42 protein-coding genes and 1 pseudogene are annotated in these 57419 nt (G+C 55.3%); all 43 read left to right on the top strand.

Annotated elements, in window-relative coordinates; genetic code table 11:
* The first annotated feature begins 143 nt into the window (after positions 1-143).
* The 43 genes and pseudogenes from pilM to GT753_RS23710 all read left to right on the top strand — a co-directional run bounded on the left by pilM (position 144) and on the right by GT753_RS23710 (position 57240).
* Positions 144-569: a type IV pilus biogenesis protein PilM gene (gene pilM, locus GT753_RS23925; protein WP_160126030.1), complete on the top strand. Its 426-nt coding sequence runs from the start codon at positions 144-146 to the stop codon at positions 567-569.
* A gap of 21 nt (positions 570-590) precedes the next feature.
* Complete coding sequence (locus GT753_RS23920; protein WP_160126029.1) at positions 591-2222, top strand: PilN family type IVB pilus formation outer membrane protein; 1632 nt, start codon at positions 591-593, stop codon at positions 2220-2222.
* 3 nt (positions 2223-2225) lie between these two features.
* Entirely contained in the window at positions 2226-3524 is a 1299-nt protein-coding gene (gene pilO2, locus GT753_RS23915) for a type 4b pilus protein PilO2 (RefSeq protein WP_160126028.1), read from the top strand.
* The gene (gene pilP / locus GT753_RS23910) at positions 3511-4083 is read left to right on the top strand and encodes a type IV pilus biogenesis protein PilP (RefSeq protein ID WP_094887939.1); all 573 of its coding nucleotides are present in this window, start codon (positions 3511-3513) and stop codon (positions 4081-4083) included. The genes pilO2 and pilP overlap by 14 nt, the downstream gene beginning before the upstream one ends.
* Positions 4084-4088: 5 nt before the next feature.
* Positions 4089-5579 carry a GspE/PulE family protein gene (locus tag GT753_RS23905; RefSeq protein WP_160126027.1) on the top strand — a complete coding sequence of 497 codons (1491 nt, stop codon included), beginning with the start codon at positions 4089-4091 and terminating at the stop codon, positions 5577-5579.
* Positions 5576-6691, top strand: a complete 1116-nt coding sequence (locus GT753_RS23900) for a type II secretion system F family protein (RefSeq protein WP_160126026.1) — start codon at positions 5576-5578, stop codon at positions 6689-6691. Before GT753_RS23905 ends, GT753_RS23900 begins: the two co-directional genes overlap by 4 nt.
* A gap of 36 nt (positions 6692-6727) precedes the next feature.
* Positions 6728-7318, top strand: coding sequence for a type 4 pilus major pilin (locus GT753_RS23895; protein ID WP_094887942.1), 591 nt, complete (start codon positions 6728-6730; stop codon positions 7316-7318).
* Positions 7319-7372: 54 nt separating this feature from the next.
* A complete protein-coding gene (locus tag GT753_RS23890; RefSeq protein WP_094887943.1) occupies positions 7373-7858 on the top strand; it encodes a lytic transglycosylase domain-containing protein in 486 nt (161 codons plus the stop codon).
* Positions 7858-8526 carry an A24 family peptidase gene (locus GT753_RS23885; protein WP_094887944.1) on the top strand — a complete coding sequence of 223 codons (669 nt, stop codon included), beginning with the start codon at positions 7858-7860 and terminating at the stop codon, positions 8524-8526. Before GT753_RS23890 ends, GT753_RS23885 begins: the two co-directional genes overlap by 1 nt.
* Positions 8523-9875: a shufflon system plasmid conjugative transfer pilus tip adhesin PilV gene (pilV, locus tag GT753_RS23880; protein WP_253718563.1), complete on the top strand. Its 1353-nt coding sequence runs from the start codon at positions 8523-8525 to the stop codon at positions 9873-9875. Before GT753_RS23885 ends, pilV begins: the two co-directional genes overlap by 4 nt.
* Before the next feature lie 79 nt (positions 9876-9954).
* Positions 9955-11031, top strand: coding sequence for an acyltransferase (locus GT753_RS23875; protein ID WP_160126025.1), 1077 nt, complete (start codon positions 9955-9957; stop codon positions 11029-11031).
* Between the two features lie 102 nt (positions 11032-11133).
* Positions 11134-11598, top strand: coding sequence for a DotD/TraH family lipoprotein (locus GT753_RS23870; RefSeq protein ID WP_160126024.1), 465 nt, complete (start codon positions 11134-11136; stop codon positions 11596-11598).
* Entirely contained in the window at positions 11595-12407 is an 813-nt protein-coding gene (locus GT753_RS23865) for a type IV secretion system DotC family protein (RefSeq protein ID WP_160126023.1), read from the top strand. The genes GT753_RS23870 and GT753_RS23865 overlap by 4 nt, the downstream gene beginning before the upstream one ends.
* Positions 12400-13575: a plasmid transfer ATPase TraJ gene (traJ, locus tag GT753_RS23860; protein WP_160126022.1), complete on the top strand. Its 1176-nt coding sequence runs from the start codon at positions 12400-12402 to the stop codon at positions 13573-13575. The genes GT753_RS23865 and traJ overlap by 8 nt, the downstream gene beginning before the upstream one ends.
* The gene (gene icmT, locus GT753_RS23855; protein WP_060432358.1) at positions 13568-13855 is read left to right on the top strand and encodes an IcmT/TraK family protein; all 288 of its coding nucleotides are present in this window, start codon (positions 13568-13570) and stop codon (positions 13853-13855) included. The genes traJ and icmT overlap by 8 nt, the downstream gene beginning before the upstream one ends.
* Positions 13856-13910: 55 nt before the next feature.
* Complete coding sequence (locus tag GT753_RS23850) at positions 13911-17237, top strand: LPD7 domain-containing protein (protein ID WP_160126021.1); 3327 nt, start codon at positions 13911-13913, stop codon at positions 17235-17237.
* Between the two features lie 26 nt (positions 17238-17263).
* Positions 17264-17617 (top strand): hypothetical protein, encoded by a 354-nt coding sequence (locus GT753_RS23845; protein ID WP_060432360.1) that lies wholly within the window; start codon positions 17264-17266, stop codon positions 17615-17617.
* 8 nt (positions 17618-17625) lie between these two features.
* The gene (locus GT753_RS23840) at positions 17626-18333 is read left to right on the top strand and encodes a DotI/IcmL/TraM family protein (protein ID WP_080437538.1); all 708 of its coding nucleotides are present in this window, start codon (positions 17626-17628) and stop codon (positions 18331-18333) included.
* 23 nt (positions 18334-18356) lie between these two features.
* Complete coding sequence (locus tag GT753_RS23835) at positions 18357-19331, top strand: DotH/IcmK family type IV secretion protein (RefSeq protein WP_216842815.1); 975 nt, start codon at positions 18357-18359, stop codon at positions 19329-19331.
* A 3-nt stretch (positions 19332-19334) separates the two neighbouring features.
* Entirely contained in the window at positions 19335-20681 is a 1347-nt protein-coding gene (traO, locus tag GT753_RS23830; protein WP_060441972.1) for a conjugal transfer protein TraO, read from the top strand.
* 10 nt (positions 20682-20691) lie between these two features.
* Positions 20692-21039, top strand: a complete 348-nt coding sequence (locus GT753_RS23825; RefSeq protein WP_060441973.1) for a hypothetical protein — start codon at positions 20692-20694, stop codon at positions 21037-21039.
* Positions 21040-21115: 76 nt separating this feature from the next.
* The gene (gene traP, locus GT753_RS23820; RefSeq protein ID WP_216842813.1) at positions 21116-21751 is read left to right on the top strand and encodes a conjugal transfer protein TraP; all 636 of its coding nucleotides are present in this window, start codon (positions 21116-21118) and stop codon (positions 21749-21751) included.
* A gap of 10 nt (positions 21752-21761) precedes the next feature.
* Positions 21762-22304: a conjugal transfer protein TraQ gene (gene traQ, locus GT753_RS23815; protein ID WP_160126019.1), complete on the top strand. Its 543-nt coding sequence runs from the start codon at positions 21762-21764 to the stop codon at positions 22302-22304.
* 77 nt (positions 22305-22381) lie between these two features.
* Entirely contained in the window at positions 22382-22768 is a 387-nt protein-coding gene (locus tag GT753_RS23810) for a DUF6750 family protein (RefSeq protein ID WP_160126018.1), read from the top strand.
* A gap of 107 nt (positions 22769-22875) precedes the next feature.
* Positions 22876-23490, top strand: coding sequence for a conjugal transfer protein TraT (locus GT753_RS23805; protein ID WP_072270510.1), 615 nt, complete (start codon positions 22876-22878; stop codon positions 23488-23490).
* The gene (locus tag GT753_RS23800) at positions 23465-26527 is read left to right on the top strand and encodes an ATP-binding protein (RefSeq protein WP_160126017.1); all 3063 of its coding nucleotides are present in this window, start codon (positions 23465-23467) and stop codon (positions 26525-26527) included. Before GT753_RS23805 ends, GT753_RS23800 begins: the two co-directional genes overlap by 26 nt.
* Positions 26528-26536: 9 nt before the next feature.
* Complete coding sequence (traW, locus tag GT753_RS23795) at positions 26537-27748, top strand: conjugal transfer protein TraW (protein WP_371732200.1); 1212 nt, start codon at positions 26537-26539, stop codon at positions 27746-27748.
* The gene (traX, locus tag GT753_RS23790; protein ID WP_160126015.1) at positions 27738-28298 is read left to right on the top strand and encodes a conjugal transfer protein TraX; all 561 of its coding nucleotides are present in this window, start codon (positions 27738-27740) and stop codon (positions 28296-28298) included. Before traW ends, traX begins: the two co-directional genes overlap by 11 nt.
* 97 nt (positions 28299-28395) lie before the next feature.
* Positions 28396-30540, top strand: a complete 2145-nt coding sequence (locus GT753_RS23785; protein ID WP_160126014.1) for a DotA/TraY family protein — start codon at positions 28396-28398, stop codon at positions 30538-30540.
* Between the two features lie 66 nt (positions 30541-30606).
* Positions 30607-31245, top strand: coding sequence for a plasmid IncI1-type surface exclusion protein ExcA (gene excA, locus GT753_RS23780; protein ID WP_089197759.1), 639 nt, complete (start codon positions 30607-30609; stop codon positions 31243-31245).
* 91 nt (positions 31246-31336) lie between these two features.
* Positions 31337-32548, top strand: a complete 1212-nt coding sequence (locus tag GT753_RS23775) for a conjugal transfer protein (protein WP_160126013.1) — start codon at positions 31337-31339, stop codon at positions 32546-32548.
* Positions 32549-32558: 10 nt separating this feature from the next.
* Positions 32559-33713 carry a DsbC family protein gene (locus GT753_RS23770; RefSeq protein ID WP_216842812.1) on the top strand — a complete coding sequence of 385 codons (1155 nt, stop codon included), beginning with the start codon at positions 32559-32561 and terminating at the stop codon, positions 33711-33713.
* Entirely contained in the window at positions 33697-35916 is a 2220-nt protein-coding gene (gene trbC / locus GT753_RS23765) for an F-type conjugative transfer protein TrbC (RefSeq protein WP_160126012.1), read from the top strand. Before GT753_RS23770 ends, trbC begins: the two co-directional genes overlap by 17 nt.
* Positions 35895-36242 carry a hypothetical protein gene (locus GT753_RS23760; RefSeq protein ID WP_063988481.1) on the top strand — a complete coding sequence of 116 codons (348 nt, stop codon included), beginning with the start codon at positions 35895-35897 and terminating at the stop codon, positions 36240-36242. Before trbC ends, GT753_RS23760 begins: the two co-directional genes overlap by 22 nt.
* Positions 36242-36655 (top strand): annotated as a pseudogene (locus GT753_RS23755) (phospholipase D family protein); the annotation flags it as partial. The gene GT753_RS23760 and the pseudogene GT753_RS23755, both read left to right, overlap by 1 nt.
* Positions 36656-36844: 189 nt before the next feature.
* Positions 36845-38251 (top strand): gamma-mobile-trio recombinase GmtY, encoded by a 1407-nt coding sequence (gene gmtY, locus GT753_RS23750; protein WP_160126010.1) that lies wholly within the window; start codon positions 36845-36847, stop codon positions 38249-38251.
* 165 nt (positions 38252-38416) lie between these two features.
* Complete coding sequence (locus GT753_RS23745) at positions 38417-40057, top strand: ShlB/FhaC/HecB family hemolysin secretion/activation protein (protein WP_254071039.1); 1641 nt, start codon at positions 38417-38419, stop codon at positions 40055-40057.
* Between the two features lie 68 nt (positions 40058-40125).
* A complete protein-coding gene (locus tag GT753_RS23740) occupies positions 40126-50742 on the top strand; it encodes a hemagglutinin repeat-containing protein (protein ID WP_254071037.1) in 10617 nt (3538 codons plus the stop codon).
* Entirely contained in the window at positions 50739-50987 is a 249-nt protein-coding gene (locus GT753_RS23735; protein ID WP_160126008.1) for a hypothetical protein, read from the top strand. Before GT753_RS23740 ends, GT753_RS23735 begins: the two co-directional genes overlap by 4 nt.
* A 290-nt stretch (positions 50988-51277) precedes the next feature.
* Complete coding sequence (locus tag GT753_RS23730) at positions 51278-52429, top strand: glycosyltransferase family 9 protein (protein WP_160126007.1); 1152 nt, start codon at positions 51278-51280, stop codon at positions 52427-52429.
* A 68-nt stretch (positions 52430-52497) separates the two neighbouring features.
* Positions 52498-55494 (top strand): integrase family protein, encoded by a 2997-nt coding sequence (locus GT753_RS23725; RefSeq protein ID WP_160126006.1) that lies wholly within the window; start codon positions 52498-52500, stop codon positions 55492-55494.
* Positions 55487-56158: a gamma-mobile-trio protein GmtX gene (gene gmtX / locus GT753_RS23720; protein ID WP_160126005.1), complete on the top strand. Its 672-nt coding sequence runs from the start codon at positions 55487-55489 to the stop codon at positions 56156-56158. The genes GT753_RS23725 and gmtX overlap by 8 nt, the downstream gene beginning before the upstream one ends.
* A gap of 290 nt (positions 56159-56448) precedes the next feature.
* The gene (locus tag GT753_RS23710; RefSeq protein WP_160126004.1) at positions 56449-57240 is read left to right on the top strand and encodes a TraX family protein; all 792 of its coding nucleotides are present in this window, start codon (positions 56449-56451) and stop codon (positions 57238-57240) included.
* Positions 57241-57419: the final 179 nt, after the last annotated feature.

Genomic DNA, 57419 nt, shown 5'->3' with positions numbered 1-57419 from the left:
TCGAACTGAAGGGAGAAAGCTACAGGAAAAAGACGGCAAAGGCAGTAACCAGCGCGGCTTAACGTCGCACTAAAGGATACGGCCAGAGTAGTTGGCGCCAGTCGGCAAAACTAGTTGACGTCTAATATTTGGAGGGTAATCTGATGTTTTACTGGATTTTATCTGTATTCCTGGGGTTCCTGGTATGGGTCAACATTTCTCCCCATGACCAAGCTGGGACTCAGCTGCAGGATAGCACGCTGAGTCAGCGCGCTATTCAAACCATCCGTTACATAAATGACATCAATGACTGGCGCTATAACAACCCTGCACAAAAAGACGGTGTGATCCCCGACAGCGCTTTCGGCTGGTCATCCGTTGGAGGGTTGCGCAATGTTTTGCAGGCAGATCGTGTGTATGTCTATCAGCCAGATCAACCTGGGTTGATGGCGGCATTGTTGGCACAGAGCCGACATTCCGCGCTGGTTGGCAAAGTAGTCGGAAGACGCCTCATCGACAGTGTTGGCAATGACATGCAGGTCAATGTGCCGGCGAGCATTACTGACGGCAGCCTGGTGTACCTCAACTAATCTCCCCTAATAAGGTTAACAATGAAAAAACACCTCCCTTTGACCGGGGTGGCGGCGACGTTGTGTTTGCTGCTTTCCGGCTGTGCGCCGCTTGAGCGCATCGATAAGATCGATAATCAAGTATCACGGGACGAAAATCAGGCAGATAAACATCTGCATGCCCTTAAACAGGGCTCTGTGGTGCGTGATTTAACCTCTCAGTGGATCAACCCTTACCCGTTAAATGCTCAACCAGGGGGCAATAGTTTGCTGCCTCCTTGCGCTGTGGCCATCAATCGTCCTGGGAGCATCACACTGGCGGAAGTCAGTGCTTTTATCAGTAAGCGTTGTCGTTTGCCTGTGGTGGTGACGCCTGATGCACAGGCTATCTTGGCACCGACGGGTGGCAAAACTGAGCAGATAAGTGGCCCGGTTCCGGCGCCAGATCCGAATGGGTTGGTGCCGTTAGCCGCGTTGGGCGGTTCATCTACCCGTGCTGCGCCGGTCGTCAGTGGTGGCACTGCGCTCAGGGGTGTGTTCTGGCAGGGCGAGTTGGGGGGATTGCTTGATAATGTCACTACTCGTCTTGGGCTGTCATGGCGTTATGAGCAGGGTCGGATCGCCATTTTCTATCTCGACACCCGGACGTTCCCGGTCATGTTCATGGACAGCAAGGCGAGTTTTGGCTCTAAAACCGTGAGCGGCACCACTTCATCGATGGGGGCAACGGGTGACAGCAGTGGCGGTGGACTCAGCGGTGACTCCAATACCTCTCAGGCGACTGAGATGGAAATCAAATCCAGCCTGTACGAGGACGTCACCAATACCATTAAGTCGATGTTAACGCCCGGTACCGGTCGCATGAATTTGTCCGCCGGCGTCCTTACGGTGACGGATACGCCACGCGTTCTTGAGCAGATAGGCCGTTATCTGGAAGACCGCAATAAAGAACTCAACCGCCAGGTCGTTCTCAACGTGCAGGTCTACAGCGTCGAAAAACGCACTCAGGATCAGTACGGCATCGACTGGAACGCCGTATTCAACAGTGGCAGCGTCGGTTTGTCCCTGACCAACGCGTTTACCGGCGCGGCTTCCGATGCGTTGAACGGTGGGGTCTCTATCCTTGATGGCAAAGGGGCGGGCACCAAAGCCTTTATCAAAGCCCTGTCGGAACAAGCGAACGTCAGCGTGATGACAGAGGCCTCGAGCATGACCACTAACCTGTCGGCTGTGCCGATCCAGGTTGCACTGCAGCAGGACTATGCTTCCAACGTCACTACGGAGAATACGGCCAACGTCGGTTCATCGAGCAGTATCACCAAATCCACGATCACAACCGGTTTCAACATGACCGTGCTGCCGTTCCTGATGCCCCAGTCGCCAAAAATGCAGCTGCAGTTTGCGATCAATATGTCAGATGACCCGACCATGCGCACGTTCACGAGTGAAAAAACGTCGGTTGAGTTGATGAAAACACGCCTCAAAACCTTTACCCAGCGCGTCATTATGCAATCCGGACAAACGTTGGTGCTCAGTGGTTACCAATCTCTCAACAACACCGCAAATCGCCAGGGTGTCGGCAGTTTCCGCTTCTTTGGACTCGGCGGCGGCGCAAACGGTGAAAATAACAAAACCATGCTGGTCATTCTTATCACTCCGGTCATTTTGGGATAAGCCATGAAACAACAGACTACCTACACGCTGCAGAATGGGAACGCCTGGCTTGTGGCCGGGTTGCACTGGCAGTATTTGCCGCTGCGTGGGCGCCGCAGCATGCGTTTGCGTGCGAAGGAGGCCAAGGCTACGCATTGGGCAGCATTGCCAACCGGTGACGGCCAGGCACAAGGCACCCTGCTGGGCACTGTCAATCTCGCCGGCAAGGCTGTTCGAAAAGGAGGCGGGCTGGCATCGATGGCGTTGGCGGTTCTGCCGGCATTGCCAGAGGATTGCTATGGCGTTTTCCCGTTACCCAATGGGCAATACTGGTTCGTCGCTGTCAGTGACGGCATGCTTTCCCCGTTCGGTGATATCGTCGGGGATGAAACGGCTATACGCACTGCGGTTTCCAATTTTCTGGCGATCACCTCAGCGCCTGCTGCGGGGTGGATGATATATGCTCCTGGCGGTTTCTTTCCCGGGGAAGACACGGAAGATAAATCGCTCACCGACTTGGTCGATAGCAAGGTCGGTTTGCGCCGGGCCCGGCTGAGTCAGACTCATGATCCGAAGGTGTTGTGGCTTTGGGGCATTGCAGTGGTGGCCCTGGGGGCCGGGTATGTGGGTTATTCAGTCTGGGAGAAACACCAGGAAGATGCGCGCATAGCAGCAGCTCAGGCCGCGCTGATGGCCAGGCAACAGATGGCACAACAGGCGCCGGCCGACAACCTGAAACCCTGGGCTACACAACCGCGGTTTCCACCGATGCTCAGTGCCTGCAGTCGCGTATGGAAAGATGCGCAGATCTCTATTGCAGGCTGGGTTTTCAATACAGCAACGTGTGATGCGCAGGGAAAAATCATACTGCACTACACCTTGCCGAACGGTGGCACCGTAGGGGATTTTGCCTTGCGGTTACCCGTGCTCTATGGTTCAGATATTCAACCCGTTTTTAATATTCCCGGTAGCGCCGACGACGCCTCTTTTGCATTACCAGTGCCACTTTCTCCTCCAGAACATCCCGAAGATCTTCTCCCGGGCAGCCAGCAAATTCAGCACTTAACCAGTTATGCCCAGCGTATCAATGCGCGCTTGCGCCTAAGCGAAATAGACGTAAGCACGCAGTTAACGCAGGGCGACGTACAAAATCTGCCGTGGCGTACCTACAGCTTCACGTTCATTACCGATATTCCGCCCGATCGGTTGTTTGCGCCAACGCGCTTCAACAGCAGTGGAATAAGGGCGTCCAGCATCACGACCACGTTAAAAAACAACCGTCTGGAATACACCATTGAGGGACTTCTGTATGCCAACCGCTAAATCCAGAGTAACGCCCTGGGCGTTGTGCCTGGTGCTGATTGCACCTGGTGTCTTCGCCGCGCCGGTCGCTGACATACCGGCGGCTCCGCCCGCTTCACCGTCGGTGAAGTCACCCACGCCAGCGGATCTTCCTCTGCCGACCACGTTTGCGCGCGCGGAGGCTGGGCGAGCGTTAAATCTTGGTCAACTGGAAGCCATCCAGGCAGAGACTGTGCTTTACGAGGCTCAGCTGGCCAGGGCCAAGGCGCTGAATGAACTGCAAAAGAACGGGTATGACCGTGCACTGGATCAGCCTTTCAACCCGGCGCCACCTTCTCAGGACAACAAATCCGAGGTCAAGGGCGCGGTGCAAGATGCTGCTCCACCGCAGATTGTGGAGATCACCGGCGCGGGTAAAGGATTCACGGCCGTGCTGGCACTCAGCAACGGCAATCAGGTTACGGTGCAGGTGGGGAATCGTATCCCGGGTACGGAGTTCGTTGTTAAACGGATAAACATCAATGAAGTCGTGGTCTCCGGGAAGAACCAAACACTGGTCTCTCTTTCCTTTGCGGGGTAACCCATATGTATGAGAAACGTGGTTCAACCTATATCCATTTAGATCTGGCCAATACTGATGCCCCGACGCTGTATGTGTCTGACGCACACAATAACAGTCTGGCCGTCACGTCAGAGATTGCCGGCGCGTTTAAAAAACACCCCAGGCTGCAGGTTAAGCGGGTTCAGCTCGATAAGCTGAAAGAGATGCAGCAAAGCCAGCTCACTGAGAACCCCAACGCTAACGAATATTCCGTTCAACAGGCGAAGATTATTAGCTTCTTCAAGGATGCCAAGATGAAAGGCGCCAGTGATATTCATCTGCTGATCGGGATGAATGATGTGACGGTGGTGCAGTTTCGTGTGCATGGCGATCTTGAAACGGTGACAACGCTGGATTGCGCGGAAGGGATGACGCTGGCGTCAACGATAGTGATGTCGATGTGCGATGTGGCCGAGAAGAGTTTTAACCCCAATCGCGCTCAGGATGGGCGGGTGCGTAAAGAGTTTCTGCAAGGGCTTCAGCTCTTCGGCGCGCGTTATGCGCATACGCCGGCAGAATTTGGTCTGTATGTGGTCATGCGCATTTTGCCCGATGAGGGTAAAACTCCGCCTACGCTCGACGAACTGGGTTTTCTACCGGAACAGCAAACGCTTATTCGCCGTATGCTGGCGCGCCCTGAAGGCGTCATCACCCTGTCCGGCCCTACCGGTTCTGGGAAAAGTACCTCCCTGCGCACATTCAGCGAAATGTATCTGTCCTTTACCGGGCATCGAAAACGACTGATGACGCTGGAAGACCCTCCAGAAGGATTGATTTTAGGCGCGGTACAAACCCCCATCATTGCCGATAAAAACGATCCGGACGCTGTTAGCCGTGCCTGGGTCAGGTCTATTTCTGCCGCATTACGGCTGGACCCTGATGCCATGGTTGTCGGCGAAATTCGTGATGCCAACTCGGTTAAGTCTGCTTTGACGGCGGCCAAGTCAGGACACCTGGTGGAAACCACGCTGCATGCGAATGATGCGGTCGGCATTCTTGATCGCCTGACCGATACTCTGGGTATCCCCATGGGCCAGGTGGCCGATCCTCAAGTCATGATTGGCTTAATCGCGCAGCGACTGGTGCAGCTGTTGTGCCCTCACTGCAAGAAACGCTGGGAGGCGGTCAGAGCAAATCTGGGAGAGGAGAAAAGAGCGCTGCTTGAACGCTTTTGTCAGGTCGAAAAGCTGGCATTTCGCCATCCTGAGGGATGTGAGCACTGTTACAAAGGCGTAATCGGCCGGCGGGTCATTGCTGAAGTCATTCGTCCCGATGCCAGATTCATGGAGCTGTTTCGCCATGAGGGCAAACTGGCTGCGCGCAGTTATTGGGTGAACGAGCTGGGCGGTATCACTCGCGGCCAGCACCTGATGCGTTATCTCAATGACGGACTGGTCGACCCGATTGATGCGGACTATATCAGCCCGCTGGACGAGGACAGCCTGACATTGTTACCCCCGGAGGATGCATCATGATTTCCCGTTTGCGCGAACGGTTGACGGCGCTACGGGGCAGGATGCCGTCATCGGAAACAATGAATGAAGGGGTAGGGCGCTGGTTGGCGCAAAAGACGTTCTCCACCGCTGACCGCCTGACGCTCTACGAGGATCTGGCTTTCCTGCTCGACAACAACCTCAAAGTTGAGAAAGCCATCAATTCAATGATAGGGAGCTTCGGCAAGAAACGCCCGCCGGTGGTCTATTGCCTGGAGGATATGCTCAGTGCCCTGCGTCAGGGGCGGTCAGTCGACCAGGGATTGGCGTCCTGGATACCCCGGCAGGAGGCCGCCATCCTCAGTTCCGGCGTTCAGGACGGCAACCTGGCTGCTGCCTTATACCGGGCGATCACCGTGGTGCAGGGCATGGCGAATATGAAATCAGCATTGGTGTCCACGTTGGCTTACCCGATGCTGTTGCTGGCAATCTCGTTTGCCATGATGAAGATGGTCACTGTCTATTTCCTTCCCCGCCTGGAGTCATTGTCTGCCCGAGATAATTGGACTGGGGCGTTGTGGTGGCTCAGCGCCATCTCAGAATTCTTTGTCAATCATGCAATTATTCTCGGTGGGTTGATACTCCTGCTGATTGGCTTCGTCGTCTGGTCGATGCCGAACTTGACGGGAACGGTGCGGCAGCATGTCTTGGACCGTCTATTGCCGTGGAGCGTGTATCGCGACGTGCTGGGAGTGGGTTTTTTACTTAATTTCAGTGCGTTGATGCGTGCTCAGGTGAAGACGGAGGACGCCATCGACATGCTGAGCCGTTATGCACCGCCCTGGTTGTATGAGCGATTGGCCGCTACCCAGCGGCAGGTTAGGCAAGGTGACCACCTCGGGTTGGCGTTGCGCAATGCCGGCTACGGATTCCCCACCCCGCGTGCTATCGACAAACTGGTCCTGCTGACCGACGGCGATAACGCTGAAATTATTATTGAAAATTTTGCACGGGCCTGGCTTGTGCAAACTGTAGCCCGGATCAAGCGGACGGCGTCTTTGCTTTCTTACATCGCATTGGGCACCAACGCTGGCTACATGATGATGATCCTTCTGGCAACACAAAACCTCAACGACCTCGTGGGCACACGCTAGACCGTCCACTCTCTACGATACCTAAAGGAAATAGTAATGGAACTCACACAAAACACTCGCTCGGCTGTCAACCGTGGGGCAATAACTATGATTGAAGCAATGATCTGGTTTGTTCTTGTCCTTGCTGTATTGGCTGTCGCTATCACACAAGGTGGCGGTCTGTTTAATCGTAACGATGGCAACACAGAGTACAGTAATGCTGCGGAGCTAATGACCAATACCCGCACCATGTTGAAAACATCCGGCATCTATAATTTTGCCACCGCTGACGCCATGACCGGTGCGCTGATCCAGTTCGGGGGGGCGCCGGCCAACATGTCGGTTGTCGGTACCAAATCCTCGGGTAGCGCCAAGTTGCAAAACCTGTGGGGGGGGGCTGTCACCGTGCAACCCGTGGCAACGGCCGGTGGGCAGAAATCCTCCTTCTCTCTGACTTACGCGGCCGTTCCTCAAGAGGCGTGCAGTACTCTGGCCACCAAACTGAGTGCGGCGCCGAGTGTTGTTACCACCATGGTCAACGGCACATCGACGAATGGCGCGATCGCTGCCAGCGCCGTGGCGGCGCAGTGTACTGCCGATAAAGGATCTGTTGGTCAGAACACCCTTACCTTTACCAGCAACACCTGATGCCCATCCTGCCGGCAACGTTCTGTTGCCGGCCTCCATCTGGAGTGCATTCTCATGTTGTCTTCCTTTCAACGAGCCCTGGCCTGTATGGTGCTGGGCTGGGCATTATTATTCTCGTTGCCGGCACAGGCGTTCTGTTTTAACGAGGCGGGGGCGCGCTATAAAGTTGACCCTTTATTACTTCGCTCAATGGCGACTGTCGAAAGCAGCCTAAATCCTCAAGCCATTGGCAAAAATCGCGATAAAACAGGACGAGTTACAAGCCGTGACTTCGGGCTGATGCAAATCAATGACCGACATATTCCCCAGCTGCGTGCGCTGGGTCTCATCCGCAGTGAGCAGGATTTGCTGACCAACAGCTGCCTCAACGTGCAGATCGGGGCCTGGATATTGGCAAAGCACCTCAAACAATGTGGGGTAAATTGGCAATGCCTCGGCTCCTATAATGCCGGATTCGCTGATAACAACGGTCCGCGGCGTATGATTTACGCGCGCAAAGTGTATGCGATGTACATGAAACTGAAAGGAGGTGCTGCCTGATGGCTTTGTATCTCCTGAAGTTCTCTTTGCTGATGGTATGCGCCGGCGCCACTCTGTTTATTGGCGCCCAGCCGTTGGTTCATCGAGCGAAAAAATTCTTGCTTGAACATGATGGCCCGCCCCTCACTCGGCGGCAGATCAGAGGCGTCACAATAGTTTTCGTCGGCACCGGTACTGCACTGATCGCAACAACGGCCCTTGTGGGCCATCCCTGGTTAGGTACCGTCAAAATTCTGGGGCTGCTGGCCTGGGGCATTCCTATGGTGCTGCTCGATTTACGCAATTACTGGCTACCGCTTCGGTATACCTCGGGTTTTTGGCTGACAGGTCTGCTGTTTACCTTGATGCCTGGAAGTGCACTTACCCTGACTGAGGCACTTACAGGCAGTATCGGCATGTTTTTGTTCCTCTATGCCTTTCACTACGGCGCCAAGCATCTGCGAGGTGAAGAAGGGTTCGGCATGGGCGATGTGCATTTGATCGCCGCGCTGAGCGCCTGGTTTCCCTGGCAGCTCGCCAGCGTGCTGAGCGGATGTGCATTATTGCTGTTTATCGCAGGGGCATTACTGACGAACAAAAAGACTCAACCTTATGCTCCCTGGCTATTCGTGTTACTGGCAGTTGTAGCCGGTAGCTCTCCTCAATTGCTCTCTTCAGGTGCCCTATGACTGCTGAAAATGCCACTCCTCGTATTAACCGGGGGGGCGCGTTGGTTTCTATGGCCATCGTTCTGGCGATCGTATTGATTGCCGCCCCTATCGGGCTTGAAAGATATTCCAATTACATAGAAGAACAGAGCTGGGTCGTGACCGCGACGCACCTGAGCACAGTAAGCGGGGGTGCCCGTCGATATGTGAAAGATAACTACGACACCTTGCTGAATCAGGTCAAAGGGGGAGGCAACGTCACGGTAACCGGCCAGACCCTGCGCGATAAAGGGTATTTGCCGGCGGGGTTTTCCCTTACCAACAATAACGGCCAAACCTATATTCTTGCCGTGACACGCAATCCTTCGCAAACCGACAAGCTGGTCGCCTTTGTTCTGACCGCCGGCGGTCAAAATATTACGTTCAAGGGCCAACGCTATATCGCTCAGAACACGTCTGGTTTGGGGGGGTATATCGAACCCGTCAATATCGCCAACGGTGCCGGCGGCGGCTGGCAGGTCAACCTGTCGAGTATGGGGCTTAGTGGACAGAGTGGACACCTGGCCGCTTACCTGACGTCCGACGTATTGGCAGGTGGGGCTGAAGAGAGTGATCGCTTGTATCGCTTCCAGGTTAACGGTCGTCCCGATCTTAATAAGATGCATACTGCGATTGATATGGGGGGGAACAACCTGAATGCCGCTAATGATATCAACGCACAAACAGGTAATTATCAGCAGAATGTAAATGCTCAAAACGTTGTATCACGGGATGGTGTGGTTGCGGGAGGTGGAATTGCCGCTGCAGGGGATGTTCGTAGTAATTACGGCTGGTTGGTAACAAAACATGGTAAGGGTTGGCTCAACGAAGACCACGGCGGCGGATTTTACATGGATGACAACGACTGGATTCGTTCGGTGAATAACAAAGGTATTTATACCGGCGGTCAACTGAAAGGTGGGAGCGTTCGTGCAGACGGCCGGGCATCTGTCGGTGAATATCTGCAGCTTGATGGCACGGCAAATGCTGGTTGGGGATGCGGCCCAAATGGACTTGTAGGTAGGACACCGGAAGGCGTACTGCTCTCTTGCCAAAATGGCATATGGAAGTCCTTGGGGGCGTTAGATACATTTAATGTGACGAGCGATGAGCAATGCCAAAACCTGAAAGAAGCTAGAGCCTATTGCCCTGCGGGAACAAAATTAGTCTCTGGAGGATATCGACTGTCTCGTTGGACATCTAATGATTCAGCACATAACTCCCCTGATGCTGCTTATCCTGACGTCTTTTCAAATAGCTGGATTGTAGTTACGCCTAATAATGAATGGCGTACAACATGTTTTCAGTCTATTGCAATTTGTACGAAATGATACGAAGTTGTTGAGGGTGGCATTGCATAACTCAATGTAATATAATGGTTTATTAATTCACTGAATTTAAAGAATCTTCATGAAACAAGATAAACTGGCTAGCGTCCAAGCGCTGAGAGGACTGGCAGCGCTTGCTGTCATGTTATTTCACTTTCGTTGGAATATAAACCTTTCCTATCCTAATCTGGGTGATCAGTTATTCGGATGGGGGGCTGTTGGTGTTGATGTATTCTTCATAATAAGCGGATTTGTCATCACGCTTTCAGCGAAGAAACTAACACCAGGACTATCAGCGGCAGGGGTGTTTTTGAAACATCGCGCAAGGAGAATACTTCCGGCCTATTTTATTATTCTGCTAATTACCTTCCTTTTATCTGGAGCCATGAGCACGTTCCATTATCCAGATAAAGTGAGTAATTTAATAAGTGCAATCACGTTCTCCCCAATCGATGCCAATCATGCCCCCTTCTATGTGGATGATAGTGGTTTCTATGGTATTAGGTGGACACTGAATTACGAAGTGTTGTTCTACTTAGTTATGGCAGTTTGTCTGATATCAAAATACCGATGGCCATTGTTGTTTGGTATGTTTTCGTTAAGTCTGGTTGTTTTCCCTATGTTGGCTGGACATTCACCGACCTTGGATGTTAGTGGTTATCAATTCGATTCAGCTTACTTAAATCTCATGACGAACCCCATCATATGGATGTTTTTGGTGGGTGTTGCTTTTGGTCTTGTTTATCCCTATACAAAAAAGCTAAATGGCCAGTTGCGCATGTCAATATTAATTGTGTCGATAATCGTTATAGGCTACTGCATTCTATTTGTCCCGTCATGGGGGCATGGGATGACGATGTCAGGATGGTATTTGTCAATTTTGTTTATTGCAGTGGTATTAAATGATGAGCTTGTAACGAAATGTATTCCTGCCTTCTTTATTACCTTGGGAGAGATATCATTCTCTCTCTATCTCATCCACACGCTAATGAATGGTGGGATAGGTAAACGGTTTGAAGACATTGGTGTGGCTGATGGTATGCCAAGGTTTGCTTTGTCATGTGTTGTATCTATCGTATTGGCATACTTGTCATATAGATTTATTGAAAGGCCAGTGAGTCGGAGAAAGAAAGAAACAGTAAAGCATGAGGCTGTGTAGATAATAAAAGGGGGCGCAAAGCCTCCTTTTCTTTAATTTTTTTTTCGAGTTCCGCTCTAAATTCCAATCAACCGAAAAATCAGATATACAGGATAAAGAAACATGAAATTTTATTGCATGTTACTCTTTGTGCCTGTGGTGCTTAATGGATGTCAACTTCCGGCTAAAAGTACCGCAGTCATGCCGCTAAAAAATACGGACACTCAATATAATGCTGAGCAGATTCAAAACGCGCAGAATAATTTGTATTTGTCCGGCGCGATAAACCAAGTTCGAGCACCTTTATTTACTCCAGGTATCAGTGCCAATTCTCAGCGCGTAACCCTCAACTGGGATGGCGATGCTGTCGAGCTGCTTTCTCATCTGGCCCGACAACGTGGGTTGACCTTTAACTGGACGGGTGTGCGGCTTCCATTGCCGGTCAATCTGCATGTAAACGGCGTCACCTACCAGAACCTGTTGCGAATGATTGAAGTCCAGACTGCCTGGCGGGCCACACTGCATGAGTTTCCTGGCCAGCTCACGCTGGTCTTTTTACAACCAGAAAAACCGAGGGGGCGTAGATGAAAAAGTCCATTCTGACGCTACTTTTCGTCAATGGCGTACTGTGCGGCCAGGCAGCAGCTGCACAATCCCCTTCAGAGTCTGCACCGCCGGATATGAGCAGTTACCTTAGCCCTTCACAACCATCATCGTCGGATATTTCGGAAACCCGTCGCCAACTGCTCGAAGAAGCTGGGCGTACATTGGGGTTTCGAGGTGGAAAAGCGCAGCGTGCCTGGGAGTTACGTCAAACCCTTGATGCTGTAGCCAAGAATTTGGATGCCTTATATGACTTCCGAACCTTGATCAGTCGTCAAGGATGGCTACCACCGGTGATCAGTGAAGCGCAGGATGTGGCCCATATCACACCTAATCAAATAAGAACCGCTACGCATGTGTATGAAATTCTCACACCGGAGCGTTTTGTCAGTAACCCGCCATCCTGGCGGAGTTGGCTTAACGCCGGCTTGTCCACTTCGGCAGTTGATGGGCCTGAAGCGGCAGTGATTCCGGCCAACGGTGCCCAGAAAGCGCTGTGGCAGGCGGCTGTACGAAAGGGATGGGAAGAGGGGCGGGAGAGTGCTGATCATACATTGGAAGCCAATTTCAATCGCCTTACCCGGGATTATCGCGGCATGTTGGTTTACTCACGCTTGTTGCAACAGGGGTATATCACCTCTCCGGTGGTGACTGACCAGCAACAAACCGTCAGTGGCGATCGCAGCAAGTTGACCACGGGTGATCGAGTTCGTCGTCTTAAGGAGCACGCTGGATTTGTGCCTGATAAGACGAAATGGAAGCCGGTCATACACAGAGAGGGAGAAAATGACTGAATCGACTGAGTTTATTCCCTATAACTTCGAGACCGGCCTAGATGGCAATGCACTTAAAACGTTTTTTGTCTGGTGTGCTAAGCAGAGTGTCAGTGATATCCATATTCAGGGCGGCAATCACCTGGTTGTCAGCCACCACGGTCGATTGAGACGAGCCAGTACCTTTGTGCTGGCTGACGATACCCTGTCCAAACTGATTGACGAGATCTTTGAACCGGAGGTGCGGGCAACGGCTGGGGGCGGCTATCCAGTCGACAGAGCGCTGCAGCTCGATGGCGACATGTACCAGCGCTATGGTCTGGATCGTGGTGAACGGTTGCGCTTTCGCTGCAATTTTGTGCAGTCTACGGCTGGGCGGTTGGATACGACTATTGCACTGACCATGCGGGTCATCCCGACCGCTATCCCCGAGCTGGATTCGTTGGGCATCGAGGATGACCTGCGCAGTGTTGTTCTGCCTCATAAGGGATTGGCCTTCATTGGCGGTGAAACCGGCTCTGGGAAAAGTACCTTTCTGGCATCGGTCTATCGGCACTGTATCGATCACGATCCTGACCGGAAAGTGACGACGACGGAAGATCCGATAGAGTTTGTTCTGGGTAAGAGCGGTGATATTTTGCCGGCGACTCAGCTGCAGATCCGTCGTGATGTTCCTAATTTTGCTGAGGGTATCCGCGCTGACCTGCGGCGCGCACCCTCGGTGATTGGCGTCGGGGAGATGCGTGATCGAGAAACTGTGGAAGCAGGAATTCAGGCTGGCCAGCTAGGCCATTTATGCCTATCGACACTGCATATTCACTCCCCCGGAGAGGCCATTCCTCGCTGTTTGAACCTATTCCAGGCGGAGATCCGTGAGGCAATCGCGCATGACATGCTCGGTGTGCTGCAATACATCGTGGTGCAGAAGTTGCTAAGGACAACTGATGGCAAACGGCAAGCTGTGCGCGAATACATTATTTTTGATGATCCTTTGCGAGAAAGGCTATCGGAAATGCCATACGTCAAATGGGGCCAACACATTGACGGCATTATTCGGACAGAGAAACGACGCATTGCCGATCATGCCTGGCAGCTGTATTTACAAGGGCGGATCGCACGCAGCGAGTTGGCCGTCGCCCTTACGAGCCATCAGTTGCGTGAACTGGAGCGAGGTCATTCACATGCATGATGAGCAGGAACCTTTGCCACCGGGCTATTGGCGCAATGCTTCTCGCAAACTCAATGTTTACGGTGTTCCGGCCCCGTTATTTTTGCTTTACCTGTTCTGGTTCCGCTTCCCTACCTGGGACACGATTTATGTGATCAGCGGCATCATCATTTTTTTCCGCATTCTGTCGGCCTTTGGTTGGACATTGACGGTACTTATTGCGCGGTTGGTCTATCTGCTGCGTGGAAAACTGCTGTCGGGTCGACCGTGGTGGTACCGCCGTTTTACTGAAGGTGAGTGACTAGCTTAAAGGCCTTTAGGGTGCCGGGAGAGGTATCGAAGTCGAGGAGATCATAATGGGAGAAAAAACCAAAAATCGTCTTTGGTTGGCGGTGCGTCACGAAGAACGCGAGAAGGCTCGCAAAGCCGCAGGGCTACTTGATGATGGCCGTTCGGCGCTGGCCTGGGATAAAGATGCGGTTCTGTGGTATGCGCGACCGGGGTGTGATATCGAGCGCGTGAAGGCTTGGTTACCCGACAAGACCATCAGCACTGGCGGCGGTGATGCCCAGGCAGAATTTCACGATGCCCTTACGCAGGCGGGGTTAATCGTGAAAGGGTTGCCGGTGATGGATGGGAAACGGCATCGCGTCGCTACACTGGAGGATAAGAAGGGGCAAAAAAGTGGTGTTTATCGCGGGTTCCTTGATCGGCGCCCCGGCGGTTGGTTCATCAACTATCACCGGGCTGAGACGGAAAAGTCTGTCACGAATTGGAAAGCCAGTGGAACAGAAGCCGATCCCGTTGCCCGGCTCCACATTCGAGCAGCTGCTCGCCAGGCGCACGATGACGCTGAACGGGCGCGAGAGGCCAATTACCGCCGACAGACGGCGAAAGCGCAGGCGCTATACGACAAGCTTCCGGGCGCAGACCCTGCCCATCCTTATCTGGTGCGAAAGGGGATATCCCCGACGCCGGAGCTGCGACAAACTCAAAACGGTGCCCTGGTGGTGCCGTTTTTTAATGCTGAGGGTGAATTTCGCACCTTGCAGTACATCACGCCTGACGGCGATAAGCGGCTTTACAGCGATGCGCCAAAGCAGGGGAATTTCTTGGTGGTGGGCGGCCCGCTAACGCCTGACGCCCCTGTGTTGTATGCCGAGGGGTATGCCACGGCCAGAAGCCTGAATCTTGCTACTGGCCAGCCGGTCGTAATGACCATTGATGCCGGCAACATGGCCGCAATTGCCAACGTACTGCACGCGCGTTATCCCGATACCCCACATATCTTCCTTGCCGATTTGGATCATGCAAAGAAGGTGAACAAAGGGGTGATGATGGCTACTCAGGCTGCGTCATCAGTGACTTACGGTGCTGCAATTGTGCCTGATTTTACTGATGCAGAAAAAAAACTGGGGCTGACCGATTTCAATGACCTTCACCAGTCGCGAGGGCTGGATGGGCTACGTTTGCTCGTGACCGCCAACATTGCCCGTGCACTGGATATTATCCAAGAGGAAAGAGAAAAAATGAACCATCCATCCGATGGCGCTCCGCTGCCCATTCCGGAAGAACCACCGTTTGCACCGGTTGAAGCAGTGCCGCCGATGCCGACAGAACCGCCCTCTATTCAGGCCGATGTCGGGCCTGTTGAGCCGATTGTGGATCACCTTCCCGTAGTCGATGAAACGCCGATCGATATTAACGATTATGCGTCCTGGGCCGCGCAAGCCGAGACATCTGGCGTACCGTTACCTGATATGGGCGCCGAACCTGAAGAAGGCTCTGTGGTTTCTGATGTAGCCGATCGTTCCGGCGACACGCCTATTTCTCTGGCAGGACGGCTTAATCCTGAAGGAAGTGCGCCAGAACCAGCACCGGTTGATGCTGCAGAACACATTGCACCGATTCCTGAGGCGGCTGAACCAACACGGGAGATACCATCCGATACGGTCAGTGACCTGGAGGATGTGCCGTCTCGCCAACACAGTGAACCTCAGCTAGAAAATGCCATACCGGCGTCACAATGGGCCCATCATTCGGAGTCCGAACAGGCTCAGAAATCATCAACAGTCGATGCAATCTGGGTGGGGCCACCACGTCCGAGCAGCGAGGCGGCTGATCCTGATGTGGCGTTGATAGACAAGGATGCGTTACTTCAGCGGTTGTCATGGGAAAAGCAGGGGGACAATGCGGTTCTCTACAAATTGGATAACGAACCCGCGTTCATCGATCGGGGCTCCCGATTGGATATGGCGGAGGGGGCCAGCCAAAGCGATGAGAAGGTACTGGCGGCGTTGTTGACCGCGGCACAGTATTACCGTGGCCGTATTGAATTGACCGGCAGTGACGCTTTTCAGGAAAAAGCGATCGCCCTGATTGCCCGGCATGAAATCAATGTGACGATGAAGGTCCCTGCCCAGCAGGCCATGTTGGAAGATGCGCGGAAAAAGTTGGCTACGCCAGTGCCAGTTAGTGACGCTGTCACCGGTGATGCCGTGCCAATGCCGGAAAATTCCCCCGCATCGCAACCGGCTACATCGCCGGTGCAACATTCCGGCCCTGCAGCTGCCACACCGCCCGCCACACCGCCCGCCGCACCGCAAGAAGCTGAGCCAGTTGTTGAGACGCGGAATCATCCAGCAGCCAGGCAGCAAGAGAATGCCGCCCAGCCTGACAGCGGTATTCCTGCCGCTATTCACCAAAGCTACAAAGCCGCGGCGGCGGGTGTCACCGGCAAAGTCCTCAAATGTGGTACCGCCCCTTTCCGTTTTGAACCCGGAGAATCACAAAGCTCGTTCATTACGCTGCGGACACGGGAGGGAAAACAAACATTTTGGGGTAAGGAGTTGGCGGGGCTAATACGTGAAACCCGTATCCAGCCCGGTCGTATGGCCACGCTTACCTGGTTGGGGAAAGAAGCCGTAACCGTGCAGGTTCCGCAGAAAGACGATCAGGGGGTGGTTACCCACTTTGAGTCAAAAACAGCGCATCGCAATCAGTGGTCTTTGACCCCTACCGGGGGTGATACGGTACGTACCGGTCAGGATGATGGGGTCAAGTTGGCGGCATTTGATGCGGCAAGATTTGCCAAAATCCAGTCGGCCATCATCAACCAGCTGCGTCTTGATATGCCACCGCCGGCAGCGCCTCAGGAAGGGGTGTACTGGCTGCGGCCAGATGGGCAGGGCAGTCAAACACCCGGTGATGTGCTATCTGCACCGCGGCCATCCATGGATAAGGGGGCGGGAGAGCCGGTTGCCAGCAGCTGGACGCAGGATGGTCATCTTGATCTATACCTGGTGCGCAGCGATGGCCCATATCTGCAGGGGGTGGTTCGCCATCAGGGAGAATATCAGCATGTGCTGGTGACGTTACCTGGCCGAGAGGATGCGCCTCCCATGGTGTTCAACACGATCACCCCTGAGGGGGCGAGACCTGTAGGCTGTGGGAATGGGATCAACCGCAGCAGTGGCCAGCCCGTACCTCGCGAGAACATCGCCTTCAAGCTGGAAGGCGATAGCCAGGTTCGAATTGGCAAACTGGATGCTCCTGCCAGTTTACCGCCCGCGTTTCATTCCCGACTGGGTTTTGACGAACGTTGGCGCGATGAGAACGCTTCCCCAAAGGCCGCGCCGGCGGCAGCGCCAAAGGCGCAGCCGGGCGACCCTCGCCCGATATAACTCACTGACCGCAAAGGACTCTCTTTATGTTTAAAAAAAGCGTGTGCGCCGCACTGCTTGCGGCGTTGTGCTGTCTGCCGGCTACCAGTTTTGCCTCCACCTGCCGTGCGGGGGCTGCGGCTGAAGCCGGCAGCAAAGCCGGTTATGAGCAGGCTCGACGGGCCGCCGAAGCCTGGGCGTCGCGAGAACAGAATGCCTCTGACCAGTTACAGGATTGTTTGTCGCGGATACGTACAACCACTATCCAACTGCCCACGTTCCCCAGCCTTGCCGACATCATGAACCAGGTGTCCGAGAAGGTCTGTCAGGCGGCCGTTGACAAGATCAACGACTACATCCCCGGCACCATTGACCCGTGGCAAGAGTTCACAGGGCGTTAAGGAGACCCATGCAAACGCAAGAACAGAGTTCTGCCGAGGCGGCACTGGCGCCGAACATGGCACCCCCGGCATCAGACGATGAGACGCGTGCCTTTGCACACGCCCTATCCATGCAGCGCCAGCGTGAGCTGGGCGCGGCTTTTGCTCATCGCTGCCTGAACGTCGTGGTGTGGTTGTGCGTGGCATTGGTGCTGTCACTTTCCCTCAACGGGTATCTGGGGTGGCAGGTTGCACACCCCCCGGTCAAATACTTTGCAACTGAGCAAGGGCGGCTGACGCCTGCCAAACCGACAAACATTCCGGCGTTTAGCTCGGAGGATGTCGCTGCATTTGGCGCCGATACTTTACGTCAAGGCTTTACGCTTGATTTTGTTCACTATCGCGCACAGATGACGCGCGTGGAGCCGCGTTTTAACGACCAGGGGTTTGAGGGCTATAACAGGGCCCTGACATCGTCAAACATCCTTGCCGCAGTGAAAAATCAGCGGATGAACCTGTCGGTTGATGTGGCGCCTGGCGTCATACGCAGCAAAGGGTTACTTGGCGATCGTTTTACCTGGGAATTCCAGTACCCGGTTACCCTCAAGCTTGATGGCCAGCAAACCAGCACGCCGGCCCAACGTTTTATCTTCACTCTGCGCATCCAGCGCGCCGATGTTCAGGAAAAGCCGGCGGGACTTGAAGTCACTCAAATGATTTCGACAAACGCCAACTGAGGTTCCCCATGAAAAATACCCTTATGTGCACTTTGCTGGCGCTGATGACGGCGCCGGCCTGGGCAGAGGCACCCGCTGCCTCTGCGCCGTCGGGTTGGTCACAAAGTCAGGCGCCCACGGCTGCGGTGCCGGCGGCACCGGCAGCGAGGCCGATATCTGAACCACCATTACCGAATGGCGCCGGATTATCTGGTAACGATCCACTGCCCCCGCCTTCACCGTTGTATGCCCAGGCTGAGGAGGCCGTATCTCCACTGACGCCGGATGAGATCCGGCAGTTGCGGGCGCGTCAGTCCGAGGTGAACCGGGCGATGACATCACCTCCCGTGGCGGTGGTACCACGCATCAGCGCGCTGACCGTCGACCTGGCGCCGGGGGCCAGTTTGCCCCTGGTGCGAACGGCAATGAACTACCCCAGTTCGCTGACGTTTATCGACAGCACCGGTGCTCCCTGGAAATTGGGTGCAGCGCCGATCAGCGGTAATCCGGCCTTCCAGATTTACTGGGTGCCTGACAGCCTGGTAATGGTGGTCTATGCCAAGCAACCTTTTGTCAGCGGCAATATCACCGTTTATCTGAGTGGGCTGTCCGTGCCCATCGTGCTGAACGTCACCAGCGGCGAACCGGATACGGATGCCAAAACCTGGACAGTAGACAGCCGGCTCGATATGCGTGTTCCACGGCGCGGCCCAGCTGCCAAAGCGACAGCGATCCCGGAAAGTCGCATTGGCCTGCATGACAGTACGCTGCAGACCTTCCTTGACGGCATACCGCCTAAAGAGGCGCGGCGGCTCAAAGTGACGGGGGGCGTACCGGACACGACGGTATGGCAACTGGGGGATGATTTGTACATCCGATCGCGCGCCGATATTCGTGATGAGTTTGAAGCGACGCTTTCCTCTGCCGATGGCACTCACCTGTGGAAGTTGCCGGTAACGCCTTATGTGACGTTTTCCGTTATGGGAAAAACCACCGCGCTGAACATTGCTCTGGAGTAAGACATGGCGAGTGAAAATGATGCAGGAAGGGATAAAAAACTGACATTGACTCTGGTGGCCTCTGCCGTGGTGGCGTTGGTGGGGGGGACTTATTTTCTCTGGAGCTGGCTGGCGACTCCTCCGCCGGCGCCATCCCAGGTTGATATCAATCGCGTCGGGGCGTCGGTACACAATAAAGGGGCTGAGACACCGGCGTATCGAGAGCTACTGCGCCAGTATAACCAGGAAGGCGTGACGGCCGCGCAGCAACGCAACAGCAGCTTTATCGCGTCTATCCCGCTGGAGCAGGAGCCGGTGACGCTGCCTTCACAGGCTGCAAATGCGCGAAAACCATCGGTAGCCCCCTCTGTCCGGCAGGGACGCAGCGACTCACGTCAGGCCGATACTGACAGGCAACGCCAGGACGAGCGGCGTCAGAAAGCGCTGGATGCGTTACTGGCACAGATGACGCCGCAAGCGGATTCGACAACACCACCCGCCGGTATACAACTGGCTCAGGCACTTGGCGGTGGGGAGGGTAATGCACCCGGAGGACGCGGTGATGATGTTTCGGGCTTTGGCAGCTGGAGTGCCAGTTTGCCAGGCAACGTATCGGTGCAAACGGCTTCGCTGAATGCCGGTCAGGGAGGTTCACCGGTCACGCCTTCTGTGGTCATCCCTCCCTACTGGCGCGGACCGGGGGTGATTGATATCGGTGTGGATTCGGATAACAGCACGACGCCGGTCTTGGGGAAGTTTGTATCGGGGCCTTATGCCGGCGCGGTACTTAAAGCCCCCACCGGCGCGAAGTTGGCGGGAGATGGTGTCGTGATCCACTTCACCGAAATGGCCTTTGGGGGCGTCAATTATCAGGTTGACGCGTATGCGTTGAATGATGAGAGCCTGGTGCCGAGCGTCGCCTCCCACGTCAATAACCATTACTTCTCGCGCATAGTATTGCCGGCGGTGATGAAGGGGATCGGCGGTATCGGCGAGATGTATGCGCAAGCCAATACGCAGGTGGTAACGAACGGCTTCAATGCGGTGACGACGCGGCCGGGTACCCCGGATGGTAAAGCCGTCGCCGGTGTTATTGCCGGCGGCGCCGCCAGCCAAGCGGCAAACGTGCTGAGCAGTGATGCGGCACGGTTACCGCCGAAACAGGTCCTTGTCGATAAGCAACAGGTGGTCGCGATCCAGTTCATGCGCGGGGTTTACTCAACCGATGCGGTCAACGCGGGGACAACGGCGGCGCCCATGGTCACATCACCGGTGGTGACACCGACGGAAAGCATGCCGCGGACAGAGAGTGACTGGCGGTCACAAACACAGGCACGAATCGAAGCGCAGCGCAGGCTGCAACAGCAATAAGGGCTATCCCATGGCACGAAAAATTGATCCGGGCATTACTCGAAAACAGCTAAATGAAGGTCAACTTCGGCAGGCGCTGAACTGTGCGCTGGCCTGCTTGCACGCCTGTGAGCCTGACGTGATATCCCCCAGGTTGCTTCAGGACTGGGTATCTTCAGATAGGGTGTCCGAGTTGTACCGTCTTATGCATACCGATCATCGGTTTGAAAAGGGGCGCGTTGCGCTCGAGAGTTACTTCAACGGCCTGCCCAGCGTAAACCTCGAGCAAGCGGCGTCGATGAACCCGTGGCCGGAAGCCGCAGAGTGTGCACATGAGCATCTGGTCCAGAAGATTACTCGGGAGAATAGATATGAGTGAATTTTCAACTACCCCGACAGTATCCACCCCGCCTGAATCTCCGCCAACACATCCTATGCCCGCCAGGCCAGGCTTAATGCAACGTAAGTTGCTGTTTGGCCTCACGCTGCCCTGGCTGGCTGGGGCCGTTCTTACACTGGGACTGTTTGCGGCTTATCTGTTTGCCCCTTATTTGAATGGTGGTGATGGCGGATCGGCAGCGACGCCGGAAGCATTTAGTGAATCTGAGTATGTGCAATCTCCGGCGCCAGTGTCGCTGGCACCCGTTGTGCCTGCCGGGGGCGCGGATGCGGTTCAACTGCAAAACGACGTCGCTACCATGGTCGGTGGTGTCCGTTCTTTTGCTGAAACCAACCGCACGGCGATTTCCCGTTTGTCGGATACGGTTAAAACGCAGAGTACCGCGCTGGCCGCGATGAAACAGCAAATGGCAGACCTGCAGGCGCAGAACAACCAACTGCTTGTCCGGTTGTCCGTGCTTGAAGCAAAGCCCGTAGCCGTGGTGTCGCAGGTTAACGACCGTGCGGTTCCTCGGGCACGTTCTGCGCTTGCCGGCATGCGGCTTGATGCGGTGCAAAATGGCATGGCGTGGGTGTACTGGCAGGGTAAAACCTGGGCGGTCAAAGCGGGCGATCGGCTTGGGCGAGTGACGATCACCGGCATAGATGCGCAGGCGCGTGAAGTCAGCACCAGCGCAGGCGTACTGAAGTGAGGTAAATGTTATGCCTAACGGAAGTGATGCTATCCAGCTGCTGGTTAATCTTGCCCATAACGTGCAGGGGGCGTTTACCCGTTTGGGGTTTACGCTAGCCATGCTGTTTGCCGTGGTGGGCGCGATAACTTTTCTGGCCCACCACGCCAGTGCTTCGCGCAAGTCGCCGGGGCAGGCCGCCGGTGGAGGGAAGGTTATCGCCTGGTTGCTGCTGTGCGGCGGGCTGGCGGGGTTAGGTCAAATGATCGGGGCTGCCGCCAGACAGGTGGGGTGGCAGGGGGCGACCTTCGACGCCATCAGCTATGTGGATGTCGGTACCTTTGGCGTGGCGGCCGATGCCGCGAACGCCATGCTGACGCTGATCCGCGTATTTGGCGTTTATATTGCGCTGCAGGGGATGTTGACCTGGCGCCGCTCACTTAAAGATGGGCATACGGGGTTATCGGCCAGCCAGGACGTTTCCACCGGAAGCCTGAAATTCACGCTGGGTATCATGATGGTCTGCAGTCCTTATCTGCTTGATGCCCTGCAAAAATCCCTTGGCATGCTGTAAGCCTGCCGGGTTTCATCCGCGCGTAAGCGCACTCTCATCCTTCATTAAATAACAATTTCATTTTCAAGGAGTTAATCATGCCTAATGACATGATGCTGAACCTTTCCGTGCGCGTTTATTTCCTCAAAGTGTGGCTGCGTCAGCGATTCATTGCGTTTTTATCCGCGGCTGCTGCGGCCCTTCCTGTCGCTGCATTCGCCGATGGCGATATTGCTGATATGGCGGATCGGGCTGCCGAAGGTGCCAAGTCAGGGCTCAAGTCTGCTCTTGTTATTGCTCAGTTTATCGGTGGCATATTTGTTATTGGGGGACTGATTGCAGCGAAAAACAAGAAGGAGAATCCCCAGATTAAAGTGTCCCATATTATCGGGGCGATCCTGTTTGGCGTTTGCCTCATCGTGGTGCCGGAAATTATCAAACGGGCACAAACACAGGTTGGGTTGACGCCGGTCAACGTCGGTTAAACGAAACGCGCTCCGGGCTTCCGGAGCGTTTTTTTTATGGAGTGACGCTATGGCACAGCGACATATTTCGGGTGATGCCCCGGTCGATATTTGGTGGAGATGCCGCCATGACTAGCGCTCAGTTAATGCCGACCCCATTGTCGCTGGATATCAGCGGCGATCCCCAAACACCGTTGCCGCTGCAGATGGAAGGTTCACGTTGTCAATGTTGCGGCCTGCATATTCGCAGGCTGTGGCAGGGGGCCCGAGCAGGGTTTGATGAACCCCATGCGGTATGCACCTTGTGCTATCTCACCGGACATCTCGACAGCCCCACCGCAGCGCATGCCCGGCTGGTCTGGCTTCCAGGCACGTCTCTGACGAATGCCCTTCATCTGCAGCGTCAGATTTTGCTGGCGATGATTGCCGGCAATCGCGCGCAGCAACGTGAGGGAAAACGTTTGTGGCGCTGGATGGTGCTCCATGCGCGCGAAGTGGAAGGGGCATGGGGAACGGCGCGCGTCGGCGAGTTTGCTGCCGCCATGTTGCGATTGCCACCGGGCAAGCGGGCACGCTTGCAACAACGCCTCATTGGCTGCGTACCCGTATTCCCACCTGATGTGTTCGATGATCTGTCGCTGTTATTGCCAGAAGGTAAAACAGCGACGCAGGCCTTAACGAGCTGGTGTTTGCCTACTTACCGCCGGAGTGATTTGTATGCTGAGCCCGATCCGCTGGATTGAAGAGATAATTACTGCAACATCCCGCTTTGCCGTGTCGCGGGATTTACCTGACTACTGTGATTTGCAGACGGTGATCCGCCTGACAGATGACGACCGTATACGCCACCCTGAGTTGGAGGCCCCCTATATCTTGGTGACCGATGACGGCGACTATTGTTCGGCCTTCTCCGTCGCCGGCAGCTTTTGCGACACCGATGAAACTGCCCCCCCTGATGCGCCGTTTTCCTGGATGGGGCGTATCAAACGCATGACCGAATCGCTGAATGCGGTATATCGACGGCATGGTCATAAATTCAGTCTGGTTTACGAGGATGATCCCTCGCGCGGGGAAGAAGAGGTCAGACGCCTGATGGCACCTCAATACCGCTCCATTCGGCGTACCGGTATTGCACTGAAGGAAATTCTCGATGAGCGGGTGGCCAAAATAAGCCCCTGGGTGTCACGAGAACGCTGCTATCTGGTGTGTTATACCGGGCGCAAGGCGTTGTCAGCTCACGAACTGATGGACGAAAACAAACGCCTCAAGGCACTTATCCAGAAAAGCCCGGATGCGCGTTTTGGCCAAAATCCGGTGTTGGCGGAGATGGTGGGGCAAAAAATCAGGCATGACGCCTTTCTCAGCGGTATAGAAACGGCGCTGAAGGACAACGGGGAAGGTGTACTGCTGAGCCGCCTGGACGCGCACTCAGTTGGTCATGCCTTACGCGAACAAGTTGATCGCGCCGGCACCTCCGAACACTGGCGGCCGTTGTTGCCGGATGATCCTATCATGCCGCATGGCGTACGTGATGGTGAAGACCATACGCCATTCCTGGCGCCTTGGCTGAACTTCCAGCTGATGAATCAGGATGTTCACCCACAGGGCAATATGTTGCGCATTAATGGCGTGTGGCATGGCACCTTGTCTGTCGTTCTTGGGCCGCAAACCCCTCAGTCGTTTGCACATCTTAAAGCGTTGGTACCGCGCGCGGTGCCCTGGCGGGTTCGCATGGATGTGATGCCTGGCGGGATGGCTGCGCTGGGCGTCAAAAAAGGGACGCTCGACTTTATGGCGTTCGTACCGACATTGCGACCGATTTGGAAGTCCATTGCAGCACTCACCCAGGTTGATAGAAATGAACCGGTCTGCGTGATGACGATAACGGCGGCCACCTGGGGGGACAGCCCGCAGGCGGTGACCCGTAATTTGACGCTACTGACACAGGCTTTCCAGTCCTGGGGCGTATGCGAGGTGACACAAACCTTCGGCGATCCCGTTCGTGCCTGGGTTTCCACTTTAGTGGCATCCAGCAAAGGCAGCGGTCCTAATCCACTGTATCCGCCGCTATCCGAAGCGCTGAATCTGGCCCCACTGACGCGCCCGGCCTCTGCCTGGGAAGACGATGGCAACGCACTGTTCCCTACGCTGGATGGCAAACTCTACCCTGTGGGGTTGGCCACCAGTAAGCAGAACAAGTTGACCAGCCTGGTATCGGGTTCACCTGGTACGGGTAAATCGGTATTACTTAATGCCCTGGGTAATATTCAAATCACCAGTGCCCAGCAAAATCTGCCGTTTTTTGCCGGCGTAGATAAGGGGTTCTCGATGCAGGGGCAGATTGCTTTGCTGCGGGACAGTTTACCTCCTGAGCGGAAAGATGAAGTGATCGGCATAGTGTTGCAAAACGACAAGGCGCATTGCCGGAACCTGTTTGATATTCAGTTGGGGGCACGGTACCCGATCCCTCCTGAGCGCAACTGGATACTCAGCATGCTGACTGCCATGTGTATCGATCCAGAGACCGGAATACCGCCGAACGCGCGGGATACTCGTCAAATTCTCAATCGTGCTATCAGTAAAGCCTATTCTATCAATGCTGAAACCAGCGGTGCTCAGCTCTATAGTCGCGGACTGCCGGGGCTGGCGTGTGTTGACGAGGCTTTGGATAAGCTAGGGCTGTTCGAGCGGTTCGATGCGGACTGGTGGGAGAAAGCGGTGTGGTATGAGGTTCGCGACCTGTTGTTCGAAGGCGGGTACGTTCGGGAGGCCCAGCTGGCGCAGTTCCAGGCCGTGCCTGAATTGTCGGATATGACCCGGATCTTGAACCTCGATGAGATTAAAAGTGCTTATGGCGAGATCCAGCGTGACGGTAGCCAGGAAAAATTGCTGGATTATCTGTTCCGTTGCATGAACGACGCGGTCGGTGACTTCAAGATGCTGGCTGGGCGCACACAATTTGTAATTAACCCCCGCACCCGGGTTATTGCCATTGATCTCAACAACGTCATGGGCGACGACAGTAAAGAGGGGCACCTCAAAACGGGGATCATGTTCCTGTTTGCCGGGCAGGTGGCTGGCGGTGACTTTGTTTTGCCTCAGTACCGAGACGCGTTACTGGCCGCGGTCGATAAGCGTTATCACGCATTACATATCGAGCGACTGGAACAGCTGGATCAGGAGGTGAAGACAAAGGGGTATGACGAGCTGCATAACGCCAAGAAAGTGCCTTTTATCTTCCCGATGCTGGAAACCCAGGACCGTGAACAACGTAAGTTCGGGGTTCGCACCGTGTTGTCCTCCCAGTATATGCGCGACTTCCCTGACGCCATCCTCCGCTCGGCTAACTCACTGTTTATGATGGAAGTCGATCCGGATGATGAAGCGCTGCTGGTCGACCGCTTCAAGGTGCCTAAGGTTACCCTGCGTAATTTCCAGCGCTGCGGCACAGGCCCAGCGCCCGACGGGAGTGGCGTGCCTTTCCTGGGCATCTTTCGTATCAAGGGCGGTGGCACGCTCGCCAGAATATTGAAAAATGCACTCGGGCCGCTTGAGCTGTGGGCGCTGAACTCTTCACCGATAGACAGTCCGCTCCGGCGCCTGTTGTACGAGCAGGTTGGTGGGTCAACGGCGCGCGCCATTCTGGCCGAAGCTTTTCCGCAGGGTACTGCGGAGAAGTTGATCGAACTGCGAAGAAAGCAGGCTGGCGATGTCGATGCCGGCAATGTTACGCGTCAACTTGTCTCAGAGCTTATTGCCAAACGCGGCTATCACATTTAAGCGAGAAAAATCATGAAATATTCTGCGACAGTGGTCGCGCTGGCGGTCAGTCTCGGACTGAGCCAACCCGCGGCCGCGTATACCGTTTATGTGTCCGGCAGTGCGCCGATTGAAATGCAGGTGATGCCGGCGATGGGCACTATCAATGCCACGCTGGCGGAGATCCTCACAACGGAAACCCAGATAGGTACCGCTATCGTACAGGCCAGTGACAAGCAAGTCTCGGCAGTGACTGAAGCGGCACGCGCGCAGCGAGAGGCCGATATCTTTGGCCGTCAGACAGAGCGCCTGGAGCGCGCTCGTGACAGCTTTACGGTAACGGACAGTATCTGCAGCGAGTCGGCTTCCGGTATGGCTACGCAGGTCAGCAAGCAGACACGCTCCAGCGCATCAAGGCTGTCCGGCGGCGGCGGTGTCAGCAGCGCCATGGTTCGCAAGAGTGTGGCATCTCTTCCTGTGGCTCCCCGTCAAGGTGGTTATCGCAGTGCGGCTGTGCATGCGGCGTACTGTACGGCAGAAGAAGCGGCAACCTACGGGGGAACGGATCTTTGCCCACAGGTCTCCCCGTTGCCCGGCGGCGATATTGAGTTGCGTTCCCTGATGGATGGTGCGGGCGCTGTCGGTAAAGCACCTGATCTGACCTTCAATCAGGAACAGGTCGATGCGGCGATGGCTTACATGAAAAACTCGTCCCGTCATGATGCTGGGCGCACGCCGGGTAAGGGGGACATTCAATCGGCTACTGGCCGCGAGTATCAGGGGTTGCTGACACAATATAAGTCAATACAGAGCGCGGCCTCGCAGCCCCAGTTGGACTTGATTGCAGCCAGCCAGCCTAACCCCGCAACCCGTGAGGCATTGGGTGAGTCGTTACAAAGCCCGTCGGCCAGCCAGTATTTTTCGGCGACGGCGAGTCCGGAGGCACAGAAGTCCGGGGTGATGAGCGAACGGGAATATGAGGCGTTCGAGGTTGGCCGGCGATACGCCAATACCGCTTATGAAACTGACTTGCAGGCAATGAGTGGCGATAACCTGACGCGGGAGCTGGTACGTGTCCAGAGCCTGGGCAACTGGCTACAGCTGGGCATTAAAAACGAATTGCGAAAAGCGAACGTGATTGCGGGGCAGCAGCTGGCCATGACGGCCAAAGCGCAATATGCGCCGCAGCTTCAGCAGTTGTCTAATCAGATGAGCGCAGGAGTAACCGCAAATGCAAACTGAGCATGGTAAGCAGAAGCCAGCCGCCTCTTCGTGGCGGCGTGTAGGAAAAGTGGGGGTGGCATTGGTTAACCCCCTCTCTGATCTTGGGGTGATTTACCGCAGCGGCGTCCGGCCGATATTGAATAATCTGGCGAGAGCACGGGCGATGATTCGTGCTCGTCAGCAGGTTAAACGTGAACCATTGACCTGGGCGCAAGCGGTGGCGGCGGCGGGGGTTCCGATTGAGCAGCTTCGCGCCAACTATGTCCGTATCCGGGCATTTTGGTGGTTCCTGATGCTCGTTTGCGGCGGGCTTTCTTTGATTTTGTCGCTGATGCTTTTGGCGAGCTTCACCACTTTGCCCGGCGCCATCTTGCTGAGAGCGACGATCGCGGCATTGATCCTGGTGCTGTTAGGGGCGGCGGGCTACGTCAAGGCGCTGATCGCAACGTATCGTCTGTGGCAACTCTCTACCCGGCGTGTCAGCGAAGAGGAAAAGGGCACGTTCGAGGATTTTCGGTCGGAAAACCGCTGTTGCCGGCAAACGGTGTCATTGGGATGTTGGCGCTGATAACGGGAGTACATCGCCGTTATTTCCTTTGACGCCTCATTTCCTTCCCTGCCTTCTACCCAGCGATCCGCCGGGGCCATAACATACGGACAACACGATGAAATTTCTCAAAAGGCTGTGGTCAGCAGGCTTACTGCTGCTCTTTTCCTGGCCGGCGTTCGCCGATGGCGTGAATTATCAGACCATCGCTGATGCTGCACAGAAAACCAATGACTTATCGCGCCAGGCGCTGGTCATGATCTTTGGGGATGTGGTGCTACATCCCTTTAACCCCGGGCAACAAACGTTGATTGGCTCTCTGTTTGCCATTATCAACGGTGTACTTTGTGCCATAGCCCTGTTTTGGTTTTTGACCGTGACGATGAAAACCGTCGTCAAAGCTGGCCATGAGGGGCGTGTTTTTAATGGCGCCCGCTCGATGTTGTACCCGATCATGACTTTTGCGGGATTTATCACTTTGGTGCCTACCGGCTCAGGGTGGTCAATTTCGCAATTGGTGATGCTGTGGGCGGCGTCGGTGATGGGGGTCGGGAGCGCTAATCTGCTGACTGATAAAGCGGCGGATATGATGGCCACCGGATATTCCATGGTCACGCAGCCGACTGCGCCGGCGACACGTTCAGCTGCCCGGGCCATTTTTGAAATGAATCTGTGCAAATATGCCATCAACCGCGAACTGCAGGCTCTTTATGCGTCAGGGGAAGCGAATACGCCGCTGATGAGCACGAAAGGGGGCAACGGTGAGTATGTGACCGGTAATGGCAGCGCCATTTGCGGATCGGCGAAAACACCGAACTCTGCCCGTAGCGGTGTATGGAACTTGTTATTTGACAGCAAGGTTGATACCGACAATGTCGTGGCGTCACAAAAGCAGGCGCTGGACAGGATGCAGGCGTCACTGGATCGGGCGGCAATGGACTTTGTCGATACCTATTTGAGTAAACGTGATCAGGACAGTGGCAGTTTTCAGGATGTGGAAACCGACATTCAGAATGCTGCGGCCGACTATGAAGATACGGTCAACAAAGCGCTGAACCAGATCAACTACAAGGATTCGCTGCAGAGCCAACTGGTTAATCAGATCAAGAGTTATGGCTGGGTTGCTCTGGGAGCCTGGTATCACACCTTCGCGACAGCTAACAGTAAAACCAATGATGTGGCCAACGCCACGCCAATCACCAGTGGCATGAGTGGTGTGGGCGAGCACGGTACAGGGGACTTGTACAATCAGGTGTTTACGGCCTATCGCGCGCAGGTGCAGAACAGTACCTATACACCACCCCTGGGAACACAAACGGAGAGTGAGATTAGTGCAGCCAGTGCAGCTCAAGATCCGAACTCAGTATTCGTTGGAATTTTAAAAAGCCCAATCCAAAAACTCACAACCCTTATAGCTACAAAAAACTTGGGTACTGACGCCGATTTCAACGGTCAAGTAAACCCATTAATTAAAATGCAGGAGATCGGTGATTATACCTTAGGCACTACTGAAACCCTGATGGCTGCTTATGCCGGTACTTGGGCGATTGCATCAGCGGCCAGTAACTCACCTGTAGGGTGGGCAAGTAAAATTTTTGCGGTTGATGCCGGCGCTGTGGTTAAGGATGTGATGGGTGCGATGGCGCCAATGTTCTATTTCTTTATGTTTGCGCTTTTGGCTATTGGATTCTCATTAGCCGTATTCTTACCGGCAGTACCTTTTATTTTATGGATGACGGGCTTCTTTAACTGGGTTGTCAGTGTGTTGATTGGGTGTGGAGCCGGACCAATGTGGTCAGCGACGCATTTGGGCGCCGAGGAGGATAAGGGAAGTCGTAGTGCCTATGGTTATATATTTTTAATTGACATGATGTTACGGCCTTCTCTTATGGTGCTGGGGTTCTTTTTCGCTTCAGTGTCAGCAATAGCCGGTGGCACGGTGCTCAACCTGTTGTTTGCTTCAGCACTGGCCAATGCTAATGCGGACTCGATTATGGGATTGGTTAAAATGGTTGGTTGGCTGATGATATATGCACGCATTTCAACCTTTGGAGTGACACGGCTATTCAGTTTAGAGGCATCTCTACCGGATTATGTGATCTCATTCCTTGGTGGTCGTGAAGGGAATAATGTTATGGGCGGATTGGTCGATAATATGAAAAATATGTTCGGGGCGGCCGGGACTGGATCTCAACGAATTCCTGGTGTCCGTAATATGCCGAATAGGACCGGAAAAGGTAATGGGGCTGATGGAATTCAGTAGAAATTACCCTGACAAATGTACAGTTGTTGGGTATAATGTCATCAACGGCTGTTGGAGGATAAAACTATGGTGCAACGACTGAAAACTACACGCGAAGGATGGGCTTGGGTTTTTAAAATCCTTTATATGGTATTAGCTTTACCCTGCCTTCTATTTTTAGCTTTGGCGTCACTGCTGACGTTAAGCGATGTTCTAAAAAGCGGTGATCTTTACCAGCTATTTTTCTACGGTTTGATCTGGGCCGCGATACTCATCCCTGTCGCTATTTTCACTAAGCAGGTCATAAGTAAACGTCGTATTCTAAAAGTCATCACGAACGATGTTAAAGACCCTGAGTATTTTATGCCTGAACAGGGCTATGAGATGTACCATGAAGGTGATGGTAAGTACCTGGGCATTGATATCAAACGTGGCACCATCCTTTATGTGCATCGTATCCGCAAAGGTGAAGTCGACGTGGTTGGGTTGGATATGAAAGACTGGACCAATCGGGAAGTGGAAGGAAAAATGTTCCGCCTTTACACCAAGCTTCCGGAATTACCCCGTATTGAAATTTCCACGCCGTGGGCCCAACGCTGGTTTGATACGCTGGGTTCTATGGAGTTCAAACAATATCAGCCGGCGATGCCGTTCTCTGAGTATGTTGATATTCACCGTGAGCAGTTGGAGCGTGAAAACCATATCGCGATCCCCCGCCTGGCCTGACACCTAACTTTCTCCTCTGGCTACCTTACCAGGTGGCAAACACCCTCAACACCGGCTTATAGCCGGTGTTCTTTTTTGCGAGTCATTCCTTATGTATAACCGCCCATCGCAAAGTGCATGGGATGGCGATCAAGGGCAAATGTTCCTGGCCTTCTGTGCTGCCGTTCTGTTGTGCTGGCTCTTTTTTGATTCGTTTGTCTACGGGAGTTGCTGGGTACTGTACTGGCTCTGGACAGCGGTGGATGTTCCCCGTATCCATTATTGGGTCGGTGAAAAAATCAACCTGCTGGCCGATACGGCCAATCATTCCGTCGACGTCACCTTTGATGAGTGGTTGACAGTGATGAATGCCACTTCAGGTATCTTCATGTTGTTTTTGGTACCGATCGTCGTGGCCAGTGGTATCGCGCTGGCGCAGCATCCTGTACTGGCATTTCGTAGCAAACGTCCCATCAATATTCATACGTTGCCGCAGTTGGCCAGCAACTTTGCTCCTTCCGTGACGCCCGTCCTGGCTATGGCCTCCGGCCCGGATGGTTTGATGAATGATCCCGCCCCGGCTAACGTTTGGGCGCAAAGGCCCGAAGACTTCACCGCGCAACTTCAACTTGTTCACCGCAAGACGCTCAATAGGGCTGCAGCCGCGGCGGTGTTTAGCACGCAGCTGGGTAAACCAATGTGTGATGTGACAAATTGGCATTCTTACGAGCGCGCTTTGCTGGCAGTTTTTGGTCTGCAGGTATTCCTAAACGATCGTGCGGCGGCGTCACAACTACTGGATGACCTCAATCGTTCCTGTGTAGTGAGGCGATTTTTAAGGCGTAGACGGGTTTCACCAGTGCCGTTGTTCCAGTTGGCCAATGCAGCGTTTGAACGAGTGATTCAGGCCCCGGGTGTCAACGAGTGGCTGGCGGGGCACGGATATGTGCGTAGTGCACTCGTTGGGTTGTATGCCCGTGACCTGAGACTGCCCCCGGCGCGTTTTCGCTGGCTTAAGGGGGTTGACCGTACATTGTGGTATGGGCTTCATTCGGCAGACACCGCTAAGGTGTTTGTTGAAGGTGCCGGTATTGCCGCTCAGGCTCGCGCCGAGGTTCGTGCCAGTAAGCTGCGATTGCCTCGTCCGGGCATTATGGTTGAACAAGCCGTTGAAGGGCTACAGGCCGATCTGGAAAGTCTGGGCCTGGTCTACCCGTATATACCGGCAGTAGTTCGTCGGCGTCAGGCGACAGAACAGTCAGTGATGTCAGCTGTTTATGCTATTACCGACCCGCCGGACAGCGAGGCGGCAGCGGCTTCCTAGCGTCCCCCTCTTGATTTACCTGAACACTCCCACCGAATTAACCCCGTTAGCACGCCAGGCCAATCAGGCTCTGGTGTCGACCCTTATTGAATTAAAAGGATATTCCATGCGTGCAAAATCAGACTATGCGCCTTTCTCCGTATACATCCGCGGTGATCTGTTAGTCGTTCAACGTACTGGGGAGAACGGTAGTGTACGTACTTTATGTTCTGTCGACCTGCGCCGCCAGCCGACTTTTTTCCTGTCTGACGCCGGGGTGATGTGCTGCGACAAGTTGGGAAATGTCTTCACAGTTGAGTCCAGCGCTAATGGTGGTAACGATCAGCTGCTTGCGGCGTTGTCCGGGGCACAGCTGCACCGGGCAGAAAAATGGGGCTCCCGATGGGGTACCCGGTTGACGATGGCTGGTGTGTTGCTGTTTATCGGACTGATGCTGGGTATTTCTCTCGTGCACTCCAGCAAGGTGGGACCGTTGGAACTGGAGCCTGGGCCCGAGGTTAGCCTGGCTCCCGCTCCACAGGTTGTGCCGCCGACGCTTCCGCCTCATGCGACTAAAGCTGAACGCCCTGAAGTACCTGTTCCTGTCCAGCAAACGCGGGCTCCCGCGCCAGAAGATGGCTGGGCGCTGCCGGCGTCCGTCCGGTCAACCCTGCCGCAGAAGCTGCAAAGTGCTGCCGACCGCCAATTGTTCACCGTGAACTATTCCTCTGGCCACAATCGCACTTTGTATGTATTTGCCGATCCCAATTGCCCGAATTGCCGGCATCTGGAGCCGGCTTTAGTGGCGGCGGCTCAAATGGCTAACGTGGTCGTCTTCCCGGTGGCTGTGATTGGGCGAGAGAAATCCATTGCCGCCATTACTCCGGTGTTGTGCTTGCCGCCGGCGCAGCGGCCAGCTGCCTGGCAGGCATTATTTACTGTTGGTACCGATGGACTTCAGCTGGGGAAAGCGGCTGCAGTCGATAAGAAAGCCGACAGCGCCTGTGATGTGGCCGAAAAAGCGCTGGGCGTCAACGAGGTGGCTTATCAGGCCTATCGCATTCCGGGCACCCCTTGGGTGATTGCTGATGATGGCCGCTATGTTCCTCAGGCTGTTCTGCGTGATCCGGCCCAACTGAGCCAGTTCCTGAGCGAGAAGGAGACGGCGGATGCAACAACCCACTGACTACGGTATAGCGCGCAATCGCGTTAATCGCCGTATTTATCACTCTGCCCTGGGGGATTGGATGTTGTCCCCAGGAGGGCTGGCGTTGGGGATGGCGGGCGCCGTTATCGTCGGTGTGGTATGGCCGGTCACCTTGTGGTTAACACTGCCTGTCTTGATGTTCTGGGCGCCGTCGATGTTGATGGAGCCCTGGCAGATGCCGATGCGCATGCCAAGCGATATGGATCGGCTTGACCCTTCTACGCAGCGTCAGGTGCCGGGCAAGATGTGGGGTTTTTTGCCGGTGACGGTCATGCGTATTGTCATGGGCAAAGCGGCCGGCATCCTCTATCTGGGATACCTGCGTGGCCGGGATGCGGGGCGTGAGTTGTGGTTGTCAATGGACGACATGACGCGGCACATCCTGATGTTTGGTACCACCGGTGCCGGTAAGACGGAAACGTTGCTGGGTTATGTGCTCAACCAACTCGGTCTGGGCAAGGGGCTGATTTATTCCGACGCAAAGGCACAGAACGACGTGGCATTGGCCATTGCGTCCATGGCCCGGCGTTTTGGCCGTGAAGACGATCTGCGGATGATGAACTTTATCACCGGCGGCCGTTCCCGTGCTCAGGAACTGCTGGAAGATGTCAAAAACCGGCCTCAAACCAATACGGTCAATGCCTTCGGCATCGCCGAAGAAACCTACATCATCAACCTGATGGACTCGATGTTACCACCGGCCGGCAACGACGGCGGCTGGCAGGAAAAGGCGCGGGCGATGATACAGGCGCTGGTGTTTGCCCTGGTGTACAAATGCCGGCGAGAAGGGACGGTGATGTCGCAGCGTACCATTCAGGCCCATCTTCCTTTGCGCAGTATTGCGCGGCTCTATATCCAGTCTGTGGAGGAGCAGTGGCACGATGAGGCGCGATTACCACTGGAGAACTATCTCGGCACGTTGGCGGGGTTTGATCTGGCCACGGTGGACTCACCGTCAGAATGGGCGCCGGAGGCGCTGAACCAGCATGGTTATCTCATTCAGCAGTTCACCCGCATGTTGGCGCTGTTCAACGACACCTACGGTCATGTGTTTGCGCGCGATGCAGGTGATATCGACCTGAGAGACGTTGTTCACAACGATCGCATCCTCGTCATTCTCATCCCTGCACTGGAAATTTCTGCGACCGAGGCGGCAGCGCTTGGGCGACTGTATGTGTCCCAGCTGGCAATGATCCTGAGCCAGGACCTTGGAGAAAAGCTGGAGGGGCGTCCGGAAGACATCATGGTTGTACGTAAGTACAAGGACAAGTTTCCGTTTCTGTGGATAGCCGATGAGGTGGGGGCCTGTTACACCGAGAAATTGGGTGAATTGGCCACTCAGGTTCGATCGTTGGGGTATTGCCTGCTGCTGGCCGGGCAAGAAGCACAGCGACTTAAATCAGCCGCCGGTGACCGCGTGTGGACGCTGATTGCCAATATGGGCACGCGTATTACCGGCAAAATCATGGACCCGAAAGACACCCTGGAAATCCTGCAGCTGATGGCCGGCACTGAATATCTACCGGAAATGAGTCAGATGGTGCGCCAGAACGGTGTTCTTGGCAGCCGATGGGATGAAGACGACAGGCTGCAACTGCGTGAGCAAAAGAAAGTCAGCGTGGAAGAAGTACAGCAGCTGCAGGAGGGCGAGAATATCACCCTGTTTCGGGGGGAGGTTATCCGTGGCTCGTCACTTTATATCGCGGATGCCGACAAATTTACCAAAGAAGCGATACAGATTAACCGTTTCATTGAGGTTTCTCCGCCATCTCTCGATGCGTTGCTGGCGCAGGCGCCGGCCACTATTCGCCGCAGCTACCCACGTGCCGATCGGATACAGCAGATCGTTCGCCGGCTGGACGCGCCACCTGCACGTTCAGACCTGGAGAACCTGCAGCTGACCGACCCAGCGCTGGCCGCCCTCAATGATCTGGAAGACGAATGGCTGCATATCTGGCGTCGGCGCCCGACGGCGGCGGTTTGCACCAGCCTGTTATGGGAAACAGCGCTGGCGCATCTGCCGGCGCGCGGATGTGGATACCAGGTGCAGGCGAGGACGCCGATCGCGTTGGGCGTCGGCCAACCTCGTCTGATGGCCTATCAAATGCAACATATTCCGGTTGAGAAACCGGCCGACAACACTTCAAAAGAGAATGCAAAATGGCAACGAAAATCACAGTAAACGGCAAGACGATGGTCGTCGATGGTAATCATATCCGTGTCAGTGGTAACCAGGTGATTGCAGATGGCCAAACGGTGTCGCTGGGTGATGGAAAGGTCGTGGCGGTCGCCATTACGATCGTTGGTGATGTTCAGGTTCTTGATTCCGAAGAGGCTGATGTGACGGTGCAGGGGAATGTCGGCACCGTTCGCAGCACTAACGGCAATGTCAGGGCGGGTAATGTGACCGGCAACATCGAGACGCGAAATGGCAACGTCACCTGTGGCCATGTCCAGGGCGATGTCAGCTCGAGGAACGGGAATGTGTTATACGGGGGCGCAAAATAATGCGGACCTCACTAAAAGCCTGGTGTCTGGCCGCGACATTGGCGGTCGTTCCGGGCGCTATAGCGGCCCCCTCGGTGCAGGTCGGGTTCTCACCGGAAGGCAGCGCTCTGCAGCTGGTATTGAGTACGCTTAATGAGGCCCGGAGCAGTATCCGGTTAATGGGGTATTCGTTTACCTCACCCGAAGTGGTGAAGGCTCTGACGACCGCCAAGAATCGGGGCGTCGATGTGAAAGTGGTGCTCGATGCGAAGGGAAATCAGAACAAAGCCAGCCAGGCGGCGATGAACGTGCTGGTCAATGCCGGTATCCCGGTTCGTACCGTCGATAATTTCAAGATAATGCACGACAAACTGATCATCACTGACCAGGTGAATGTCGAGACCGGGTCATTTAACTTTAGCCGTGCAGCGGCGCGGTTTATACCCCCCAAGATTTGATACATAGAAGGCGTTATTATGTGTGAAAATGAACCCTAAAGTAGGGATAAGGTATTAGTTGACGGGTTCTGTTTAAGTATATCTATCCTTATGTGACATATTATGCTGCTGGGAAACAGATAATGAATTCGATCATTTTTGGCTTATCAACGTGGAGGGACGAGCATGACATTCATCAGCGTAAGTGCTAGAGTTGTGACCGATTCCTCGGGCGCTATCAGCGAGTTACCGGTATTGTTGACTCCCACGGGAGTCCTTCAGCCATTGCTGGATTATTGCCTGGCACGTAGTCATAACCGCAGCCTTTCATGGATGCGGAAGGTCGTCCAGGCTACGACACTTTTCTTGCAATATTTAAAGGCGAACCCTGGAGAACCCGATTCTCATCGGTTGTTTCAGAACTTCGCCCAGCGCCTGTATTCTGGAACCTTTGATCGAACAACAGGTTTAGATCCCAGTAATTTATGCTGGCAACCTTATTCCTATAAGAATGCGGGAGAGATTATCCAGCGGTTGTCCGATTTTTTCATTTGGATTAGCGATTCTCGGCCTGAAACTAAGAAAATCAATCCCAGATATGCTGGCGATGCCTTCGATCGTAAAATGGATGAAACTGCCTGGCTCTATCGCCGGGAAAAAGCCTTCCTTGGGCATATCTGGATATCCAACCCTGGACCACAAACCGCTGGCTATCGCTTGAGGCCAAGAATAAATCCCCACATCGTTAAGAATGAACCTCCTGCTTTTCCCGATGATCGTTTCGAAGAACTACTTCTCAAGGGGTTTAAGGCTGGAGGACGGTATGATTATCGCGGCATGTTGATAACGCTACTGATGCATGGCGGCGGATTGCGAGTGAGTGAGCCATTCCACCTCTATCTTGAGGATGTTTTCCCCTCCCCTGAAAACGCTCAATCAGCGACAGTGCTTGTCCATCACCCCCACCTGGGCTATGCACCTGGTGCCGTATTAAATGCTGCCGGAAAGAACCACGGAGATAACCGCGCAAGCTACCTGGCTGAAAAATACGGCCTGAGGCCACGGACGGAACTCCTGAGCAGTCAAAGGGCGGGTTGGAAAAATCCGCGACTCGATAATACGTTTTACATGACAGTTTTTTGGTTCCAGCCTTCGTTCGGCGAATGGTTTATGGAGCTTTGGCAACGTTATCTGGAACAGGTTGTTTACCTTGAGCGGGATAATCCCTTTGCCTTCATTAATATTCACAGGGAACCCCGTGGCTCGATGTATACCATCGACAAATTTACCAAGGCTCACGGTGCTGCTATTGAGCGACTAGGTATGACCGTGCGTAAAGAGTTGGGTACGACCCCACATGGCCATCGGCATGCTTATGGCCGAAGGCTTAAAAATGGTGGCGTTGATCCGTTGTTAATACAACGGTGTATGCATCATGTTTCCGAAGAGAGTCAGCGTGTTTATACGCAAGCAACGTTGCAGGAGACCTTCGCTGCTCTGCAGGATGCCACGCGACGTATCGCTGAGCGTACTGCTGGGTTGAATGTGATCCAGCAAACAAAAGAGGGTTGGCAGCCACCTCCAAAAACATAATTCGCTTGCTTTTTGATCTTTGGCGGATAATGCGCCAAAAATTACATACCTTTACACTTTATGAAATGGATTTTCATGAAAAGGATTTTTCTTTCGCACAAATCAAGAGCGAAGGCGTTGAGCCACGTTCTTGCGGGTGTTCTCTTCACCGGCACTTTCCCGGGTATGGCCGCCACCCCCTCCGTTTCCCCTGAGCGGGCCGCTTCCGCTATTGATGCCCGCGAGCAGCAGCGCCAGCAGGAGCGTGAGCGCGCCCTGCAACAGCAAAATGCCCCACAGGCCGATGCGCGTCTTTCCCGCCCCGAGGCCGTGTTGCCGGATTATCCGGTCAATGAGTCCCCCTGCTTCACCATCAACCGGCTTGCCCTGGTCGGGGAGGCGGCCGGCCGCTTTCAGTGGGCGCTGGACGCCGCAGCAGATGCAAAAGGTCGCTGTCTGGGCGGTCAGGGTATTGTGCTTGCCATCAATAAAGTGCAGAACGCCATCTTGGCCAAAGGCTATGTCACCACGCGGGTGATGGCGCAGGAGCAGTACCTGACCACGGGTGTGTTGACGCTGACCTTGCAACCGGGTCGTATTGGCGACATTCGCTTTGAGGAGCCAGTCTCCTGGCGTGGACGGCTGTGGAACGCTATTCCGGCCTCACACGGCGATATCCTGAACCTGCGTGATATCGAACAGGGGCTGGAGAACTTCAGGCGAGTGCCCAGCGCCAATGCCGACATCAAAATCGTGCCTGGCGCCCAGGAGGCCACCAGTGACCTGCAGGTCAACTGGCACGAAGGGCGGCCGGTGCGGCTCAGTCTGGGGCTGGACGACAGCGGCTCCAAAAGTACCGGGCGCTATCTCGGTTCGGCCACCCTGGCACTCGATGCGCCGTTTGCGCAAAACGACCTTTTCTACGCCAACATCGGCAAGGATGTGTTTCAGCACGGGCCGTTCGGCAACCGTTCACATACGCTGAATTACTTCTTCCCGGTGGGGTATTGGGCCTTCTCGGCCAACTACAACGACTACACCTACCATCAGAACATCCCCAACGCCAACGAGGTGCTGCGTTACAGCGGCAAGAGTGACAACCTTCAGTTGACCGTCTCCCGATTGCTGTACCGTGACCAGTCGCACAAGTTAACGCTCAACCTGCGTGGCTACCGCAAACATTCCACCAACCACGTGGATGACGTCGAGCTGACCCAGCAAAAGCGGCGCACCGCCGGCTGGGAAATTGGACTCAACCAGCGTAGTTACCTCGGGCGCAATACGCTGGATGCGAATATCAGCTGGCGCCGCGGCACCGGCGCCCTCGGGGCGCTGCGTGCGCCGGAGGAAGTCAATCATGACGGTTCGGCGCGTACCGGTATGCTGCTCGGGGATGTGGGGTTCAACCTGCCTTTCACCTGGGGCGAGCAGCCCTGGCGGGTCTATACCAGCGTGCGGGGCCAGTGGAGCCCGAATGCGCTGACGCCGCAAGAGCGGATGGCCATTGCCGGGCGTTACACGGTGCGTGGCTTTGACGGCGAACAGATGCTGTCCGGCGAAAAGGGCCTGCTGTGGCGCAATGAAATCGCCTGGAACGTGTTTTCTCGCGGGCATGAACTGTACCTGGCTGCCGATTACGGCCGGGTGGACGGCCCAAACACCCGTTACCTGGTGGGGCATCAGTTGGCGGGCAGTGCGCTCGGCGTGCGCGGCGCGCTGTGGGGGCGATTCAGCTATGACCTGTTTGCCGGCGTTCCGCTGTACAAGCCCGCAGGGTTCCATACCTCCGGTGTGACCGCGGGTTTTAGCGTAAATCTGGAAATCTGAACATCGCGATACCGGCAACGTTGCTGACACCGATCTAAACGGACTGACTTTTCTCACGGACGTGACCCATGAACAAACATTGTTATCGCCTTATCTTCAGCCGCACTCACGGGGAGTTGCGGGTGGTGTCCGAACTGGCCCGCAGCTGCAGCAGCGAACCGGGGCAGCGCATCGGTTCAGGGATAACGGCTGGGAGTCGTCTGTGGGTCACCGTGCGTCGGTCAGTGTGGCTGCTGGGGCTGTTGATGTTCGCCGGCCCCGTCATGGCAGACGGCATTGTCGCGGACGGCGGTGCCAATCCTTCCCAGCGGCCGGAGGTCATCAATACCCAGAACGGCTTGCCGCAGGTCAACATCACCGCCCCCAACCAGGCCGGGGTCTCACATAACCAGTATCAGCAGTTCGATGTCGACGCCAAAGGCGCCATCCTCAACAACTCGGCGGTGATGACCTCGACCCAGATGGCCGGAATGATCCAGGGTAACCCTAACCTCAATCCCAATTCCGCGCCGGCGCGCGTCATCCTCAACGAAGTCAACAGCAACAATCCCAGCCAGTTGCGCGGTTTTATGGAAGTGGCCGGCGGCAAGGCGCAGGTGATTGTGGCCAACCCCGCCGGCATTGTCTGCAACGGCTGCGGCACCATCAATGCCGGGCGCATGACGCTGACCACAGGCCGTCCGCAACTGAACGCCGATGGCAGCGTGGCAGGTTATCAGGTCGAGCGTGGCGTGGTGCGCATCGAGGGGGGCGGACTTAACGGGGATGCCCGTCATGATACCGAGTACGTCGATATTCTGGCGCGTGCGGTGGAGGTCAACGCCGGCGTCTGGGCTAAAGAAGGTGTGTCGGTGGTGGCCGGGCGCAACCGCGTGAGTGCGGACGGTAAAACCGCGACGCCGCTGGCGGACGACGGCAGTGCCAGACCTGAGCTTGCCATCGACATGGGCCAGATGGGCGGCATGTACAGCGGCAGTATCCGCATGATTGGCACCGAGGCCGGCGTCGGCGTGCGCAACCAGAACGGGCAGGTGCAGGCAGGCAAGACGCTGACCGTCAGCAGCGAAGGCAAACTCAGTTGGCAGTCTGATGCGCCGGATGCGGCCACGCAGGCCGGCGGCGATATCCAACTGGCGGCAAAGGGTGACATTGAGACGCACGGCAACGTGTACAGCGGTGGCCAACTGGCCGTGCAGAGTCGTGAGGGGATGTTAACGCAGTCCGGGACGCTGGCGGCGGCCGGGAATGTGCACCTGAACGCCGCGCGCGGCATCCAGAGCAACGGTCACCTGCTGGCGGGCAGCAATGCCGACAGTACGCTGGTCCAGGCTGCCAATCTACAGCTTGAGAGTCAGGGCGATATCCGCGCCAGTGGCAGTCTGCTAAGTCAAAAAGACGTCAACGCGTCCGGGCGCCGGGTGGATATCAGCGGTGCACGGGTTGCAGCCGGCCGCACCGCGCTGACGGCGCGGGAAGGCGGCGTGGCACTGCGCCAGTCCACCGTTGACAGTGGTGAGCTGGCCGTGAGCACGACGGGAAATGTGGATGCGCAGCAGGCCAACGTCAAGGCCGGGCGCTGGCAGGTGGATGCCGGCATCCTGCTCAACCAGAAAGCCGTCTGGACACAGACCGAGGACAGTGAGAGTCGCTTCTCGGTGACCGGTCATCTGGATAACACCGACGGCAGCATTGAGACTCACCATCTGGTGCTCACGGCCGGGCAGCTCACCAACCAGCGTGGCCGCCTGGCTGCGCTGGGCAACGCGGCGCAGCACTGGCAGGTCGGCGGCCTGCTCGACAATGCCGGCGGGACGGTGGGCAGCAACGGCGACCTGCGTCTCGATGCCGGGCGCCTCGATAATCAGGGCGGCACGGTAAAAACCCAGTCGGGGCTCACGCTCCATGCTAATGGCGCGGTGAATAATGCCGGGGGTAACCTGCTGGCCGGGAACGGCCTGACGCTTGAGGCGGGCAGCGAGTTGAATAACGCGTCCGGCACCCTGAGCGGCGGTGACGTGCGTCTGGTGGCGCAGCGGTTGGATAACACGCAGGGGCAGGTCATCGGTCAGGGCAATCTCGACCTGACATCCAGCCACCTGGATAATCAACGTGGCCTCATTGGTGCCGGCAAGGCGTTGGATATCCATACCGGTGACTGGGACAACCGCGGCGGTACGGCGCAAGGCGAAACGGCCGTCACGGCAACGGCAACGACCCTCAACAACGACGGCGGCAAGCTGCTGTCCGGCCAGGCATCCACCCTGACCACCTCGGGTAACACCAGCAACCGCGGCGGCGAAATCAGCGGCGCGGCGCTGACGGTGAGCACCGGTCGGCTCGACAATACGCAAGGCAAGGTGATTGGCCAAGAGCAGCTTGACCTGCATGCCCGCCAGGGGCTGGACAATACGTTGGGGCTGCTGGGCGCCGGCCAGGCGTTGACCGTGCGGACCGACGGTGAGCTGAATAACCGCCGTGGCACGATATCGGGGAGCGGGCAAACTCACATAGCGGCAGGGAGCATGCGCAACGAGGCCGGCAAACTGCTGGGCGGGCAACAACTGGTGTTGAACAGTGCGGCAGAATTGGTGAACCGCGAGGGCGAAATCAGCGGCGAGTCACTCACACTGGCGGCGCAGCGTCTCGATAACTCTCAGGGCAAGGTGGTCGCCAGGCAGGATGTAAGCCTGACGGCGAAGCAAGGGCTGAACAACGCGGCCGGCTGGCTTGAAGGCGGTAATACACTCGCCGTCAAGACCGATGGCGACTGGGACAATCAGGGCGGCACCGCACAAGGTGGCCGGCAGGTCACCGCCAGCGCCCAGTCGCTCGACAATACCGGCGGGCGGCTGCAGTCCGGCGGTGACCTGACGCTTGACGCCGCAGGCAATATCCTCAATCGCACCGGTAAACTGACTGCGCAGCAGGCCCTTGCCGTGAAAGGCGGAGCAGCCAGCCTGTTCGATAATGATGGCGGCTCCCTGCAGAGCGGCGGCGATCTGTCTCTGCAGGGCGGCCAGTTGACCAACCGCGCCGCCGGTGTGGTACTCAGCGGGCAGGCGCTTTCCCTGAACCTGACCGGCGGCTGGGACAACCAGGGCGGCACGTTTACCGGCAATGGGCGCACCGGGGTGCGCGCCGCCAGTCTGCTCAATGCCCAGGGCGCCATCAACGCGCTGGGCAGCCTGGACATGCAGTTCACCGGCAGGCTGGATAACCGCCAGGGGCGAGTTTTTAGTCAATCGTCTCAGGAACTACAGGCGCAGGATATTTTCAACGCCGAAGGCTGGATGGGCAGCCAGGGCGGCTGGCAGGCGATCAGCGGCGGTTTTGACAATACGGAAGGCAGTGTGCAGAGCCTGCAGGCCGCACAGCTTGCGGCTGACTGGCTGGGTAACACCAAAGGTGTACTGCAGTCGGCACACGACCTGGCGCTGCGCATCAAACAGGATATCGATAATCGCAACGGCAAGGTCTCGGCGCAGGGGCAGCTTGCTGTCGCAGGCGCCCAAGACGGCGAACGCGCCGGCGCCATCAATAACGCCGGCGGCCAGTGGCTGGCCGGCGAGGGGCTGCGTATCGCCGCCCGCGCACTCGACAATACGCAGGGCGGGCTGCTTTACAGCCAGAAACAACAGCGCCTTACGTTGAGCGATGCGCTGAATAACCGCGATGGGAAAGTGCAAAGTGGTGAGGCGCTTCAACTTGACGCACAAGCACTGAATAACGCCGGCGGGACGATAGATGGCCAGCAACAGGTGGCGCTGCGCATTCTCGGCTTGCTCGAGAATACCGGCGGCGCCGTGCGTAGCAATGGTGGGCAAGAGGTGTCGGCAGCCGGTATCAATAATACGCGCGGCGTCTTCAGCAGTCGCGGCGGCATCACGGTGACATCAAAGCAGCTGGACAACGCCGGCGGCACGCTCATCAGTCAGGGCTCGGGCATCTACCGACTCGACACGCTCAACAATCAGCACGGCAAGGTGCACAGCGGCGATGCGCTCACCCTTGAGGGGGCGCAGGTCAACAACCAAGATGGACAACTGGTGTCGACTCAGGGCCTGACGCTCAAGGCCGGGACGCTCGATAACAGCGGTCAGGGCACGATAAGCAGCCAGTCAGCGCTTGATGTGCGAGCCGATCGCCTGAACAACCGCGACGGCGGGCTGATACTGGGCACCACGCGTACCGACATCACCGCCCGTGATATCGACAATACCGCAGGCCACCTGCAGAGTAGCGGACAGATGAGCCTCTCAGGGGTAACGCAGCTGGACAACGGTCAGGGACGCATTCTGGCTAACGGCAATCTCGACATCAATGCCGACCGGTCACAGACCGACTCGCCGCTGGCGCTGCTTAACCAGGGCGGGCGCGTGGAGAGCGCCGGGCAACTCACCGTGCATGCGCGTACCTTGGATAATCAGAACGGTACCCTGCTGGGGCTGCAGGCGCTGACGCTGTCCGCGCAGCAGGACTACACCCATCAGGCCGGCGAAACGGTCAGCAGTAACGGTACGGTGACGTTCTCCCTCGGCGGGGCCTTTACCAACCTGGCGGACTGGTTGCTGCCCGGCAATCTGGTGCTCACTGCGGCCAGCATTACCAATCCGGCCACCCTGGTGGGCAAGACGCTGCAGCTGACGACCGGGGCGTTGCAAAACACCGGGCGTATTGAAGCGGACAGCATGACGCTGAACGTCGATACCCTGGACAACGCCGCAGCGCTGATGGGGGATGCTATCACCGTGCGCGGGCGTGTTATCGACAACCATGGTCAGCCTGCGGTGATGGCGGCGACCCACAGCCTGACGGTGCAGGCCGGTGAGCGACTGACCAATCGGGAGGGCGCGCTGATTTACAGCGCCGACCGCCTGCAGTTGCACAGCGATGACCTGATTGAAAATCGGGCCAGCTTTATCGAAGCAGACGGTGACGCCACCGTCGAAGCCCGCCGCCTGGACAACCTGCGCGAAGGGCTGGTGATTGAGCGTGACGCCGAGAAGAACGACTACAAATGGCACCGCTACAACTACTACTGGCGGTCTTATGGTTCGGCGGTCAATCCCGACAAAAGCACCCTGGCGCCGACTACCCAACAGCTGACCTTCCAGGATGATGCGGCGGCACAAACCAACCGCTACGGCACCCTGCTGGCCATTGATGCGGCTGGCAAACGCGCGCAGGTGCGGGTCAAGGACAACAAAGGCCAATTGACCGACCTGTGGGTCAATTACCTGGCGCTCAAGCCGAATGCCGACGGCAGCTTTGCGATGACGTTCTACGAGACGCGGGGGGGAAACCAGCTGGCGACTATCCCGACGCCGTACCAAAACGGCTTCCATTGGGAACACGACTGGACGCAGGTGATGACCTGGGATCCCGAAAAGCATGTCGACATCGACAGCGCGCCATTTATCACCGATTACAACAACTTCCGCGAGCGTACCGAAAGCGGCACGCTGACGCGCGACAAGCTGGTCTCCGAGGGCATCGGTGCGCGTATTCTGGCGGGCGGCAACATGGTGCTGCGCATCACCGGCGTGCTGCTCAATGACGCCAGCGTTATCACCGCCAACGGTAACCTGACGCAGGACGGCGGCGGCAGCGTAGACAACCGCGGTTACTCGGTTAACGAACGGCGCCAGGCGGTGATCGTTGACCACTATGACAAGGACACGCATCACTGGTACCCGACGTTCAACCGGGACGAGACCACGGCGTTGGCGACCGTTGACGGCGTGATCACCGGCAGCGGCACCGTCACCATTAACGGGGCCCGTATCACCAACACCACGGTCAATCAGGCACAAATCAGTCAACTGGATGCGGCATTGAAGGCGGTGGATGCCGAACGCGCCGAGCTTGAACGCAATCCGCTGGCCTTCACGGTAGAGGCGGCTGCCCGACCTGACGGCGATACGACGCTGGCACAAGGCGAACAGATGACGCAACCCGGTGCCACGCCGTCCTCGCCGCTGGGGCGCCCGCTGCTGCCGTCTGAGCTGGCGCTGACGCAGTTACAGCATCTGGGCAATGTGGCCACCACCATCCCCAATAACGGTTTGTTCAGTCAACATACGGCGACCGGCAGCCCGTTCCTGGTGGTGACCGATGAACGCTTTACCCGCCGCGACAACTTTATCAGCAGCGACTATATGCTGGAGCGCGTCGGGTATGACCCTGCGCAGGCCCATAAGCGCCTGGGGGACGGTTTTTACGAGCAGCGTCTGGTGCGCGAGCAGGTGCTGGCGCTGACCGGCAAACCGTCCGTCAAGGGCTGGGATGCGATGGAACAGTATCAGCAGTTGATGAACAACGGCAGTAAAGTCGCCCAGGACTTCCATCTGGTGCCGGGCGTGGCCCTGACGCCGGAGCAGATTGCGGCGCTGCAGCAGGATATCGTCTGGCTGGTGAGCGAGACGGTGCAAACGGAAGGCGGCCCGCAGACGGTGTGGGTGCCGAAGGTGTACCTGGCACAGACCACGCTGCGCCTGACCGGCGATGGCGCGGTGATTGGTGGTGGCGACCTGCAACTCTCGGCGGGCAGCATCACCAATGCCGGCAACCTGTTTGCCGACAAAGCCCTGACGGTCGACGCCGGGCAGTTCCTGCACCAGGGCGGCGACATCAAGGCCGGCAGCATTGACGTGCAGGCCGACAGTCTGGCCCTGAGCACCAACCTGCAGGATGCGCTGCGTCAGGCAACCCTAAGCGCCGGCGACATTCGCCTGCGCGGCACGGATATCACGCTCACGGGGGCGAAGCTTGATGCGACCGATACGCTCAACCTGAGCGCGCGTAACGACCTGACCATCACCGCCGCGCAAAGCCGCCATACCGCCGACCTTGAGGTTATCTCGGGCTCTATGGGCAACCGTACCCGCGGCGGCACGGAAGCAGCAGGCTCCCGGATGGCGCACGTCAGCGGCGAATGGCAGCAGGCTAAGGGGAGTGAACTTAACGCCGGCGGCAACCTTAATCTTTCGGCCGGCCGGGACGTTACATTCGCGGGCAGCCAGGCCAAGGCCGGCGGCAGCACCCGCGTGCAGGCCGGTAATGATATCAACATCCGGGCCGAGACGACCACCAACACCACGCTCCTGGATGCTAACAGCCGTACTTCCTCGGTCAGCAACGACCGCCAGGAAGAGCGTCTGACATTAAGCACGCTCGGCGGCGACCAGGGCGTCACCCTGGTGGCGGGCAACCAACTGCTGGCGGAAGGCGCGCAGGTTGACAGCAAAGCGGGTCGCATAGGCGTCAGTGCACAGGACGTGACTATTAAAGACGCGCGCAGCCGCACGCAAGATCTGGACAGCGAAAACAAACGCGAGGGCAAAACCAAAAGCCATCGCGAAGAGCAAACCGAGCGCGAAATCAGCACCGGCAGCACCTTCAGCGGTCAGCAGGGCATCACGGTTATCGGGCGTGAAGGCGATGTCACGGTCACCGGCAGTACCCTGCACAGTGACCAGGGCGCCATCGCCCTGCAGGCGAAAAAGGATGTCACTCTCAATACGGCCACCGAGCGCGAGTCGCGCTACAGCGAGGAACGTTCTGAGAAAAAAGGCTTCCTGAACAAGAGCAGCAGCCATACCGTGACCGATGACCGAACCACGCGTGAGAACGGCTCGCTGCTGAGTGGCAACAGCGTCAGCATCAGCGCCGGCAATGACCTGGCGGTCACCGGTTCTGCCATTGCCGCCGACCAGGATGTAAACCTGCAGGCCGGCCGTAATGTCGATATCGGTGCGGCCACCGAAACCGAGACGCATTACCTGCTGGAAGAGAAGAAAAAGAGCGGCCTGCTGGGCAGCGGCGGCATCGGTTTCACGATTGGCAAACAGTCGAGCAAACACGAAGTCGACGAGAAAGCCACGACCCAGAGCCAAAGCGTCAGCACCGTCGGCAGCAGCCAGGGCAGCGTCAACATCACGGCGGGCAACCAACTGCACATTGGCGGCGCCGACCTGGTGGCGGGCAAGGACCTGGCGTTAACCGGCGACAGCGTGACTATCGACCCCGGCTACGATCGGCGCACGCGCAAAGAAACCTTCGAGCAAAAGCAGAGCGGCCTGAGCGTGGCGTTGTCGGGCACCGCGGGCGGCGCGCTCAACACCGCCGTCAGCTCGGCGCAACAGGCAAGAAAAGAAGGAGACGGACGCCTGAACGCGCTGCAAAACACCAAGGCGGCGCTGTCCGGCGTGCAGGCCGCCCAGGCCTGGGAGCGGGACAATGCGCTAACCGCCTCGGCGGAGGCAAAAAACGCCGCTGCCGGTTTACAGCCGGGAGACGAAGGTGCGGCGCAGGGCGCCACCAATACGGTGGGTATCAGCGCCTCTTACGGCAGTCAGTCGTCGAAAAGCGAAACCCGCTCCGACAGCCGACAGTCGCAGGGCAGCACGCTCACCGCCGGGCAAAACCTGTCGATAACGGCGACCGGCAAGAACCACAATGCGCAAAGCGGCGATATCACCATCACCGGCAGCCAGTTGAAGGCGGGCAAAGACCTGTCGCTCGATGCAGCGCGGGACATTACCCTGCAGTCGGCGCAGAACAGCGAAAGCACCGTCGGCAAGAACAGCAGCAAAGGCGGCAACGTCGGTGTCGGCATCGGCGCAGGTTCGGGCGGGTACGGCATCAGCGTCTCGGCCGGCGTCAATGCCGGCAAGGGGCATGAGAACGGCAACGGCCTGACGCACGCCGAAACCACCCTGGATGCGGGCAGTAATCTCAAGGTGACCAGCGGCCGCGACACCCGGCTTATCGGCGCGCAGGCGAGCGGGGAAAAGGTCACCGTCGACGTGGGCCGTGACCTGACGCTGCAAAGCCAACAGGACAGCGACCGCTATGACGCCAAACAGCAAAACGCCAGCGCGGGCGGTAGCTTCACCTTCGGCTCGATGACCGGCTCAGCCAACGTAAGCGCCAGCAAGGACAAGCTGCACAGCAACTTCGACTCGGTGAAAGAGCAGACCGGGCTGTTTGCGGGCAAGGGTGGGTATGACGTCACGGTCAAAGACCATACCCAGCTCGACGGCGCTGTGATTGCAAGCCAAGCGGACAAAGAGAAGAACCGCCTCGATACCGGCACGCTGGGCTGGACGGACATCCACAACCAGGCGGACTACAGCGCAACGCATAGCGGCGGCAGCTTCAGCACCGGCGGGCCGGTGGGCAAAGACTTGCTGACCAACATGGCCGGCGGCATGCTGTCGGGCGCCAACAACAGCGGGCATGCCGAGGGCACGACGAAGGCCGGGGTCAGCGAAGGTACGCTGATAGTTCGCGACAAAGACAAACAGCAGCAGGATGTGGCGCAGCTGAACCGGGATACCGAGCATGCCAACGACGGCAGCATCAGCCCGATATTTAACAAGGAGAAGGAGCAGAACCGGTTGAAGCAGGCGCAGTTGATTGGGGAGATTGGCGGCCAGGCGATGGACGTCATCCGCACGCAGGGAGATATCGCCGGGCTGAAGGCGCAGAAAGACCCGGCGGCGCTGGCGCAGGCCAGGGAGCAGCTTGAGAAGAGCGGTAAACCGACGACCGATGCGGCGGTGATGAAGCAGGCGTACGACAACGCGATGCGGCAGTACGGCACCGGCAGCGATCTGCAGAAGGCGGCACAGGCGGTTACGGGCACGCTGACGGCGCTGGCGGGCAATAACCTGGCGGGTGCGCTGGCGAGCGGTGCCTCACCTTACCTGGCGACGGAAATTAAGAAACTGACCACCAACCCGCTGACCGGTGAAGTCGACGCTGCGGCCAACGCGATGGCGCACGCGGTGCTGGGGGCAGTGACGGCGCAGTTGAACAACCAGTCGGCCGCGGCAGGAGGGTTGGGTGCCGGCGGCGGGGAACTGGCGGCGCGCTACATTGCCGGTCAGCTGTTCCCGGGCAAGACGGCGCAGCAGTTGAGCGAAAGCGAGAAACAACAGGTGAGCACGCTGAGCCAGCTGGCCGCAGGGCTTGCCGGCGGGCTGGCGACGGGTGATACTGCGGGAGCGGTGATCGGCGGGCAGGCCGGCAAGAATGCTGTTGAGAATAACCATCTGAGCTTGCCGAATGGGCTAATGGATGCAGGGCGGGCCACTTCAACACTGAGCAAGTTTATGACGGATCATGGTGCCACGCCGGAAGAGGTAACGCAGGCGCAGAGCGACTTGGCAAAAGGTCTGGGAACAGGAGCACCACAGCCGGCTACCGAGCTTGTGAAGAAATGGGCGCTATTGATGAGCACAGCAGCGACAATGGGCACGGGGTCAACCGTCGGTGTAGGAGCGGCCGCAACGGGAGGGGCAATTGGCGGTGCAGCGAATGTCAGTACGCAACTCACGGTTAATGGAGACAAACCCTTCAGCTACACCGATGCACTACTTGCAATAGGGACAGGGGCATTATCGCAAGGTAAAGGCCCGTTGCTGACAGGTGGTGTCAGTGTTGGCGGTGCTTATGTTGGCAGTACGATCAAAGGTGAAGATCCGACCAATGCGATGATTGGGGCTGGGGTTGGTTCGGTTGCGGGTAGTGGGGCCAGTAAGGTTGTTACAGATCAGCTCAAGCCAATTATATCTGGTCCGGCAGCTGAGGTAACTGGAGCAGTTGTCGGTTCGCTGACATCTGAAGCCCTGGGAACTGAAGTGTCGAGCCAACTGGACTCTAATGGTGAAAAGAAATGAAAATAAAATTAGCTGAGTTGAGAGCTCTTGTTGTTTTGGTCATCTCTTATATTGTTATTGTTGGAGCTATCTTATTTGCAGTGCGTCTCGGTGTTGCATTGACTTTCTATATAAAAAATGGGTATTTTTATTTTGCTTGGGTTGATGTTTTGAGTTATGCGATGACAGTTGGTTTGAGTGCCGGCATACCATTAGGTATAGGTATCTGGTTTATGTCGTGGATGAAAACACGTAAAAATACGTAATCCCTGCAAATCGATAATCGCCCAATCTTAGCGTTGACTAGGATTGGAGCTCTGCCAGCAGCATGAATAAAGGTGATTTAATCAATAACCATTATCTGTTTTATCGGCTATTTAAAACAGTTACATAACCTAGAGACCCCAATACCTCGGATGCCTTTCCTGGTGATGAGAACCAAATTGGCACATAGTTCAAATACTTGATATTGCTGTATGTATCGACAGTTCTGTAGTTAACAGGATACTTCTCTCATGTGTTAGTAATCGATCCCATAAGAAAAGTGGAGGAAGTTGTGAGTAAGGATTTGGAAATTTCTATTTCAAGTGGTCGTTTCAAGAAGTTAAGGGAGTGGAACAGGAGACGAAATTATTACTTCAAGGAAGTAAAGCTTAATATCAAGATTTATATTGCAAAGCTTATCTGGGATAAGCGTAGAAAAAGCAATTTTGATATCAAAGCAATCAAAACTGTACTGCTCCTTCGCAATGAAGGAACAATCGGAGATGTTGTGGTTTCAACGCCACTAGTGAAGTGCCTTTATGAGTCGGGTTATACAGTTGATTTACTACTGACAAAGTCAAGTAGTGTAGCTATGAAATACAACCCCTATATCAGGAATATATACGAAGCTGGGGACTGTAACAATGAGGTTTTCTTGAAGAGATTTAGTCACACCGTGGCTGAGTCGACAATGAGAGCGTTGAATGAAAATAATTATGACCTGGTGGTTGATCTTTGTCTGTTCGACACCCCTGTGCATAGGATGATGCTTTTCCGAGACTTAAACGCAAAGTTTGTTCTTGGATTTAATAAATGGAATTTCATTAATCACTACAGCAAATCAATTCCATTTAAGAATGGTGCGGAACATGTGACAAAAGCCATTTCCTTGGCAGCGCATAACATGGGGCTTGACTTTAAAAATAGTCACACCTATGACTTGCATATCCCTGACGCGATTGCTTCCGAAGTGCGAAAGTATTTAAGCGTATGGGAGGGGAAAAATAAAATTGTCATTAATGCTTTCACTGGAAGTCCAGAAAGAAACTTATCTCAAGAGCAATTAACGCAAACTATTGAGATGATTAACGAGAAATCAGATGACATCATCATTATTATTCTTGATCACAGGAAAGAATTGAACGTGACTCTTCCCGATAATGTTGCGATAAATCCATTCAATTCACTGCATCATGTTATGGAACTGATTAGACAAGTTGACTTGGTTATCTCTCCAGATACTTCGATTGTACATATATCTGCCGCATGGAAGAAACCACTAATTTCTGTTTACAAAAACATAACTGACAACAATGACTTGTGGGCACCGGGTTATAAAGAGGCGAGTCAGATTATTGTTAATAGAAGAAAAATATCTGATGTGGAAAATGTTCCCGATCTTATATTTAAGGAGATAGGCAAAAGGGGAGTGTTTGAAAGTTGATTATCGTGAATGCGGTTATCTATTCTTGGTTATTTTGAGTGGATAAATCATTGGCATAGGTATTTGAAATGACGGCGAAAACTTCAGATGCGTTGCGCCACAAAGCTATCAAGATGGTACAGAATGGGATCTCTAAAACCCAGGTAGCCAAAGCACTGGGGCTGGGCATTAGCACCGTTGGGCGTATCACAAAGCACGTAGGTAAAACTTTCACCTACTATCCGGAAGAAGTAAAACATGATGTGCTACAAAGGATAACTGCTGGTGAAAAGGCGGCAACCATTGGCCGGGAGCTGGGCATAGACAAGGGAGTTATTTGTCTATGGCAGAAGAAGGCCAAGGGAATTCAGAGGATTAGAGAAGATATACCTAATGAGGTCAAGGCTCAGGCCATCAAACTCGTTGAAAATGGTGAAATGTATACGGCAGTCGGGCGTAAACTGAAGGTCAGTGCCGCCGCCGTTCGTTATTGGTTTAAGGCTGCGGAAGCCCGTGGTGAAACTGTAATGCCTCCCCCACAAAACAAACGTACCGATAAAGCGCTTTTGTGGGTACAGCGCCAATACCCCCATTTGGCTCAATGGCGAGACTATGCTGTTGAGTGGTTAAAAGGCGAGCATAGTGCGTTGGGGACTAAAACAGCGGCGCTGGTAGCTTTTTTCACCCGATATCTCAATGAGCAGGGATTGCCATCAGCACCGGAAGCTCTGTTAAAACGGGGAACAATTGTTCCAGATTTTTTCAAGGTAGCCTGCCCGCAATCGCCGGGTGGGGTATCTTACAACAATCACATGCATAGCTTTATTAACTGGGTACTTTTAACGTATTATAGCCACAGGGCTGATGATGAGAGCCCAGTTATTTCTCCGGCATTTTGCAATCCGATAATCCGGCTTACCTCAGCGGGTTTTCCTGTTAATTATGAAAGTGTTCAAACACCATTACCTTATGGATATATTGCGGAACTTCGTAAGCTTCTTGCTCAGGGGCCATCTTTTAGCGACTGGATCTGGGCGCAGAATGCGCTTGGTGTGAAACGAGCTGGTGAGTTCAGTACTCGAATGGCCAAAGACTGGTTTCCAGTAACGGAAGATGAAATCGATAGGAATGATCCCGATTGTGTTTGGCGAATCAGACGGTCGGTTGATCCCAAAGTAAAACCTGTGTTGGAAATGTGGAGCCCAGTCAGATGGGTGGCTCTTCTTATCAAACTTCAGCTTCCGCCGCGTACTTTCCAGGTGCGCATGCTCGATTCTGGTGAGGCGGATACCTGGCGATATAGCGGAGGCCATTGGATTGATAATACAAACCCACTCGTTTCAGGTTCGAAAAGAAATCCGGTACAACAAGGCGTATTTCGTCGTTCGGACAGGCTCGGACAAGGAGATATGCGAACCACGCTATTTTTTAACACGAACAAAACTGCAGATATCAGAAAGTCTGGGACCCATAAAGGGTATGAATTCCCCTGGCCGGTGATGGGGGAGTTGTGCGATCAGCCACATTATTGGTTGGAAAAAATGCGGAATTGGCAAGAAAAATATAACCCAATCGTTCGCCCCACCCCTTGGAAAGAAATACCGTCGAGGTGCATTGGCGAACCCAAATCCGATATGCAACTGGCGTCGTATCCAGATACATGTTTTTTATTCCGAACCGCAGAACGACGGAAATATGGAGAGAACACATTTCCCGTTACTGACGGTACTATCAGTGGTGCATGGGGTAAGTTGTTAGAAGCGTTGCAACATCGTTTAGCTATGAGCGATACGAAACATCCCGATGGTACACCCATCGTCTTAGTTACCCGGCCGGGTAACTCCCCCATTGCGGTTTTCCCCCTGCATAGTTTACGTGTTTCACTCATTACGGCTCTGGCAATAGAAGGGGAACTTCCCTTCCCATTACTGATGAAATTAGTGGGGCATAGCCGATTGATTATGACGCTTTATTATACCAAACCGGGTTTCAGGCATATGCAAGATGCGCTGGAAGATGCAGCAAAACGTATTGATGCGAAGAAGGAAAAAAGTATTGTTTCATTTCTGGCAAATGAAACGCATGCGAAGCTTATAGAACGTGCTATTTACAACAGCCAGGACGCACTCAAGGCACTTATCCCGGAATCGCCAGCAAATCGTAACCCTGTTGGCTGGATGTTAATGCATCATGGCCTCTGCCTGGTGGGAGGTAATACGCAGGAAAGTGAGCCCTCAATAAATAAAGGAGGCTTTAAACTGGGAGGCTGTTATAACGGAGGACCCGCCGTCAATCCGGAGGCAGAAAACCGTATTTATAGACCGGTTCCTGGCGGGATAAGGAATTGCATTCGTTGTAGGTGGTTTGTCACTGAGCCCCATTATGTACCGGCATTGGCAGCTCATTTGGGAAACGTGTGTTACCAGTTTGATGAAGCCAGGGATATGGCATTAAGACAGAATGCTGAACTGCAAGACCTAAAACGGCAAAAAGTCGATACGGAGAACACTGGAGCCGTTTTCAGCAAGGAGCTGGCACTGCGTACTACCGAGCGTTTGTGGGAGTCTACCATGCAACGCTTTAGTCATCTGGCTGAAGATATGGCGGCGTGTTGGCAATTGATCAATCGGTGTAACGCGTTACCCGTACCCAATGAAGACACTACAACCGTCATGGTCGCTGCCGGTTCGGAGATGGATGTTCAGGCCGGATTTGAAGAAGTTGACTCCGAATTACTGCAACTTTCTGGCGTTTGTCTAAACATAGAAATTTATCCGGATTTGGAACCTGGTAAGGCCATTTTCAGGCGTAGCCAGCTACTCGATGCAGCGTTAGCACGCGACCATCTGCCACCAATATTTCTACGACTAACAGAAGAAGAACAGCTCAAGGCCGGAAATGCATTCCTGCGAGACCTTGCCAAGAAGGCAGATCCCAATCCTCTCCTCGGTATACGACATGTTTGCAACCTGATAGACGGGGGCGCCAGTCTGGCTAAGTTTATTGGTACTGACGCACAGGAGTTCATCAATAATACCATAGGATCCTATTCCAACCCGTTGAGGCTAAGTTATAAAAATGCATAAGACCTCTATTTCTCCGGACGAAGTACTGGAAACTTTACTTGCCAAAGGTCCGCGTTCCAATAAAGCAATGACATTGAAAGCACTGCATGAAGTCTGCCGTGAGCAATACAGTAAACAGAATGACTATTTACGGGACTTCAGTCTGCCAACCATAGGGCGAATTTGTGAGTCTCGTGGCTTATTTAAAGCCAGAGTGCTCTATAACGCCGCGTCGCACGATTATGCTGCTCTGATTTCGTCTTGGGCGGCTTACTCTGGTACTGCTTCTGTCAAGCCTCCGAAGATGCCAAAACCGTTGCACAGTCATCAATACCTGATGCGAATAGAGGATCCAGCATTAAGATCTCTCATGCAGGCCGCGATCGCCGAACGCGATGACCTGCGTGCCAAGGTCAATCTGCTGAAATCCCAAATGCAAATTACTATCGATCAACGTCCACTTGGCGTATCACTCTCCAAGAGCGGATCTCCGGCAGCTATTTTGGAAGTAGGAGCACGACTTACAACGAGTGAACGCCAGGCTCTTGAAAAGTCAATTTCAAACGACTTTCTTGTCCATGAGGGATGGGAAGTCGGCGCACATGGAGAAATTACCAATCAGAGCGGTCGTACTGTCTATGACGTCGGGTATGTCACCGCAATCCGAAAAGGGTGGTTAAGCTAAGCGACAAAGGAGGTTTTTTCATCGTTTAGAACGATGGACGCCATAAAGTATGTAGTTCAATGAACTATTACATAGAAGCTTAAGGATGTTCATCCTGTTGTTTCATATAACGAAATGATAGTTATGAGTATTAACTATGCAATTTATGGAATGATACCAGTAGGCCAACTCGGAAAATGTGGTGGTGCTGCGCGACATGCCGGAAGTGGCCAAACAGTACCTGGCTCACTGGCAATCCCGTTGGGCGCAGGGCCAGGACTGGCAGTCGACTTACTAAGAAAGGAAATCGGATGGCAATGTTCGATCCGCACAGCGGAAAACTACAGCAGGTACGCGAGGTAGTGCGCTTCACCCCCCTGCAGCAGGACGTACTGAAATTTTTGGCATTGGTGTTGATGGTTGTCGATCACGCCAACCGCGCGCTGGGGCTAAATGAGCCGGTTCTGCTGCTGCTGGGGCGGGGAGCATTTCCGCTGTTCGCCTTGCTGTGGGGGTACAACCTGGCGTCGCGGCCTGTCCGGCAGGCGCAGGCGACTCGGCTGTGGATATGGGCTGTGGTTGCGCAGCCGGGCTATTGGCTGGTGATGCGTCATGACGGGCTGGCATTTACCGATCCGAATATTTTGTTCTTGTTTGCGGTGGTAACGCAAGCATTAGTGTTGGCTTCACGGCCAATAAGCAAAGGCTCGCCAAATCCGTTGTTGGTCGGTGGCGTTCTGCTGTTTTTGTGGGATGTATATGGTGCTACAGACGGAACTTACGGTACTGCCGGCATTTTGGTGTTGTTGGCCAGTTATGGGTTATGCGTTTCTCTTCCGGGGTATGTAACGACTGTTTGGCCGGTACGGGGCCTGTCCATCATCTCCTGGCCCCTTAGTGTGTTGATGCTCAACGCCGATCTACCTGTCTCGCTGATGCTGGCCGGCCTTGTGATACCGACACTGTTGATTATGGGGTCGTTCCCACTGGCTGTTCCTGGTGTCCAGGGCAATCACCGGCGCCTATTGCCGCGAGGATTTTTCTTATACGGCTATGTAGGTCACTTGTTGATGCTGGCGTTGCTCGCCTGGTTGGTTCGTTAAGACGGTAAAAAAATCGGTGATGCAGATCTCAGTATGTAGGGCAATATCCGCCTATTAGACGTCAACTAGTTTTGCCGACTGGCGCCAACTACTCTGGCCGTATCCTTTAGTGCGACGTTAAGCCGCGCTGGTTACTGCCTTTGCCGTCTTTTTCCTGTAGCTTTCTCCCTTCAGTTCGA

Origin of the sequence: Serratia sp. Z4, assembly GCF_009900725.1 — a bacterium.
In the GTDB taxonomy this organism is placed as follows: Bacteria; Pseudomonadota; Gammaproteobacteria; order Enterobacterales; family Enterobacteriaceae; genus Serratia; species Serratia nematodiphila.
Note: the sequence above shows the minus strand (reverse complement) of the source record. Positions and strands in the feature narration are given on the sequence as shown.

What these genes read in the sequence shown, in the direction of transcription:
- GT753_RS23725 (WP_160126006.1), top strand. Translation starts at nt 52,498, where the DNA reads ATGACGGCGAAAACTTCAGATGCGTTGCGCCACAAAGCTATCAAGATG.
- GT753_RS23850 (WP_160126021.1), top strand. Translation starts at nt 13,911, where the DNA reads ATGGGAGAAAAAACCAAAAATCGTCTTTGGTTGGCGGTGCGTCACGAA.
- pilV (WP_253718563.1), top strand. Translation starts at nt 8,523, where the DNA reads ATGACTGCTGAAAATGCCACTCCTCGTATTAACCGGGGGGGCGCGTTG.
- GT753_RS23760 (WP_063988481.1), top strand. Translation starts at nt 35,895, where the DNA reads ATGGCAACGAAAATCACAGTAAACGGCAAGACGATGGTCGTCGATGGT.
- GT753_RS23785 (WP_160126014.1), top strand. Translation starts at nt 28,396, where the DNA reads ATGAAATTTCTCAAAAGGCTGTGGTCAGCAGGCTTACTGCTGCTCTTT.
- trbC (WP_160126012.1), top strand. Translation starts at nt 33,697, where the DNA reads ATGCAACAACCCACTGACTACGGTATAGCGCGCAATCGCGTTAATCGC.
- GT753_RS23885 (WP_094887944.1), top strand. Translation starts at nt 7,858, where the DNA reads ATGGCTTTGTATCTCCTGAAGTTCTCTTTGCTGATGGTATGCGCCGGC.
- traP (WP_216842813.1), top strand. Translation starts at nt 21,116, where the DNA reads ATGCAACGTAAGTTGCTGTTTGGCCTCACGCTGCCCTGGCTGGCTGGG.
- GT753_RS23895 (WP_094887942.1), top strand. Translation starts at nt 6,728, where the DNA reads ATGGAACTCACACAAAACACTCGCTCGGCTGTCAACCGTGGGGCAATA.
- GT753_RS23875 (WP_160126025.1), top strand. Translation starts at nt 9,955, where the DNA reads ATGAAACAAGATAAACTGGCTAGCGTCCAAGCGCTGAGAGGACTGGCA.
- GT753_RS23825 (WP_060441973.1), top strand. Translation starts at nt 20,692, where the DNA reads ATGGCACGAAAAATTGATCCGGGCATTACTCGAAAACAGCTAAATGAA.
- pilO2 (WP_160126028.1), top strand. Translation starts at nt 2,226, where the DNA reads ATGAAACAACAGACTACCTACACGCTGCAGAATGGGAACGCCTGGCTT.
- traQ (WP_160126019.1), top strand. Translation starts at nt 21,762, where the DNA reads ATGCCTAACGGAAGTGATGCTATCCAGCTGCTGGTTAATCTTGCCCAT.
- pilM (WP_160126030.1), top strand. Translation starts at nt 144, where the DNA reads ATGTTTTACTGGATTTTATCTGTATTCCTGGGGTTCCTGGTATGGGTC.
- gmtY (WP_160126010.1), top strand. Translation starts at nt 36,845, where the DNA reads ATGACATTCATCAGCGTAAGTGCTAGAGTTGTGACCGATTCCTCGGGC.
- GT753_RS23810 (WP_160126018.1), top strand. Translation starts at nt 22,382, where the DNA reads ATGCCTAATGACATGATGCTGAACCTTTCCGTGCGCGTTTATTTCCTC.
- gmtX (WP_160126005.1), top strand. Translation starts at nt 55,487, where the DNA reads ATGCATAAGACCTCTATTTCTCCGGACGAAGTACTGGAAACTTTACTT.
- traX (WP_160126015.1), top strand. Translation starts at nt 27,738, where the DNA reads ATGCAAACTGAGCATGGTAAGCAGAAGCCAGCCGCCTCTTCGTGGCGG.
- traO (WP_060441972.1), top strand. Translation starts at nt 19,335, where the DNA reads ATGGCGAGTGAAAATGATGCAGGAAGGGATAAAAAACTGACATTGACT.
- GT753_RS23870 (WP_160126024.1), top strand. Translation starts at nt 11,134, where the DNA reads ATGAAATTTTATTGCATGTTACTCTTTGTGCCTGTGGTGCTTAATGGA.
- GT753_RS23845 (WP_060432360.1), top strand. Translation starts at nt 17,264, where the DNA reads ATGTTTAAAAAAAGCGTGTGCGCCGCACTGCTTGCGGCGTTGTGCTGT.
- GT753_RS23835 (WP_216842815.1), top strand. Translation starts at nt 18,357, where the DNA reads ATGTGCACTTTGCTGGCGCTGATGACGGCGCCGGCCTGGGCAGAGGCA.
- pilP (WP_094887939.1), top strand. Translation starts at nt 3,511, where the DNA reads ATGCCAACCGCTAAATCCAGAGTAACGCCCTGGGCGTTGTGCCTGGTG.
- GT753_RS23840 (WP_080437538.1), top strand. Translation starts at nt 17,626, where the DNA reads ATGCAAACGCAAGAACAGAGTTCTGCCGAGGCGGCACTGGCGCCGAAC.
- GT753_RS23805 (WP_072270510.1), top strand. Translation starts at nt 22,876, where the DNA reads ATGACTAGCGCTCAGTTAATGCCGACCCCATTGTCGCTGGATATCAGC.
- GT753_RS23865 (WP_160126023.1), top strand. Translation starts at nt 11,595, where the DNA reads ATGAAAAAGTCCATTCTGACGCTACTTTTCGTCAATGGCGTACTGTGC.
- GT753_RS23905 (WP_160126027.1), top strand. Translation starts at nt 4,089, where the DNA reads ATGTATGAGAAACGTGGTTCAACCTATATCCATTTAGATCTGGCCAAT.
- GT753_RS23890 (WP_094887943.1), top strand. Translation starts at nt 7,373, where the DNA reads ATGTTGTCTTCCTTTCAACGAGCCCTGGCCTGTATGGTGCTGGGCTGG.
- GT753_RS23740 (WP_254071037.1), top strand. Translation starts at nt 40,126, where the DNA reads ATGAACAAACATTGTTATCGCCTTATCTTCAGCCGCACTCACGGGGAG.
- GT753_RS23800 (WP_160126017.1), top strand. Translation starts at nt 23,465, where the DNA reads ATGCTGAGCCCGATCCGCTGGATTGAAGAGATAATTACTGCAACATCC.
- GT753_RS23735 (WP_160126008.1), top strand. Translation starts at nt 50,739, where the DNA reads ATGAAAATAAAATTAGCTGAGTTGAGAGCTCTTGTTGTTTTGGTCATC.
- GT753_RS23775 (WP_160126013.1), top strand. Translation starts at nt 31,337, where the DNA reads ATGTATAACCGCCCATCGCAAAGTGCATGGGATGGCGATCAAGGGCAA.
- GT753_RS23710 (WP_160126004.1), top strand. Translation starts at nt 56,449, where the DNA reads ATGGCAATGTTCGATCCGCACAGCGGAAAACTACAGCAGGTACGCGAG.
- traJ (WP_160126022.1), top strand. Translation starts at nt 12,400, where the DNA reads ATGACTGAATCGACTGAGTTTATTCCCTATAACTTCGAGACCGGCCTA.
- icmT (WP_060432358.1), top strand. Translation starts at nt 13,568, where the DNA reads ATGCATGATGAGCAGGAACCTTTGCCACCGGGCTATTGGCGCAATGCT.
- excA (WP_089197759.1), top strand. Translation starts at nt 30,607, where the DNA reads ATGGTGCAACGACTGAAAACTACACGCGAAGGATGGGCTTGGGTTTTT.
- GT753_RS23920 (WP_160126029.1), top strand. Translation starts at nt 591, where the DNA reads ATGAAAAAACACCTCCCTTTGACCGGGGTGGCGGCGACGTTGTGTTTG.
- GT753_RS23745 (WP_254071039.1), top strand. Translation starts at nt 38,417, where the DNA reads ATGGCCGCCACCCCCTCCGTTTCCCCTGAGCGGGCCGCTTCCGCTATT.
- GT753_RS23900 (WP_160126026.1), top strand. Translation starts at nt 5,576, where the DNA reads ATGATTTCCCGTTTGCGCGAACGGTTGACGGCGCTACGGGGCAGGATG.